The organism is Maricaulis sp., assembly GCF_048268525.1.
In the GTDB taxonomy this organism is placed as follows: Bacteria; Pseudomonadota; Alphaproteobacteria; order Caulobacterales; family Maricaulaceae; genus Maricaulis.
Map to the genome: position 1 here is coordinate 1 of NZ_JBLWVH010000026.1, position 47,979 is coordinate 47,979.

Consider the following 47,979-nt stretch of genomic DNA (forward strand, 5'->3'; position numbering starts at 1 on the left):
TCAAAGGCCTTGAATCTCCGCAAGATGCCAAGGTTGATGACGAGCTGGCCAAGCGCCTCGGTCTCGAAAATCTCGACGGGCTGAAGGACGCGCTGACGAAGCGTTTCGCCGGTGAGCACGCGCAGCAGTCGCGGATGAAGGTCAAGCGTGACCTGCTCGACAAGCTGGATGCCGAGCACAAGTTTGATCTGCCGCCGAAAATGGTGGGTGCCGAGTTTGACAATATCTGGCGCGAGGTGGCCCAGGCCATCGAGAATGATCAGCTCGAAGACGAAGACAAGAACAAGTCCGAAGACGAGCTCAAGGGCGAGTATCGCGAAATCGCCGAGCGCCGTGTGCGTCTGGGCCTCGTGCTCGCCGAGATCGGTCGTCGCAACAATATCGACGTGACCCAGGAAGAACTGTCCCGCGCCATCAACCAGGAAGCGGTGAAGTATCCGGGCCAGGAGCGTCAGGTCGTCGAGTTCTACCAGAAGAACCCGAATGCCGTGGCCCAGATGCGCGCGCCGATCTACGAGGAGAAGGTCGTCGACTACATCCTCGAGCTGGCGGACGTGACCGAGACCACCGTTTCCAAGGAAGCGCTCTACGCGGACGAGGACGAAGCGCCCGCCAAGCCGGCCAAGAAAGCCGCTGCCAAGAAGAAGGCTCCGGCCAAGAAAGCGGCTGACAAGGCTGACGACAAACCGGCCGCGAAAAAGGCGCCTGCCAAGAAGGCTCCGGCCAAGAAAGCCGCTGCCAAGGACGAGGCACCTGCCAAAAAGCCGGCTGCGAAAAAGAAGGCTCCAGCCAAGAAGGCTGCTGCCAAGAAAGACGCGTAGACACTGTCGCGTTCCGCAATGATACAGCGCCGGTGCTTCCTGGAAGCGCCGGCGCTTTTCATTTCAGGACGAATTGGCAGAGATCGCTGCAGCGTGCGCCTTGCCTGAAACTGCGACGCCCGCGATAGTTCCCAAATCCCGTCTGATGAGAATCGGCCCGATCCCGGTGCCGTTACACCAAGGAGCTCGATATGCATGATCCCCAGGACGTAATGATGAATCTGGTTCCGATCGTCGTCGAGCAGACGAGCCGCGGCGAGCGCTCATTCGACATCTTCTCCCGGCTCCTCAAGGAGCGCATCATTTTCATCACCGGTCCCATCGAGGACCACATGGCGAGCCTGATCATCGCCCAGCTTCTCTTCCTCGAGTCCGAGAACCCGAAGAAAGAGATCTCGATGTATATCAACTCGCCTGGCGGCGTCGTGTCGGCCGGCTTGGGCATTTACGACACGATGCAGTATATCCGCTCGCCGGTCTCGACCATGTGCCTGGGCATGGCGGCCTCCATGGGCTCTTTGCTGCTGACTGCCGGTGAAAAGGATCTGCGCTTCGCTTCGCCGAACGCCCGCATCATGGTGCACCAGCCGTCCGGCGGTTTCCGGGGGCAGGCTTCGGATATCGAGCGCCACGCGGCGGACATCCAGAAGATCAAGCGCCGCCTCAACGAGATTTACGTGCACCACACCGGTCGCACCTATGACGAGATTGAAAGTGCACTCGACCGCGACAATTTCATGTCGGCGGAGGAGGGGCTGGAATTCGGTCTGGTCGACAAGGTGATTGAGCGCCGTGCCTCGGACGAGAAGGAAGGTTCCGACAGCTAGCGATGGATCAGGAAGCAGGGTTGACGCTTGATCGGCACTGCATCCATGTGATCGAATACGCAGCGGCGGAAACCTTTCGCTAAAGTTCGGCCTTGATTTTGCACGAGGCTGAAAGCGAAAGCGGGTATCATTGCGATGCTTGCGGGTTGAAATGGAGCGGTCATGAGTAAGACGACGGGCGGAGACAGCGAGTCGAAGAACACCCTCTACTGCTCTTTTTGCGGAAAGAGCCAGCATGAGGTTCGCAAACTGATCGCCGGACCCACGGTGTTCATCTGTGATGAATGCGTCGAACTCTGCATGGACATCATCCGCGAGGAAAACAAATCCTCGCTGGTCAAATCCAAGGAAGGCGTGCCGTCTCCGCAGGAGATTTTCAATGTCCTCAATGATTATGTGATCGGCCAGGCGCATGCCAAGCGTGTGCTCGCCGTGGCGGTCCACAATCACTACAAGCGGCTCAACCATGCGTCCCAGAATTCGGACGTGGAGCTCGCCAAGTCCAACATCCTGCTGATCGGACCGACCGGTTGCGGCAAGACCCTGCTCGCGCAGACGCTGGCTCGCATCCTCGACGTGCCGTTCACCATGGCGGATGCGACGACCCTGACCGAGGCCGGTTATGTCGGTGAGGATGTCGAGAACATCGTGCTGAAGTTGCTGCAGGCCGCCGATTACAATGTCGAGCGGGCCCAGCGCGGCATCGTCTATATCGATGAGATCGACAAGATTTCGCGCAAGTCGGACAATCCCTCCATCACGCGCGACGTGTCGGGCGAGGGTGTCCAGCAGGCGCTGCTGAAGATCATGGAAGGCACGGTAGCCTCCGTGCCGCCCCAGGGTGGTCGCAAACATCCCCAGCAGGAGTTCCTGCAGGTGGACACGACCAATATCCTGTTTGTTGTCGGCGGTGCCTTTGCGGGCCTGGACAAGGTCATCTCCCAGCGCGGCCAGGGCTCCTCGATCGGCTTCGGTGCCGATGTGCGCGAACCCGATGCCCGTCGCACCGGTGAGATCCTGCGCGAAGTCGAGCCGGACGACCTCCTGCGCTTCGGCCTGATCCCGGAATTTGTCGGTCGTCTGCCGGTCATCGCGACCCTGGAAGACCTTGATATCGGCGCCCTGGTCCAGATCCTGACCGAGCCGAAAAACGCGCTGGTCAAGCAGTACCAGCGACTGTTCGAGATGGAAGGTGTCGGCCTGACCTTCACCGAGGATGCGCTCAAGGCGATCGCCAATCGCGCCATTGCGCGCAAGACCGGTGCGCGTGGCCTGCGCTCGATCATGGAGGGCATCCTGCTCGAAACCATGTTCGATCTGCCAAGCCTGGAAGGCGTGGAAGAGATCGTCGTCAATGGCGAAGTGGTTGATGGCAATGCCAAACCGCTGTCCATCTATGCAGAGCGCAAGGACGACAAGCGGGAGGGCGCTTGACCTTTCAGGGTCGCATCGCCACCTCCTGAACCAAGCCGGACTGCCGGGCCTCGTGTTTGACGCGACGGTCCGGTGAGCCGTTCAGTCACGAATTGTAGGCCAACGCTGTAACAGGTCTGCCCGCGCTCCCCCGAGTGAGCGCGCTTGGAGAAAACATGTCCACGACGAAGACACTTCCCCTTCTTCCCCTGCGCGATATCGTCGTCTTTCCGCACATGATCGTGCCGCTCTTCGTGGGGCGCGACAAATCGGTCAAGGCGCTGGAAGAGGTGATGAAGGCCGACAAGCAGATCCTGCTGGCCACCCAGCGAACCGCTTCGGATGACGAGCCGAGCGTTGATGCCATCCACAAGACCGGCGTGATCGCGTCTGTCCTGCAATTGCTGAAATTGCCTGACGGGACGGTCAAGGTCCTGGTCGAGGGCGGTGTTCGCGTCGAAATCAGTGACTTCACCGAGCGCAGTGATTTCTACGAAGCCGTCTGTGAGGTGCTTGACGAGGACCCGGGTGATGTGTCGGAGCTGGAAGCTCTGATGCGGACCGTGTCGGCCAAGTTCGACGATTACGTCAAACTGAACAAGAAGGTTCCGCCGGAAGCACTGGCGTCGCTGTCGCAGATCCGCGAGCCGGGCAAGCTGTCGGACAGCATTGCCGCGCATCTTGCCGTCAAGATCGAGGAAAAGCAGTCGCTGCTGGAAGAGCCGGACGTCAATCGCCGGCTCGAGCGCATCCTCGGCATGATGGAAGGCGAGATTGGTGTCCTGCAGGTCGAAAAGAAAATCCGTTCGCGCGTCAAGCGCCAGATGGAAAAGACCCAGCGCGAATATTACCTCAACGAGCAGATGAAGGCGATCCAGCGCGAGCTGGGCGAGGGCGATGACAGCCGCGAGGAGCTGGCCGAGCTGGAAGAAAAGCTGGCCGAGGCCAAGCTCTCCAAGGAAGCCCGCACCAAGGCCGATGCCGAGTTCAAGAAGCTCCGCAATATGAGCCCGATGTCGGCCGAGGCCACTGTCGTGCGCAATTATCTCGACTGGATCCTGTCGGTCCCGTGGGGCAAGCGCAAACGCCTGAAGAACGATCTGGAGCGCGCTGAAGGCGTGCTCGAGACGGATCATTATGGCCTCGACAAGGTCAAGGAACGCATTCTCGAGCATCTAGCCGTCCAGGCTCGTACCAAGAAGCTCAAGGGCCCGATCCTGTGCCTCGTTGGTCCGCCCGGTGTCGGCAAGACCTCGCTGGGTCGCTCGATCGCCAAGGCGACCGGTCGTGACTTTGTGCGCATGTCGCTGGGCGGCGTTCGTGACGAGGCCGAGATCCGGGGCCACCGCCGCACCTATATCGGCTCCATGCCGGGCCGCATCATCCAGTCGATGAAGAAGGTGAACTCCTCCAATCCGCTCTTTCTGCTCGACGAGATCGACAAGCTGGGCGCGGATTATCGCGGCGATCCGGCCTCGGCCCTTCTCGAAGTGCTCGACCCGGAACAGAACGCCAATTTCAATGATCATTATCTCGAGGTCGATTACGACCTGTCAGACATCATGTTCGTGACCACGGCCAACACGCTCAACCTGCCTCAGCCGCTGCTGGACCGGATGGAGATCATCCGTATCGCTGGCTACACCGAGGATGAAAAGGTCGAGATCGCGCGTCGCCACCTGATCCCCAAGCAGATGAAGAACCATGCGCTCAAGGACAGCGAGTGGTCGCTGACCGATGACGGTCTGCGCGACCTGATCCGCTACTACACCCGCGAGGCCGGTGTCCGAAGCCTCGAGCGTGAGATCGCCAATCTGGCCCGCAAGTCCGTCGTCCAGATCGAACGTGGCAAGGTCAGCTCGATCACCGTGTCGGCCGAGAATCTCGGCGAGTTTGCCGGTGTCCGGAAATTCCGCTTCGGCGAGACCGAGGACCACGACCAGGTCGGTATCGTCACCGGTCTGGCCTGGACCGAAGTCGGCGGCGACCTCCTCACCATCGAAGCCGTCCGCATGCCGGGCCGTGGCAAGATGATGGTGACCGGCAATCTGCGTGACGTGATGAAGGAGTCGATCTCTGCGGCCAATTCCTTCGTCCAGTCGCGAGCGCCGTCGCTGGGTATCAAGCCGACCATCTTCCGGGCCGCGGATATTCACGTCCACATGCCCGAAGGCGCGACGCCCAAGGACGGACCATCGGCCGGCGTCGGCATGATGACGGCGATCGTCTCGGTCCTGACCGGCATCCCGGTCCGCAAGGATATTGCCATGACCGGCGAGATCACCCTGCGTGGCCGTGTCCTGCCGATCGGCGGGCTGAAAGAAAAGCTGCTGGCCGCCCTGCGCGGTGGCGTGAAGACTGTTCTCATCCCCAAGGACAATGAAAAGGACCTCGCCGAGATCCCGGACAATGTGAAAGAGGGCATGGAGATCATTCCGGTCGAGACCGCCGATGAAGTGCTGATGCGGGCGCTGGTCGAGCCGGTCGAGCCGGTCGAATGGACCGAGGCCGACGAAGCGGCGCTGGCGGCAATCGCGTCACAGCCGGGCGGTGATGGCGATGCGGGGCAACCGATTGCGCACTAGCCGCTGAAACCGGTTTCATTTGAAACAATATTGGCCGGAGGCGTCGCCTCCGGCCATTTTTGTGCGTAAAACTGGCTGTGAAGCGCAGAAGGTGGATTGACCGTGCAAGCCGGGGCCGCCACTCTGACGCCCATGAACAAAGCGACGTACTTTTTTGCGGCCTATTTTATCAACGCAACCCAATTGGGGGCGGTGGCCGGCTAACTTGTGCGACAGCGCAACGAAACCAGGGCTTCCCCCACGGGGAGGCCCTTTTCTTTTGTCTGAAGGGATCACACACATGGCAACGGACATGACGCGGGATGAAATCCGCTCGGCAATCAGTGAGATCGATCAGGAATTGATCGACGCCATCGCCCGTCGCTCCGGACTGGTGGAGGAAATCCTCAAGGCCAAGGCCCGTACCGGCAGCCCGGTGCGCGACAGGGAGCGTGAGCGCGACGTGCTCCGGGCTGCCGTCCAGCAAGGGACCGAGAAAGGTGTGCCGGCAGAGCTGGTCGAAACCCTGTTCCATGCCCTGTTCGAGGCCTCGGTGCGCCGCCAGCGCCAACAGTTCGATTCGATGCGCAATGACGAGCTGAACGAGGCAACCGTCGCCTATCTGGGTGGTCCGGGAAGCTACAGCCATATCGCTGCACAAAAGGTCTTTCAGCGGCGCAATGCGACCGTCGTACCATCCCCGAAACGGGATTTCGTCTCGATCTTCCGCGCTGTCGAGAATGCGGAGGTCGACTACGGGGTGATCCCGATCGAGAACACCACGACCGGGTCGATCAACGAAGTCTATGACATCCTGATAAACTCGCACACGCAGATCATCGGTGAATTCTTGCTGCGGGTAGACCATTGCCTGGTTGGCCGCGCCAGCGGGCAGGGGCGGGTCCGGCGGGTCTTCGGGCATCCGCAGGCACTGGCCCAGTGTCGCCGCTATATCAGCTCCCACCCGGAGCTCGAGACCCACATGGCGGCTTCGACCACACGCGCGCTGGAGCGCCTTCTTGAAGACGACGACACCGCGGTGGCTGTTGCAGGCGAGGATGCGGCCCGCCTGTTCGGCATGGATATTCTCGAGCGCAATGTCGGCGACCACGAGCAGAACATCACGCGGTTCATTGTCATCGGCCGCAAATCCAAGCTCCCCACACGGGAGGTCGAGTGCAAGACTTCGATGATGTTCACCACACGCGACACGCCCGGCTCGCTGGTCAATGCGCTGATCGGCTTCCGCGACCACGGCATCAATCTGGTGAAACTCGAATCACGCCCGATTGCCGGCAATCCGTGGGAAGAGATGTTCATCATGGATGTCGAAGGGCATATCGAGGACGGCAAGATCCGCCAATCCATGTCGGTACTCGAAGAACATACGCGCGAGATCAAGCTGCTCGGTTGCTACGCGATGGACGCGATCGACAAGGTCTCTGTCGCCGAGTGACTGTTGTGGGTTGGCAGGTGGCGCCCGCCGGAGACGGGCGCCACCATCCGGTCATGCCTTGGTGACGTAATCTTCCAGGATTTTCTCGTGTTTGGCGCGTTCGAGCTTTGACGAGAACTGGTCGTTGATGCGCTGCTCCTGCAACGTCTTGACCAGGGTGATGAGGGATCCGGTCAGGAACAGGATGCCCATTCCGACATAGCCCTTGGTCGACAGGTCGACCGGCATCAGCATCAGTGACAGGCCCAGCATGGCATAGGCGACTGCGACACATGCATAGTTGAAACTGATCCAGAGTTTCGATTGTCCAAGCATATTGTCTCCTCCCTATGCCGGATTGGTTGCTGACGGCGAGGCACCCAGACCGGCCTTGAGCCGCTTGAGGATGTCGTCGCCGCGCGCTTTCATCGCGGCACCGAAACCCTGATCGGCCATGCGGTCGATCAAACCGTTCCCGGACAGCTCCGAATTGATTTCGTCGAGGATGTCGGCGAATCCACCGGCATCGGGAACGGCCAGCGCCCGTTTGAGCACAGCTTCGCCTTCCATCAGGGCCCCGAGTCCGCCAAGGCTGCCATGAAGGGCCGTTCCGCCTCTGCGTTCGTCTTCCAGGGATCTAGCGGTGATCAGCCCCTGTCTCAGATCGGTCAGGCGCCGTTCGGTTTTCTCCAGCAGAAGGCGCAGACGCCGGGCGCCAGCACGTGTACGGGCGAGGGCGTCGGAGCGTGCAGCGTACTCATTCTCCAGGTCGGCGAGGGCATTGGCACCATCACCGGCCAGGTCCTCCATGCCCGCTTTTAGGGCATCACGGGTGCGCGCCTCCATGTCGTCGCGTCGGGTGATCAGGGCTTTTAGCGCCGTGTCTTCCTGACGCTCTCGCAGGATGAGACCGGCCAGTGACCGTTTGGCCGTGTCGTGACCCTTTTCGGCTTCCCGGATCTTTTGTTCGATGAGAAGGACTGCATTGTCAGTCTCCAGCTTGTCCCGGCTGGATTCAGACCGGGCCTTGAACAGTGCGACGAGTGTCGTGAACATGCCAATCTCCTTTGTGAACAATGTTCATTTAAAAAGGCTAGGCGGGAATCCCATTCACGCAAGCGGTATAATGAACATTGTTCGGATGGCATGGTCGGAGTATCAGATTGGACATGACAGATGTTCAGGACAAACTTCGGCCCCGGGGCCGTCCGGCTTTGGCGCCGGAAGCCCGCGATCAGGCTCTTGCAGCGGCGGGCGCCTTGTTGGCGGAGCAGGGGCTGAAGGGCATGAAAGCCCGCACCATCGCGGAACGCGCCGGGCTCAGCGTCGGGTCGATCTACAAGCTTTTTGGCGATATCGACGATCTGATCCGTGAGCTCAACATGATCACTTACCGCGATTTCGCGGAACATCATCGCCGGGCGCTGGAGCGGGCCGCCCTTGATCCATCCGAGGTGCATGGGCGCGTCATGGTGCTGGCCAAGGCCTATGTGGATTTTGTCACTGCCGAGAATGCACGGTGGCGGGCACTGCTGGCGTTCAATCGCCGGCAGGGTGGCTCGGCGCCGCAATACTATACCGACTTTGAGAACGAGCTCTTCAACCTGGTGATCGATGTGTTGGAACCGGCACCGGGGCTGGAAGATGTCGCCTTGCGGGAAACGTCTGCGCGCGCGCTCTGGGCCGCAGTCCACGGCATCATCGGGATCGTTCTGCCCAATGCCAGCTACGACAATCCAGTCGAGACGGCGATGAACCAGATCGAGATGGTTGTTGGCGCCTATATCCGGGATGCTGCACAGCGTCGCTAGGTCAGGCTTGCGCGATCGGGCTGGAAGGCATTACAAGCGCCTCCTGCCCACCAGACGGGCACCGGTATCCGGGCGGTTAGCTCAGTTGGGAGAGCATCTCGTTTACACCGAGAGGGTCGGGGGTTCGAGCCCCTCACCGCCCACCATACCCAGGCCGTGAGTCCTGCGCAGCAAAAGCGCGGCCCTGCGGGCAGCCATGTTTCTAGTCGAGCAGTGTTTCAGCCGCGCGTTCAAACAGGTCGAGCAGTGCTTCGGGGGCGGCAGGGTCGAAAACACGGACATCAGCGCGGGGCGCGAAGCGGCTGATTGTGCGGGCGGTTTCGGCGATCGGCGTGTCGCTTTCGGGGTAGTCATTCAGGATCACGCTGCAACGCCCGTCGAGCACCCGCAGTGCTGTCAAGGTGTGCGAAATCGTCCCCAGATAGCTACCGGCGACCAGCACCGGATGGGCGTCGAGTTCACGAATCAGGTCGAGATTGAGTCCGTCAGAGGCGATCGGTGACATCACACCACCGGCGCCCTCGATCACGGTCGGCATGTCGCGGCTGATATGATCCAGACACCAGCTGACGATCTTGTCGAGTGCCAGCTCGCGCCGTTCCTTGCGGGCCGCCAGGTCGGGTGAGAGCGGCGCCCGGAAGCGCCAGGGCGAAACGGCCTGAACGCCTTCGCCTGTCAAGTCGTCTGCATTGGCCCGCATTAGACGGATTGTATCGGTCTCGTTCAACGCTGACGGATCAAAGCCGGATATAACCGGCTTGAGCACCCGCATCGATCGACCGCTGGCCCGCCAGGCGCGGATGATCTCGCACAGCACATGGGTCTTGCCGATATCCGTTCCGGTGCCAGTGAAAAAGAGGGGTCTCATTACTCGGCAGCCTCGGCGGTTTGCAGGATTGATTTCAAGGTTGCGGCGAGGCGGTCGATATCAGCCTCGCTGTGCGCTGCGTTGAAGGTAATACGTAGTCGGGCCGTCCGCCGGGGCACCGTCGGAGGGCGGATCGCGGTGACCAGGAAGCCTGCCGCTTCCAGATCGGCCGAAGCCGCTAGCGCGGCGGCTTCATCGCCAATGATGATCGGTACGATCGGTGAGGGAGGTTCGGCAAGTCCGAGCGCCCGGCAAAATCTGCGGGCCAGGGCCATTGGTCGCTCGCGCAGCGCCGCGTCATGTTCAATCAGGTCCAGCGCCGCCAGCGCGGCGCCGATGCTGGCCGGCGGCAGCGCCGTTGTGAAGACGAGCGGCCGGGCGCGGGTCCGCAGCAGGTCGCAGACATCGCGCGATGCACACACATAGCCGCCATAGCTACCCAGCGCCTTGGACAGCGTCCCCATTTGCAGCGGCGGCACGACTGGCGGCTGGAAAGTGTGGGTGCTGCCATGGCCATCACCGATCACACCGATCCCGTGCGCGTCGTCAACGAGGGGCCAGGCGTCGTATTGGTCGGCGAGTGCCATGATATCGGGCAGGGGAGCGAGGTCGCCATCCATCGAGAACACGCCGTCTGTCAGGATCATGGCGTGTCGGTGCTCCGGTCTCAGAGCGACCAGCTTCGAGGCGAGCGTTGTCATGTCATTATGCGGAAAGACTTCGACACGGGCGCCAGACAGTCGGGCGCCAGCGTGCAGGCAGGCATGGGCGAGGGCGTCGACGAAGACGATGTCGCCACTGCCGACAAGGGCGGGTGTGATGGCCAGATTGGCCAGATAGCCCGACCCGAAGATGAGGCAGTCTTCGGTCCCCTTGAACGCTGCGAGGCGCGCTTCCAGTTCGAACAAGAGCGGATGACCACCGGTCACCAGGCGGGAGGCACCGGAACCGGCGCCGTGTTGCCGAGCCGCGGCTGCCGCGGCTTCTTTCACCGCTGGGTGCTGGCTGAGGCCGAGATAGTCGTTGGAGCAGGCATTGACCAGTTGGCGGCCGTCGCGCTCGACAAGCGCCCCACCCAGCGGGCGGGTCTCACGGGTCCGGCGACGCAGATTGCGCCGGTCGAGCCCGGCCAGCTTGTTGGCTGCGAAACGCTCGAGGGAAGCACTGGCAGATGTCATACAAAGCCTGTCGCACAGAATTGTGGCCTGCTAAAGCCTCCACATGTTTCGGGATGCAGACAAGATGAATTTCGACCCCGCTGATCATGCGCTCTGGCGTCCCTACGCCCAGATGAAAACCACGCCGCCCGCCCTGCCGGTCGTCAGCGCGGAGGGCGTCCGCCTGACCCTTGCCGATGGCCGCGAGTTGATCGACGGGGTCTCGTCCTGGTGGACGGCTTGTCATGGCTACCGCCATCCGCACATCATCGATGCCGTCAAGCGCCAGCTTGATGCCGTGCCCCATGTCATGCTGGGCGGTCTGACCCATGATCCCGCCGAGCGCCTGGCACGGCGTCTGGCGGCACTCGCCCCGGGTGACCTCAACCATGCCTTCTTTTGTGAGTCCGGATCGGTCTCGGTCGAGATCGCGATGAAGGTCGCGGTTCAGTCCTTCATCAATCGCGGGCAGCGCGGGCGTACCCACTTCCTGGCCTTTCGCGGCGGCTATCATGGCGACACGCTGGCGACGATGTCGGTTTGTGATCCAGAAGAAGGCATGCATTCGCTGTTCGCCGGAGCGATAGCCCGGCAGCTGATCGCCGACCTGCCAACCGACCCGGATCGGATCGACAGCCTCGATGCGCTGGTGTCTGATCATATCGACACGCTGGCCGGCGTGGTGGTCGAGCCCCTGGTCCAGGGCGCCGGCGGCATGCGTTTCCATGACGCAGCGACGCTGCAGGCCTTGCGCGATTTGTGTGACCGTCACGGCCTGCCGCTGATCTTCGACGAGATCATGACCGGTTTCGGCCGACTGGGGACGATGTTTGCTGCTGAGAAGGCGGGGGTCACGCCCGACATCATGACGGTATCAAAGGCGCTGACCGGCGGCACACTGCCTCTGGCGGCAACGCTGGTTTCGACCCGTCTGTTCGAATTGTTCTGGGACGAGGATCCCGGCAAGGCGCTGATGCACGGCCCGACCTATATGGGCAATCCGGCAGCCTGTGCGGCGGCCAATGCCTCACTCGACTTGTTCGAACACGAGCCGCGTCTGGCACAGGTCCATGCCATCGAGGCGATGTTCGCGGCGCTCTTGCCGGCCGCGCGGGACATTCCGGGCGTGGTCGATGTCCGCTGGCAGGGCGCAATCGGCGTGATCGAGATGGCAAGCCTGCCCGAGCTTGATATCCTCAAGGCGTGTTTCGTCGAGGCGGGTGTGTGGGTCCGACCGTTCAACAATATCATCTATCTGATGCCGCCCTATACGATCAGTGCTGAAGATCTTGATCACCTTGTACGGACGACCCTGCGGGTCACGACGGCCTGGGCACAGCGTCATTTTTCGGGCGATTGACCGGCTTGCTGCAATCCATCTGCAATACCTCTGCAACCCGTGCTGAAAGCCGCTTGACCGGGCCGCGCTCTGCCCATAAACAACGCACCTCGCTTCGGCGAGACGCCTGATGCGGGTGTAGCTCAGTTGGTTAGAGCGCCGGCCTGTCACGCCGGAGGTCGCGGGTTCGAGTCCCGTCACTCGCGCCATTTCCTTTCACCTTGAAAGGGATGGCCAGACGCCAAAACGGCCGCCCCTCGGGGCGGCCGTTTGCGTTTGGGCTGTGATTGGAAGCCGAGCTATTCGGCGGCGACCGGGTCGGCCAGATCATATTGCGCTTCGACATCGGCGATCAGGTCGCGATCATCGACCTGCCAGGGGTGAAAGCCGGGCTGGAAGTAGGCCAGCCAGGGCAGGATCACCCGTCGAACCACGCCCGGTCGACCCCACAGATACCAAGCCAGTCCGGCGCGAGCCTTGAACCCGGTGATTCCATCTTGCGCGAGCAGGTTAAGAGCGTCGGTCCAGCGCTTGAGCATGAAATCCTTCGAGACCCGGGCAAAGACGGCGCAGCGTATGCCCCAGCGCTTGAGTGGCCGCACATCCCGCATGATGTGGGCGTAGGTGTCGAAAGCGACGCTCTTGTGCTCGATCTCCTCGATCGCGTGCCACAGCCACATGCGTTGCGATTCGCGATCCGCGCCTTCATAGAGCGCCGCGTCCTTCAGGGCGAGGTGGGCGAAAATTGCCGTGAAATGCTCCAGCGAGACCGTGATGCTCAGCTGGGCGACGGGATGGCCCTCGCGCGCTTCGGCGAGGCTGTCCTCGACCCGCTTCAGTGCAGCGCTGACATCATAGCCGGCCTCGATCACGCGCGCGTTGAAGCTGTTGTGCTCGCGGGTGTGGAAGGCTTCCTGGCGGACGAAGTCCTTGATTTGTGCGGCGAGGGCGGGCGGGACTTCCTTCTGGAAGCGCTTGACGCTTTCGATGAAAAAGGTCTCGCCAGCCGGGAATGTAATCGACAGGGCATTGTGCCAGGCGGTGGCAAACGGGTCCCCGCCAAGCCACCAGCGCACCCTGTCGGGGTCGTCTGTGAATTTGCGGTTCCTGGGCGTGATTTCCAGATCGTCGGGTGTGGCGGTCCGGGCCATGTCGTGCTCCATCCTGTAGACCCCGATCTGTGGGGTGAACGGTGTTTACCGTCACCCGATGCCATGGCTGTGTCAATTCCGGCGATTTGCTGCGAGCGCGAAATGATTTGCCATCCGGCTCGAAACATGTGACACGCGGCTCACGTTCCGCCGTGTGTAGGCAGCAAGCAGCTGCAAACGGTGGTCGTTGGCGAGACAGTCAGCCGTTTGACGGCCCGTATTGATCATTGCCACCCAGGCGCCAGGTCCGGCGCCAGTCACTGGCAGCTGATCTACGCAAGCTTCCGCAACAAGAACCCCGAGGATCGCGCCGCGCGACTGTCTGCGCCCGGTCCATGAGAAAGATTTGATTTTTGACCCAATTTACTGATCTCGGCCTGGCCGAGCCCATTCTGCGCGCTTTGACCGATGAGGGTTATGAGACCCCGACCCCGATTCAGCGCGAAGTCATCCCGGCGATGATTGAAGGCCGTGACATTGTCGGCATTGCGCAAACAGGCACCGGCAAGACCGCATCCTTCGTGCTGCCGATCCTCAATCGCCTGATTGAAGACAATCGGCGCACCCATCCGAAAACCTGCCGGGCGCTGATCCTGTCGCCGACCCGCGAGCTGTCCGCCCAGATACTCGAGAATGTCCGCGGCTATAGCCGTCACATGCGGGTCTCCTCGACCTTGGTCGTGGGCGGCGTGAAGCCTGGGCCGCAAATCCGGGCCCTGGCGAAGGGCGTCGACGTGCTGGTCGCCACGCCGGGACGTTTGCTCGACCTGATGCAGTCCGGTGCCGTCAAGCTGAGCGAGACGAAGGTCCTGATCCTGGACGAAGCCGACCAGATGCTGGACCTCGGCTTCTTCCCGGCCATCCGCAAGATCGTCAGCTTCCTGCCAAACAAGCGCCAGACAGCCCTCTTGTCTGCGACCATGCCCAAGCCGATCCGCGCCCTGGCGCAGGAAATGCTCGACGACCCCAAGGAAGTCTCGGTCGCCCCTGCCTCACGTCCGATCGAGCGTATCGAGCAGTCGGTTGTGCTCCTGCCCAAGGAGTCCAAGAAGGATCTCCTGCTGGAGCTGATGTCGGACAAGGCCGTCGAGCGCGCCATCGTCTTTTCGCGGACCAAGCATGGTGCCGACAAGATCAACCGGCATCTGGTCGATTATGGCCTCAAGTCTGCCGCCATCCATGGCAACAAGTCCCAGGCCCAGCGGATCAAGGCGCTGGATGGTTTCAAGACCGGCGCCGTCAAGATCCTCGTCGCGACGGACATCGCGGCGCGCGGTATCGATGTCGACAATGTTTCGCACGTGGTCAATCACGACCTGCCCAACCTGCCGGAGTCCTATGTCCACCGGATCGGTCGGACGGCACGGGCCGGCAAGTCCGGTGTCGCGGTCTCGATGTGTGAGCCGGGCGAGTATGAGTATCTGCGTGATATCGAGCGCTTGACCGGGCTCGATATTGATCGGGTTTTCATCGGGGATGAGGACAAGTTCCTGGCCGAAGCCAAGAATGCCACGCCGGCGGCTTCGCAGAAGAAGCAACAGCGACCGTCGCGCAAGAAGCCCTTCACGGCTGGTCGTGCGCGTCCGCAGGGACAGGGCAATGGTGGTGGCCGCGGTAGTGGCCAGGGTGGTGGCCAAGGTGGTGGTCAGGGCGGCGGATCCAAACGTCCCCGCCGCCGCAACAACCGCTCCGGCGCGCGTACGCCGGCCTGACGGCTATCGCCGCCCGTCCGCCCCGGCTTCGGCCGGGGCGCTGGCGGCGGCCGGCACCTCATAGGTGAAGCTGGCGTCGTCCGGACCCAGGGGCAGATCCAGGGCGAACCAGACGAAGATCATCGTCAGCGACGAGATCAGGATCGCCATCGAATATGGCAACATCACCGCGATCAGGCTGCCCAGACCGAATTCCGGAACATAGCGCTGACAGAAAATCAGGATCAGCGGCAGATAGGGCATCAGGGGGGTGATGATATTCGTCGCCTGGTCGCCCATGCGGTAGGCCAGCGTCGAACCCTCAGGGGAGATGCCCAGCAGCATCAACATCGGTACAAAGACCGGGGCCAGCAGCGCCCATTTCGCCGAGGCCGAACCCATGAACAGGTTCAGGACGGCGACAAGCAGCACCATTCCTATGATCAGCAAGGGGGCCGGCAAGTTGAGCGATTGCAGCCCTTCGGCGCCGGAAATGGCGATGACAGTGTCCATTTCCGAGGCCCCGAACAGCATGATGAAATGCGCCATCGCGAAGGCGAGAATGATGTAGCCACCCATATCAGCCATCGAGCGGGTACCAAGCTGGACGACATCCTTGTCGGACTTCACTGACCCGACTGCGATGCCATAGATCGTGCCTGAGACCAGGAAGGCGATCATCAGGATGGCAACAATGGAGCGGTAGAATGGCGCGAGGTCGCCCGTCGCGTCGCGCAGGACGCCGTTCGCGGGGACGGTCATGAACAGCACGATTATGGTCACCGCGAGCAGCGAAAGTCCGGCCCAGAGCAGGCCTTTCTTCTCGTTGGCGCTGAGAGCGCCATCGCCTTCCGGTTCGGCAAAATCGGCGGGACGTTCCCAGGTCCCCAGACGGGGTTCGACAATGCGATCATTCACCAGAGTGCCAACGATCACCAGCAAGGGGGTTAGGGCGATGGTGAAGTAGTAGTTGTCCAGCATGCCGATGGTCGCGCCTGGCTCGATCGTCTGGGCTGCAACTTCGGTGATCCCGAACAGTAGAGGCTCAAGGGAGGTGACCACCAGATTGGCCGAGAAACCGGCGGAGACGCCCGCGAAAACTGCTGCGATCCCGGCAATCGGGTGGCGACTTGCGGCGGCGAAGACCACGGCGCCCAACGGGACCATGACGATATAGCCGGAATCAACGGCCAGATTGCCCATCACGCCGGCGAAGACGAGAACCGGGGTCAGGAGGTAGGAGGGCGCACCCGAGACCATGACCCGCAGACCGGCAGACAGGAGCCCCGTTTTCTCGGCGATCCCGGCCCCGATCATGACCACCAGGACCATGCCCAGCGGTGCAAATCCGGTCAGGACGCCTGGCATCCCGACGAGCAGGGTCTGCAATTGTGCACCGGTCAGGAGATTGACGACGGCGATGTTGTCACCACTGACCGGATTGGTGACGGCCACATCCAGCGCTGCCAGGCCGAAGGAGGCGACAAGCACAATACCAATCAATGCCAGAAAGATCGTCACCGGATCCGGCAGTTTGTTGCCGGCCTTCTCGACCGAATTGAGAATGGCTGTTCCGATGCTCATGTGCTGTCTCCCCGAATACAAGGACCGGAGTTTGAGCGCATTCGACCGCCATTCGCAATGCCTCTGCGGGCTTCGTTCCCGTGGCGCCGCTGATCAGTTACCGTCTGGGCGATCGTCGGGTTTCGGAATTTCCACCCCATCCATCGCATCCTCGCCCTCGGCCAGCGCAGCGAGGGCCGGGGAGAAGAACTGCCGCGAGACCAGCAGCCCGGCCACCAGCAATGTGCCGGCGATCTGTGCCATCGGGCCGGCGATCCAGGCGAGATAACCGATCGACAGGAATAGAGCCCGCAGGCCACGGTTGAACTGCCTGCCGGCGACAATGTTCATCGCGCCGGCGCGATAGGCGCCTCGCAGGGCCTCGGCCGAGGCGTCATTGTCGCGCGCGACATCGGGGGTCGCGCCCAGGAGCATCGCGGAATAGTTCACCAGCCTGTAGGCCCAGCCGAATTTGAAAAAGGCGTAGGCGTAGATGACCAATAGGCCCAGCGTCATCACCTCCCACTGGATCCGTGAGGAGGTGTCGAGGAAGGGCACGTCGCTAACGGCAGCCATGACCGGGGCGAGTGCGGTGATCAGCGTGAAGGCAGCGCCGATGCCCAGCAGGGCGGTCGAGGCAAAAAAGGCGATCCCGTTCTGCAGGCCGGCGATGATCTGGCTGTCCATGATGCGAACCGAGCGGGCGGCCATGTACATCATCCATTGCTTGCGGTGGACATCCATCCGGCGCGACAGCGTGTGCCTGGCCAGCGGGCTGTGATCGACCAGCCAGGAAAAACCAGCCGCGATGAGCATGAAACCGATCACGCCATAATAATTGTCCAGCATTGCCAAACCCCCGGGCAGCTTTCCCGCCATGCAGCCATGAGTTCTACACCGCTTCAAGGCTGAATCCTGTCTTGCCGGCATGACGACCGGGGATGTGGGGGACAGGCGCAGTGCCAGTCCCGCTATCGCGAATTGCCTGCACAGCGATCATGGCGGTCATGCAGCCCCTTCCCACCCCGTTCCGGCGCGCACTCTGGTATCTGCGGTCCACATGGCCGCCCCTGGTGCTGGCGCTTGTCTGTCTGCTGGCGTCCCTGCTGCACGCTTCGCTGTGGTGGGGTGTGGCCTGCGGGGTTGGTGCCCTGTTGCTGATTGCCGACAGCCTGGCCCGGCATCGTGAGTTTCGCGCCTTGCGGCACTCTGTCCGGGCGGCGTGTGGCCTGACCGGAGAGGCTCTGGCCCGCTTCCGGGCTGCCCGATCGACCTGGTGTTCGCGTCGCGCGGCGATTGCCGCCGCTCAAGCGGAAGGTTTCGGTCTGGATGCCCGGGCCCTGGTGGCCGGCTGGGGGTACAAGCCCTGGCATGTTTTCCCGGATCGGGCCTTCACGATCAACTCACCCTTTTTGCGCCTGGCTTTCTGGCAATCCGTGTTGGGATTGAGGCGTTAGTCGGCGCCCTTTGACCGGGATACTGCACAGTGCAGTTAAAAATGGTTCGCAACTGGGATTGTTTATCCCCGGATCGCGTGACAAGGAACTGATGTCAGACGGTCTTTAGCCCTTGCTCCGAGCGTCCACGCGCTCTAGCTTCCGCGCCAAATCGGGCAGGGGGCCTGATTGGCGTTGGCGATTCGCTTTCGGCGTGTCTTGCCAGCCAATCCGCAGCCTTCCATACCCAACCGGACGCTCTTCATGGCGAGGCCTGGCGATGGACGCATTGCTTCTAGAATACCTGCCCATCCTGATCTTTTTCGCGATTGCCGCGGCGATCGGTATCGGTTTCATGGTTGCCGCCTTCGTGATTGCGCCGTCTCGGCCTGATCCGGAAAAAGTGTCGACCTATGAGTGCGGCTTCAACGCTTTCGACGATGCCCGCATGAAGTTCGATGTGCGATTCTATCTGGTCGCCATCCTCTTCATCATCTTCGACCTCGAAGTCGCCTTCCTCTTTCCCTGGGCGGTGACGCTTCGCGAGCATCTTGGCCAGTTCGAGTTCTGGTCGATGATGGTCTTCCTCACTGTCCTCACCATCGGCTTCGTCTACGAGCTGAAAAAAGGCGCGCTGGATTGGGAGTAGTCCACAATGGCATCTGATCTCACACCTCATGCCGGCATGGCCGGACGCGCGACCGTCCCGGGCTATGACCCCAAGAAGCACGACCCGTTCTTCGACGGTGTCAGCGATGCGCTGGCCGACAAGGGCTTTGTGGTCGCGGCCGCGGATGATCTGGTCACCTGGGCGCGTACGGGCTCGCTGATGTGGATGACCTTTGGTCTGGCCTGTTGCGCCGTTGAAATGATGCAGGCCTCGATGCCGCGTTATGACGTCGAGCGCTTCGGCTTTGCGCCGCGCGCTTCCCCGCGCCAGTCCGACGTGATGATCGTCGCCGGCACATTGACCAACAAGATGGCGCCGGCCTTGCGCAAGGTCTACGACCAGATGCCTGAGCCGCGCTACGTCATCTCGATGGGCTCATGCGCCAATGGCGGCGGCTATTATCACTACTCATACTCGGTCGTGCGTGGCTGCGATCGTATCGTTCCGGTGGATATCTATGTCCCGGGTTGCCCGCCGACCGCGGAAGCCCTGGTCTATGGCATTTTGCAGCTGCAAAAGAAGATCCGCCGCGAAGGCTCGATCGAGCGCTAGGAGAGAACGGCAAATGAGCGAAGCCCTCAAGGTTCTCGGCGACCATATCGCGAACGCCCAGGACGCGGCCGTCACCGGCTGGTCAATCGCCAATGGCGAGCTGACGGTGGAGATCCATCGCGACCGGATCGAGACCGTGCTGACCTGGCTGCGCGATGATCCGGCCTGCCGTTTCACCACGCTGATCGATATTTGCGGCGTCGACTACCCGCAGCGCGCCGAGCGCTTCGAGGTCGTCTATCACCTGCTCTCAATGCACCAGAATCACCGCATCCGCGTGAAGCTGGCGACGGATGAGGAAACGCCGGTCCCGACCGTGATTCCGGTCTACCCGGTCGCTGACTGGTTCGAGCGCGAAGCCTTCGACATGTATGGCATCGTCTTCGCCGATCATCCGGACCTGCGCCGCTTGCTCACCGATTACGGTTTTGAAGGCTATCCGCTGCGCAAGGACTTCCCGCTCACCGGCTATGTCGAAGTGCGCTGGGACGAGGAAGAAAAGCGCGTCGTCTACGAGCCCGTCGAGCTGGTCCAGGAATATCGCGACTTTGATTTCATGAGCCCGTGGGAAGGTGCCAAATACATCCTCCCGGGTGATGAAAAGGCGGAGGGTTAGACGATGGCTGATGACATGACCCAGGCCAATGAGGCCCCGCGCAATTTCACCATCAATTTCGGCCCGCAGCACCCGGCTGCGCACGGCGTGCTGCGCCTGGTGCTGGAGCTGGATGGCGAGGTTGTCGAGCGCGTTGATCCGCATATCGGCCTTTTACACCGCGGCACCGAGAAGCTGCTCGAGCACAAGACCTATCTCCAGGGCATCGGCTATTTCGACCGTCTCGACTATGTCGCGCCGATGAACCAGGAGCACGCCTTCTGCATGGCCGCTGAAAAGCTGGCCGGCATCACCGTGCCCAAGCGCGGCGAATATGTCCGCGTGCTCTATTGCGAGATCGGCCGGGTGCTCAACCACCTGCTCAATGTGACCACGCAGGCCATGGATGTTGGCGCGCTGACGCCGCCGCTCTGGGGTTTTGAAGAGCGCGAAAAGCTGATGGTCTTCTATGAGCGCGCCTCCGGCTCGCGCATGCACGCCCATTATTTCCGCCCGGGCGGTGTCCATCAGGACCTGCCGATGAAGCTGGTCGAGGATATCCGTGCCTGGTGTGACCAATTCCCGGCCAAGCTGGACGATATCGACAGCCTTTTGACCGAGAACCGGATCTTCAAGCAGCGCAATGTCGATATCGGCGTTGTGACCAAGGAAGACGTGCTGGCCTGGGGCTTCTCCGGCGTCATGGTGCGTGGCTCGGGCCTCGCCTGGGACCTGCGCCGTTCGCAGCCCTATTCGGTCTATGACGAGCTGAAATTCGACATTCCCGTCGGCAAGAATGGCGATTGCTATGATCGCTATCTGTGCCGCATGGAAGAGATGCGCGAGAGCGTGAAGATCATGATCCAGTGCTGTGACTGGCTCATGAAGGACGAGAATGCGGGCGAGGTGCTGGCCACCGACTCGAAGTTCTCGCCGCCGCGCCGGGCCGAGATGAAGCGCTCGATGGAAGCGCTGATCCAGCACTTCAAACTCTATACCGAGGGTGTCCACGTCGAAGAGGGCGAGACCTATGTCGCCGTCGAGGCGCCCAAGGGCGAATTCGGCGTCTATCTGGTCTCGGATGGCTCGAACAAGCCCTACCGCCTGAAGATCCGCGCACCGGGCTTCGCCCACCTCGCGGCGATGGATTACATGAGCAAGGGCCACATGCTGGCCGACGTGTCCGCGATCATCGGCTCGCTGGATGTCGTGTTCGGGGAGATCGACCGATGAGCGTTCGTCGTCTCGCAAAAGAGCAGCCCGAGAGCTTTGCCTTCAACAAGAAGAGCGAAGACGAGATCAAGTTCTGGCTGGCCAAATATCCCGAAGCCAAGAAGGCCTCGGCGGTCATCCCCATGTTGTGGATCGCGCAAAAGCAGGAAGGCTGGGTGTCCGAGCCCGCCATCCGTGACATCGCGAACCGGCTGGAAATGCCCTATATCCGCGTCTACGAAGTCGCGACCTTCTACACCATGTTCAATCTCGAGCCGGTCGGGACACACCTGATCCAGGTCTGCGGCACCACGCCCTGCATGCTGCGCGGCTCTGACGAGCTGATCGATGTCTGCAAGAAGCGCATCGGCAAGCCGCACGAGATTTCGGCTGACGGCAAGTTCACCTGGGTCGAGGTTGAGTGCATGGGCGCTTGCGCCAACGCCCCGATGATCCAGCTCGCCAACCCCGATGGCGACCATTACGTCGAGGACCTCGACGGGCCGAAGCTGGAAGCCCTGATGGACGACCTCGCCGCCGGCAAAAAGATCAAGTACGGCCCGCAATCGGAGCGCAATGCTTCCGAGCCGCATGGCACCAAGGTGCTCACCGACCCGTCGCTCTATGACGGCTCTCGCGCGAAGAAGATCAAGCTGCCGAATACCGGCAAGGCGGAGGGCTGATACATGGCGACGCAACTCCTCCAGGATAAAGATCGTATCTTCACCAACCTGTTCGGGCATCACAGCCCGGATCTGGAAGGCGCCAAGCAACGCGGCTGCTGGAATGGCACCAAGGAAATCCTCGAACAGGGCCGTGACTGGATCATCGACAACATGAAAGCCTCGGGCCTGCGCGGCCGGGGCGGCGCCGGTTTCCCGACCGGTCTGAAATGGTCCTTCATGCCCAAGGAAGTGGGCGCCCGTCCGCACTATCTCGTCGTCAATGCCGACGAATCCGAGCCGGGCACCTGCAAGGACCGCGAGATCATGCGGCATGATCCGCACCTTCTCATCGAAGGCTGCCTGATCGCCTCATTCTCGATGCAGGCCCATGCCTGCTACATCTATCTGCGCGGTGAATATGTCACCGAGCGCCTGGCCATGGAAAAGGCCGTCAAGGAGGCCTATGAGGCCAAGCTGATCGGCGACGACAATATTCATGGCTGGCCCTTCCACGTCTATATCCATCACGGCGCCGGCGCCTATATCTGCGGCGAAGAGACGGCCCTTCTGGAAAGCCTGGAAGGCAAGAAGGGGCAACCGCGCCTCAAGCCGCCATTCCCCGCCAATGCCGGCCTCTATGGCTGCCCGACCACGGTCAACAACGTCGAGTCGATTGCCGTTGCCGGCACCATTTTGCGCCGCGGCGCCGAATGGTTCGCCAGGTTTGGCCGCGAGCGCAATGTCGGCACCAAGATCTTCTCGATCTCCGGCCATGTGAACAATCCGTGCAATGTCGAAGAAGCCATGTCGATCCCGATGAAAACCCTCATCGAGACGCATGCCGGCGGTGTGCGCGGCGGTTGGGATAATCTCAAGGCCGTCATTCCGGGCGGCTCCTCGGTCTCGCTCCTGCCGAAAGACATTTGCGACGACGTGCTGATGGATTTCGACGCGCTCTCCGCGCACAAGTCGGGTCTGGGCACGGCTGCCGTCATCGTCATGGACAAGTCCACCGACGTGGTGAAGGCGATCGCCCGTATCTCCTACTTCTACCGCCATGAAAGCTGCGGCCAGTGCACGCCGTGCCGCGAAGGCACTGGCTGGATGTGGCGCGTCTTGACCCGCATGGCGGCCGGCGAGTCGACGATTGAAGAGATCGACATGCTGCTCGACGTCGCCGGTCAGGTCGAAGGTCACACGATCTGCGCCCTGGGTGACGCGGCCGCCTGGCCCGTCCAGGGCCTGATCCGCCATTTCCGGTCCGAGATCGAGGACCGCATCAACAATTACCGCGCTGGCAAGCCTGTCTTTGTCAGCCAGGTCGCGGCCGAGTAGGGGCATCATCCGATGAGCGAAGATCTCCGCAAAATCATTATCGACGGCGAGGAAATCGAGGTTCCGACTTCCTATACGCTGTTGCAGGCGGCTGAAGCGGCTGGCCGGGAAATCCCGCGCTTTTGCTATCACGAGCGCCTCTCGGTCGCCGGTAATTGCCGGATGTGCCTGGTCGAGCTGGTCGGTGCGCCCAAGCCGGCGGCGTCCTGTGCGATGAATGTACGTGACATGCGCGGCGGGCCGAATGGCGAGCCGCCGGCGATGAATACGCTGTCGCCACTGGTCAAGAAGGCGCGCGAAGGGGTGATGGAGTTTCTGCTCATCAACCACCCGCTCGATTGCCCGATCTGCGACCAGGGCGGTGAGTGTGACCTGCAGGACCAGTCTTTGGTCTATGGCCGCACCGGTTCCCGTTTCCCGGAAAACAAGCGCGCGGTTGAAGACAAGGAAATGGGTCCGATCATCGCCACGGAGATGACGCGCTGCATCCAGTGCACGCGCTGCGTCCGCTTCGTCACCGAAGTCGCCGGCTCGCCCGAGATCGGCATGATCGGTCGCGGCGAGGATGCCGAGATCACCACCTATCTGGAAAGCGCCGTGACGTCGGAGCTGTCCGGCAATGTCATCGATCTGTGCCCGGTCGGTGCGCTGACCTCCAAGCCCTACGCCTTCAACGCCCGTCCGTGGGAGCTGAAGAAGACCGAGACCATTGATGTGATGGATGCGCTTGGCTCGAATATCCGTGTCGACGCCCGTGGCTCCGCCGTGCTGCGCATCCTGCCGCGCGTCCATGAGGGCGTGAACGAGGAATGGATCTCCGACAAGACGCGCTACGCTTGGGAAGGTCTGGGCCGTCAGCGTCTCGACAAGGCCTATGTCCGCGAAAACGGCAAGCTGCGTCCGACCGATTGGCCTGAAGCGCTGACGATTGCGGCAGACAAGCTGGGTGGTGACGCCTCGAAAATCGGCATGATCGCCGGTGATCTCTGCTCGGCCGAGGAAATGAAGGCCGCCAAGGATCTCGCTGACGCGCTCGGTGTGAGCTCGATCGATTGCCGCCAGGATGGCGCCAAAGTGGGCGGCGGTGCGCGTGAGGACTACCTCTTCAACGCGACCATTGCCGGCGTCGAGGACGCCGATGCCATCCTCATCATCGGCGCCAATCCGCGCAAGGAAGCGGCCATCCTCAACGCCCGCATCCGCAAGACCTGGCTCCATAATGACACAAAGGTGGGGCTGATCGGCGAAGCCGTCGATCTGACCTATCCCTATGAGCATGTCGGCACGTCGGCCGATGTTCTTGCCGGCCTGAAGAAAAAGCGCTCCGGCTTCATCAAGACGTTGAAGGACGCCAAGCGCCCGCTCATCCTGGTTGGCTCCGGCGCCCTGACCCGCGCCGATGGCGCCCAGGTGCTGCGCGCCGCCGGTGAACTCGCTGATGCGGTCGGGGCGGTCAGCGCCGAGTGGAATGGCCTCTCCATCCTGCACACGGCGGCCAGCCGTGTTGCCGGTCTCGATCTCGGCTTTGTGCCGGGCGAGGGGGGTCATGATGTGGCGGGCATGCAGTCCAATCCGCTCGACACGGTTGTGCTGATGGGCGCCGACGAGCTGGACATGGCCCAGTTCGGCGACGCCTTCGTGATCTATGTCGGCAGCCATGGTGATGCCGGCGCCCACCGCGCCGATCTCATCCTGCCGAGCGCCGCCTGGACCGAGCAGGACGGCCTCTTCGCCAACACCGAAGGCCGGGTCCAGCTGGCCTATCGCGCGACCTTCCCGAAGGGCGACGCGAAAGAGGGTTGGGCGATCTTCCGGGCCCTGTCCGAGCGCCTGGGCAAGACGCTGCCCTACAACAACCTCACCGAATTGCGCCACAAACTGTTCGCCGATGTTCCCGTTCTGGCGGGAATCGATCACGCACCGGGTGCAAGTGAGGGCTATGACGCCAAAGCCGCCGGTGTTGCCGGTGATGTCGAGGCAACCGATTTCGTGCCGGCGGTGCGGAATTTCTACTTCACCAACCCGATCGTCCGGGCCTCCAAGACGCTGGCGGAATGTTCTGCCCTGGCGTCCGGTCCGGCCCAGATGGCTGCGGAGTAAGCGATGACGGATTTCATCGAACAATTCGGTGTCTGGGGCGGGTTCGGCATTGCCGTGCTGCAGATCCTGGCCTTTGCCGTTGTCCTGCTGATTTCACTGGCCTTCCTGCTGCTGATGGACCGCAAGGTCTGGGCCGCCGTGCAGATGCGCAAGGGCCCCAACGTCGTTGGCGCCTTCGGCCTGCTGCAGTCCTTCGCCGACTTCTTCAAATTCGTGTTCAAGGAAATCGTGGTTCCGGCCGGGGCGGATCGTTCGCTCTACCTGCTGGCACCGCTGATCACCCTGATCCTCGCCTTCGTGACCTGGGCCGTCGTCCCGGCAGCGCCGGGCTGGGTGATTGCCGATCTCAATGTCGGCATCCTCTATTTGTTCGCCATGTCGTCCCTGGGTGTCTATGGCATCATCATCGGCGGCTGGGCCTCGAACTCGAAATACCCTTTCCTCGGCGCACTGCGCTCGGCAGCGCAGATGGTGTCCTATGAAGTCTCGATCGGCTTCATCATCGTGACGGTGCTGCTGTTCGCCGGCTCGATGAACCTGTCCGAGATCATCGAGATGCAGGGTGGCGGTTTCTGGAACTGGAATGTTTTGTCCTTCCACGCCTGGCCGATGCCGATGTTCCTGGTGATGATCCCGATGGCGGTGATCTTCTTCATCTCGGCCCTGGCCGAAACCAACCGTCCGCCGTTTGACCTTCCCGAAGCCGAGTCGGAACTGGTGGCGGGTTATCAGGTCGAATATTCCTCGACCCCGTATCTGCTGTTCATGGTCGGCGAGTATCTCAACATCGTGCTGATGTGCGCGATGACGGCGATCCTCTTCTTCGGCGGCTGGAATGACCCGTTCGGTCTGGACGTGTCCGGCTGGCCCTACCTGGCGTCGCACGCCTGGTATTTCTTCTGGTTCGCCGCCAAGATCGTTTTCTTCTTCTTCATGTTCGCGATGGTGAAGGCCCTGGTGCCGCGCTACCGCTACGACCAGCTGATGCGGCTGGGCTGGAAAATCTTCCTGCCCATCTCGCTCGCGGCCGTCGCCCTGGTCGGCGCCGCCGTCGTTTACGGACCTCAGGGGTAAGTCATGGGACGCATTCAACAAGCATTTCGCGGCGCGCTCCTGATGGACTTCTGGTCCGCTTTCGGACTGGGCATGCGCTATTTCTTCGCCAAGAAGGCGACGCTGAACTACCCGTTCGAGAAGGGTCCGCTCAGCCCGCGTTTCCGCGGCCAGCACGCCCTGCGCCGCTATGCCAATGGCGAGGAGCGCTGCATCGCCTGCAAGCTGTGCGAGGCCATCTGCCCGGCCCAGGCGATCACCATCGAGGCCGAGCCGCGCTCTGACGGCTCGCGCCGCACCACGCGCTACGACATCGACATGACCAAATGCATCTATTGCGGATATTGCCAGGAGGCATGCCCGGTTGATGCAATCGTGGAAGGCCCGAATTTCGAATTCGCCGCCGAAACCCGCGAAGAACTTTTCTACGACAAGGCAAAACTGCTCGAGAACGGCGATCGCTGGGAACGGGAAATTGCCAAGAACCTGGAACTCGACGCGCCTTACCGCTGATGCGGTGGGGGGCGATTTTGGGACGCATTTGAGAGGACGAGGGCACCATGCTCGCTAACCTGGCTTTCTGGGCCTTTTCCGGAGTGGCGATTTTGTCGGCCTTGATGGTCGTCATTTCGCGCAACCCGGTGCGGTCGGTCTTGTTCCTGATCCTGGCCTTTTTCTCGGCGGCCGGGCTCTTCGTGCTGCTCGGCGCGGAGTTCCTGGCGATGCTGCTGATCGTCGTCTATGTCGGCGCGGTCGCGGTCCTGTTCCTCTTCGTGGTGATGATGCTGGACGTCGACTTCACCGAGCTGAAGCAGGGCTTTTTGAGCTATCTGCCTCTGGGCGGTCTGGTCGCCATCATCCTGGCTGTCGAGCTGGGCATGATCGGCATGACCTGGCAGGCCTCGGACCAGGCGATGGCGCTGCGCGATGCAGCCATCCCCGAAGGGATGACCAATGTCGAGGCGCTCGGTCTCGTGATCTATGACCAATATGTCTATTTCTTCCAGGCTGCGGGCCTCGTGCTGCTGGTCGCCATGATCGGCGCCATCGTGCTGACCCTGCGCCACAAGCCGGGTGTGCGCCGCCAGAGCGTCTCGGCCCAGGTCGGCCGCGACCGCAAGGACGCCGTGACCATGCATGACATCAAGCCGGGACAGGGGATTGGAGAATGATGGACGTCGGACTGGGACATTATCTCGCCGTCGCCGGTGTGCTCTTCACCATCGGTGTCTTCGGCATTTTCGTGAACCGAAAGAATGTCATCATCCTGTTGATGTCGGTCGAGCTGATCCTGCTCTCCGTCAATATCAACCTGGTGGCCTTCTCGGCCTTCCTCGGCGATCTCGCCGGGCAGGTGTTCGCGCTTTTCGTCCTGACCGTGGCGGCCGCCGAGGCGGCGGTCGGTCTGGCCATTCTCGTCGTCTATTTCCGCAACCGGGGTGATATCTCGGTTGAGGGCGTCAACCTGATGAAGGGCTAGGGGATCATGGCACCCATTATCGTCTTCGGGCCGCTGATCGCTTCGGCCTTTGCCGGTCTTCTCGGCAATCATGTCGGCCACCGCGCGGCGCAGATCGTCACTACCTTCTTCGTGGTGCTCTCCTTCGTGCTGTCGGTGATCACCTTCTTCGACGTCACCTATGGCGGCAATGCCCAGACCATCCATCTGGCGACCTGGATGAGCGTCGGCGCGTTCGACGTCTCCTGGGCGATCAAGCTGGACAGCCTGTCGGCGGTGATGCTGGTCGTGGTGACTTCGGTCTCCTCGCTCGTGCACATCTATTCCTGGGGCTATATGGAGCACGACCCGCACAAGGCGCGCTTCTTCTCCTACCTGTCGCTCTTCACCTTCGCGATGCTGTCGCTGGTGACTGCGGACAACTTCCTCCAGCTCTTCTTCGGCTGGGAAGGCGTGGGGCTGGCCTCCTACCTGCTGATCGGCTTCTGGTACAAGAAAAAGTCGGCCAATGATGCGGCCATCAAGGCTTTCGTGACCAACCGGGTCGGCGATTTCGGCTTTGCCCTGGGCATCATGGCGATCTTCTACGTCTTTGGCTCTGTCAGCTTTGACGACGTCTTTGCCGGTGTCTCCGAGCATCGCGATACGGTGCTGGCCTTTGCCGGCATGGAGCTCAACGCGATCGAGCTGATTGCCTTCCTGCTGTTCATCGGCGCGATGGGCAAATCAGCTCAGTTCTTCCTCCATGTCTGGCTGCCCGACGCGATGGAAGGCCCGACGCCGGTCTCCGCGCTGATCCACGCCGCCACCATGGTCACCGCCGGTGTCTTCCTGGTCTGCCGGGCTTTCCCGATCTTCCAGGACGCGGAAGCGGCCTCCGCCTTCGTCACCGTGATCGGTGCCACCACGGCGCTGTTCGCGGCGACGGTGGGTGTGGCGCAGAATGACATCAAGCGCGTGGTCGCCTATTCGACCTGTTCGCAGCTGGGCTACATGTTCTTTGCTGCCGGTCTGGGCCTTTACGGCGCGGCCATGTTCCACCTGTTCACGCACGCCTTCTTCAAGGCGCTGTTATTCCTCGGCTCCGGCGCGGTGATCCACGGCGTCCATGACGAGCAGGACATGCGCAAAATGGGCGGCCTCTACAAGATGATGCCGATGACCTGGCTGATGATGCTCATCGGTACGGTCGCGCTGACCGGTGTCGGCTTCTCCTTCGGGGCTCTGGGTCTGTTGCCCTGGGATCTGGGCTTTGCTGGCTTCTTCTCGAAGGATGCGATCATCGAGGGGGCCTTCATGGCCGGCCGCGAGGGTGTCTTCTTCGGTATTCCGGCCTTCTGGATCGGCTGTGTCGCAGCCCTTTTGACCAGCTTCTATTCCTGGCGCCTGATCTTCATGACCTTCCACGGAAAATTCCGCGGTCCCAAGGACGTGTATGACCATGCCCACGACCCGAAATTCGCCATGGCGATGCCTTTGGTGGTGCTGGCGGTGGGAGCGATCCTGGCCGGTGGCATCTTCAAGGCCGACTTCATCGGCGAGCGGGCCTCGGCCTTCTGGCATGACGCCATGCCGTCAGCCGCGCACGGCGAAGCCGTTGCCGGGGGCCATGGTGATGATCATGCCGAGATTGGAGATCACGCGGTCGTCGATGACCATGCGGTCGTTGATGATCATGCCGGCGAGGCCAGCCATGACGCGCCGCCGGCGCATGTCGCAGCGGATGCCCACGCCGTGGTTGATGATCACAGCGAGGCCGGTGAGGGCGATCATGGTGGCGGACATCATCCGCCGACCTGGGTCCTGCTGTCGCCCTTCTTTGCCACGCTGATCGGCTTTGGACTCGCGATCTGGTTCTACTTGATCAATGAGGGCATGGGCGCCCGCATCGCCGCGCGCGGTGGTCCGCTCCATTCCTTCCTCTACAACAAGTGGTATGTCGACGAGATCTACCATTTCGTCTTCGTCCGCGGTGCCAAGGCACTGGGCGACCTGTTCTGGAAAATCGGTGATGTGAAGATCATCGACGGGCTGGGTCCCAATGGCGTTTCCGGCACGACGCTGGCTGCGGCGCGCCGCCTGGCCAAGGGTCAGTCCGGTTTCCTCTACCACTACGCATTCGTCATGCTGATCGGCGTCCTGGGCTTCACGCTCTGGATCATGATCGGGCAAGGGGGTCTTTAAATGTTCGGCGAATTTGAAGCCTTCCTGTCGATCCTGACGTTCGTTCCGGCGCTTGGCGCGCTGGTCATCGCGATCTTCCGGTTCACGGCCCGCTCCGAGGACCAGGGCCTGATCGACCGCAATTCGCGCTGGGTGGCCTGGCTGGCCACCATGGTGACGCTGGGCATGTCGATCCTGTTGCTGGCGAATTTCGACGCCGAGGCAACCGGATTCCAGTTCGTCCACGAAGTGACCTGGCTCGAGCAGATCGGTCTGGGTTACCGGATGGGTGTTGACGGGCTGTCGATCCTGTTTGTCGTCCTGACCGCCTTCCTGATGCCGATCTGCATCATGGCGTCGGGCGCGATCAAGACCCGCGTCGCCGATTACATGATCGCCTTCCTGCTGCTGGAAACCATGGTCATCGGCGTGTTCTGCGCGCTCGACCTGGTGCTGTTCTACATCTTCTTTGAAGGTGGCCTGATCCCGATGTTCATCATCATCGGTGTCTGGGGCGGACAGAACCGCGTCTATGCGGCGTTCAAATTCTTCCTCTACACCCTGCTCGGCTCGGTGCTGATGCTGGTGGCGATGATCGTGATGTTCCTGCAGGCCGGCACGACCGATGTCACCGTGCTGCTGGAGACCGAGTTCGCCCGCAATGCCCAGATGTGGATGTGGCTGGCCTTCTTCGCCTCCTTCGCGGTGAAGATGCCGATGTGGCCGGTCCATACCTGGCTTCCCGATGCCCACGTGCAGGCCCCGACCGCCGGTTCGGTCATCCTGGCCGGCATCCTGTTGAAGCTCGGTGGCTACGGCTTCCTGCGCTTCTCGCTGCCGATGTTCCCGGAGGCGAGCGACTATTTCGCGCCAATGGTGTTCGTGCTGTCGATCATCGCCATCATCTACACTTCGCTGGTGGCCTTCCGTCAGACCGACATCAAGAAGCTGATCGCCTACTCCTCGGTTGCTCATATGGGCTTCGTGACCATGGGCCTGTTTGCCATGAACGAGACTGGTGTGCAGGGGGCCATCTTCCAGATGATCTCGCACGGCGTGATCTCCGGTGCGCTCTTCCTGTGTGTCGGCGTCATCTATGACCGCATGCACACCCGCGAGATCGCCTTCTATGGCGGGCTGGTCCACAAGATGCCGGTGTTCGCGGCGATCTTCGGCCTGTTCGCCATGGCCAATGTGGGCCTGCCCGGCACCTCCGGCTTTGTCGGCGAGATCATGACCATGGTCGGTGCCTTCCAGGTCAGCTGGTGGATCGCCACCGGCGCCGCGGTCGGTGTGATCCTGTCGGCGATGTACATGCTGACGGTTTATCGCGACGTCGTCTTCGGCGAGATCACCAATCCCAAGCTCGAGACGATCACCGATCTCAACCGGATGGAGTGGCTGATCTTCATCCCGCTGATCATCGGTACGCTCCTGCTCGGCGTGTTCTCGACCCTGATCACGGATGTCACCGCGACCGCGGTTGATCATCTGCTTTCCAATTATGATGCGGCGCTTGCCGCATCGGCCCAGTAGGAGAAGCCAGCCATGACGGCGGACATGCTTTCCCACGACCTGTCGCTTCTCATTCCCGAGCTGGTTCTGGCCGGCGGCGCCATGGCGCTGCTGATGCTGGGTGTCTTCCTCAAGGGCGGCGGGACCGAGAAACTGGTCCAGTGGCTGACCGTTGGCCTGTTGGCCGCGGCGGCACTGGCGGCGCTCTTCCTGGTGAGCGGTGAGGGCATGGCCTTCAATGACAGCTTCGTCTTTGACAGCCTGGCGCGTTTCTCCAAGACCGCCATCGGCCTTGTCGCGGCGATCGCCATGCTGCTGGCCATGCCGTATCTGCAGGCCGAGAAGCTGGGCAAGATCGAGTATCCGGTCCTGGTCGTGCTGGCCGTGACCGGCATGATGATGATGGTTTCGGCCAATGACCTGATCGCCATGTATATGGGCATCGAATTGCAGTCGTTGGCGCTCTATGTGCTCGCCGCCTTCAACCGTGACAGCCTGCGGGCCTCCGAAGCGGGTCTGAAGTACTTCGTGCTTGGCGCGCTGTCGTCGGGCCTGCTGCTCTATGGTGCCTCGCTGGTCTATGGTTTTGCCGGCTCAACCGGTTTTGGCGACATCGCCCTGGCCGTTGGCAGCGGCAGCAATGTCGGTCTCACCGTCGGCCTGGTCTTCGTGATCTGTGGCCTGGCCTTCAAGGTTTCCGCCGCGCCCTTCCACATGTGGACGCCGGACGTCTATGAGGGCGCGCCGACCCCGGTCACCGCCTTCTTCGCGACGGCCCCGAAATTTGCCGCCATCGTGCTTCTGGCCCGCGTCCTGATGGAACCGTTCGGCGCTGTGGTCGACCAATGGCGCGACGTGATCTGGATGATCGCCGTGCTGTCGATGGCCGTCGGTGCCTTCGGTGCCCTGACCCAGCAGAATATCAAGCGTCTGATGGCCTACTCCTCGATCAGCAATATGGGCTACGCCCTGGTTGCCGTCGCCGCGGCCAGCCAGACCGGCCTGTGGGCGCTGCTGGTCTTCATGGTGCTCTACATGGTCGGGGCCATCGGCTCCTTTGCCACCATCCTGTCCATGCGCACGCGTGAGGGCATGGTCGAGCAGATTTCCGACCTCGCCGGTCTCGCCCAGCGCAATCCCGGACTCGGCTGGTCGATGACCGCGCTGATGTTCTCGATCGGTGGCCTGCCTTTCATGGTCGGCTTCTTCGGCAAGTTCTTCGTCATTTACGCCGCGGTGCAGGCCGACCTGATGATCCTCGCCGTCCTCGCCGTCCTGTTCTCGGTCGTGGGTGCGGCCTATTATCTGCGCATCGTGAAAGTGATCTGGTTCGACAGCTCGGAGGTCGAGTTCGTACCGTCTGCGGTTTCGACTTACTGGATTGCCCGGATCGCCGGCCTGGCGACGGTATTGCTGCTGCCGGTTCTCGGCTGGCTGGTCTTCCGCGCCTATTCGGTCGGGCTGGCGCTGCTCTAGCGCCTTAGCCTTGGCAGCGACCCAGCCCCAGCCCCGTATCGAGTGGATCGAGGAAACCAGCTCGACCAATGCCGATATCCAGGATCGGGCCTTGGCCGGTGAGCGTGGCCCATTATGGCTGGCGGCCCGCCGGCAGACGGCAGGGCGAGGGCGTCGTGGCCGTGCCTGGAGCGGGCTGAGCGGCAATCTCTTCAGCACGGGGCTGTACACGTTTCAGTGTGATCCGGGGCGGGCGGCCGAGCTGTCTTTCGCAGCCGCCCTGGCTGTTGCCGCGGTCTGCGACAGCGCCACGCGGGACCCGTCGGTGACGCGTCTGAAATGGCCCAATGATGTGCTCGTGCATGGCCGCAAGGTTGCGGGTATCCTGCTGGAGAGCGGTCCGGCGCCCGATGGCGGTCTGTGGCTGGCGGTGGGGATCGGCATTAATCTCGCCGAAGCACCAGACGATGCCGAGCGACCGGCCACGTCTCTGGGCCGGTATGGCGCGACCCTGTCGCCTGAGGTGGCACTCGAGACACTGGTCAGCGCCTTTGAGCGCGAACGCCAGGCCTGGCAGCTGGGCGGGTTCGGCCCGGTCCGCGATCGCTGGCTGACCCGGGCCCACGGTCTTGGCCAGCCCTGTGAAGCACGGCTTGAGGGCGAGACAGTCAAGGGCGTCTTTGCGGACCTGGGACCCGATGGCGCACTGCGACTGGACTTGGTCGGCGGCGGTCGCCGGTATATCTCCGCAGGAGACGTGTTTTTCCCGAAAGCGGGATGAAAGGAAGCCCATGCTGCTCGCGATCGATTGCGGCAACACCAATACGCTGTTTGCCATTCATGACGGCAATGACTGGGTCGCCCAATGGCGGTCGGGCACCGATGCCACCCGTACGGCCGATGAACATGCAGTATGGCTGACACAGCTCATGGCGTTGCAAGGGCTCTCCTTTGCCGACCTCACCGCCTGTGTGATTTCGACCGTTGTGCCGCAGGCCCTGTTCAATCTCCGCAATCTGTCGCGCCGCTATTTCAAGGCCGAGCCGGTCATTGTCGGTGAACCGGGCGTGCGCATAGATATCGAGGTTCGTCTGGACCGCCCGCAGGATGCCGGTGCTGACCGCCTGGTCAATGCCTTGGGCGCGCGAGCGATCTATGACGGCGCGCTGATCATCATTGATAGCGGCACAGCGACCACATTCGACGTGATTGCCGCTGATGGTGCCTTTGAAGGCGGGATAATTGCGCCCGGTATCAATCTCTCAATGCAGGCGCTGCACGGGGCGGCAGCCAAACTGCCGCGTGTCGCCATCGCCAAACCGGCGCGTGTCATGGGCAAGGACACGGTGTCGGCCATGCAGTCGGGCGTGTTCTGGGGCTATATCGACCTGATCGACGGGCTGGTCCATCGCCTCAAGAGCGAGTACGCCCAACCCATGACCGTGGTCGCGACCGGTGGTGTCGTCTCATTGTTTGACGGCGCCTCGAAGGCGATCGACCACTACGACGCGGATCTGACCATTCGCGGTCTTCTTGAAGTCTGGAAACTCAATGGCGGTGCCGATACGTGACCGATAGCCTCTACTTCCTGCCGCTCGGCGGATCCGATGAAATCGGCATGAATCTCAATCTCTACGGCTATGGGCCGGAGGGGAAACAGAAATGGATCATCGTCGATTGCGGTGTCACCTTCGGTGATCTTACGACACCGGGTGTCGACCTGATCATGCCCGATCCGCGCTTCATCGAGGAGCGCCGTGACGATCTGATCGGCATGGTGCTGACCCATGCCCACGAAGACCATATGGGCGCGGTGGCGCATCTGTGGCGGCGGCTGCGCTGTCCGATCTGGGCGACGCCCTTCACCGCCTGGCTGGTGCGTGACCGGCTGCGCGAATACGGGCTTCTCGACGAGGTCGAGCTGCACGAGATGGCGCTGGACTGCCGCTTCGATCTCGGCCCGTTCAACCTGCAACTGGTGACGCTGACCCATTCCATTCCCGAACCCAATGGCATCGCCATCCGCACGCCGGCGGGCATGGTGCTGCACACCGGTGACTGGAAGATCGACCCGGCCCCGATGATCGGCGAGGCGACCGATATCGACGCCCTGACCGCGATCGGCAATGAAGGCGTGCTGGCCATGGTCTGCGACAGCACGAATGTGTTTTCGCCCGGCGAGAGTGGCTCGGAAGGGGATGTCCGTGACGAGCTGATCAAGGTCGTCGGCGAATGCAAGACCGGCAAGGTGGCGATTGCCTCCTTCGCCTCCAATGTCGCGCGCCTGCAATCCTCCATTGAAGCCGCCGAGGCCAATGGCCGCCGCGTCTGCCTGGTTGGTCGCTCGATGCACCGCATGACCGCTGCCGCCAAGGCTGTCGGCATGTTGAAGCATGTGAAGGACTTCGTCAGCGAAGAGGAGGCGTCATCCTTCCCGGCCTCCAAGATTCTCTACCTGTGCACCGGATCACAAGGTGAGCCGCGCGCCGCCCTGTCACGCATCGCTGCGGGCAATCACCGCAATGTCTCGCTGAGCAGGGACGACACCGTCATTTTCTCGAGCCGCGTCATTCCGGGCAATGAGCTGGGAATATTCGAGCTGCAGAACCAGCTGGCCGAGCGCGGCGTCCATATCATCACCGAGAAGACCCGGCCGATCCATGTCTCCGGCCATCCCTGCCGGGACGAGCTGGCGCAGATGTATGCCTGGGCCAAGCCGAGCGTGGCCATCCCGGTGCATGGCGAGCGCCGTCACCTGCTCGAGCATGCCGATTTTGCCCGTGAGTTGCAGGTGCCGCATTCGGTTTCTGTCCGCAATGGCGACATGGTCCAGATCCGCTCGGACGGCACCGCCTCGATCGTCGACGAGGCGCCGGCCAGCCGGCTCCATGTCGATGGCAATTTCATCGTCGATGCCGACGCCGCTTCGATGCGCGAGCGCCGCAAGCTGGCCCATGCCGGACAGGTGACGCTGTCGATGGCGGTCAGCGAGAAAGGCGAGATCGTCTCGGGCCCGGAAGTGCGCCTGCAGGGCGTGCCGGAAGACGACAACATGTCCCTCGACGATTTCGCCGACGCCATGGCCGACGAGGCCGAGCGCGCCTTCGACCGCCTGTCCAAGCGCGATAAGCGCGATGTCGAGCGGGCCGAGGAAGAAGTCCGCCGCGCGGTCCGCCGCGAGGCCAATCGCATCTGGGGCAAGAAGCCCTGGGTCGAGATCATGATGCTGGAAGTCTGAAACCGGGAGATAACCCCATGAAGATCGGACGTTTGAACCATGTCGGCGTGGCCGTTCCCGATATCGAGGCGGCCAAGAAAACCTATGCCGACCTTTATGGCGCGAGCGATGCGACCGAAACCCGGGACTTCCCGCATCTGGGTGTTCGTGTCGCTTTTGTCCATCTCGACAATTCCGAGATCGAGCTGATCGAGCCGTGCGGTGAGGCCAGCCCGATCCACAAGTTTCTCGAGCGCAATCCCAAGGGCGGCCAGCACCATATCTGCTTTGAAGTGCCCGACATCATTGCTGCCCGCGACGCCATGCGCGAGCGGGGCGCGACGGTGCTGGGCACAGGAGAGCCCTATGTCGGCGCCCATGGCGTCCCGGTAATCTTTGTTCACCCGAAGGACAGCCATGGCCAGCTGATCGAATTGATGCAGGAGCCGGCCCGATGACCCGCTGGCTCAGCTATCTGCCCGTCGCCCTGGCGTCCATTCTCTGGCTCAAGGGGTTTTTCGTCCGGGATGGCGGTGTCGGAATCGTCAATGGCATTGTGGTCTTCCTGATCGTCTGGTGGCTGTTTTTCTTCATGATGCTGCCGGTCGGCGTTCGCTCGCAGGAAGAGTCGGGTGATGTGGTGGCCGGCTCCGAGCCCGGCGCACCACAAGCCCCTAATCTGAAACAGAAAATGTGGTGGACCACGATTGCGGCCTCGATTGTCTGGATCATTTACTTCGTCGTCACCGAAAGCGGTGTGATGGCGCAATTCATGCCGCAGCGCCTGTATAGCTAAGCCGGGTTAGCCACGTTCCACCCGCGCCGCGAAACAGCCATGGGCGGCGTTGTGCACGTCGACATGGGCGACGTCCTCACGCGCCAGAGCGGCCTCGATATTGACCGTCGGGTCACCGCCCAGGGCGAGATCCGCTCCGACCAGCATGCCGTCCGCATCAAACAGGCGCAGCGCCAGCGGTCGGCCTTTCATGACCGGCGGGATGGCATCGTGAAAGCGGGCGGCTTCGGTGGCCGTCTCGCGCACAAAGATCGCATAGCTGCTGCGATAGGGCGTGTCGGCCGTATGACTGACATGGTTGAGCAGGAGCAGCGTCTCGCCCGGCTCGGCGTCTTCCAGCGTGATGCGGCAGGGATAGCCGGGCTTGGCGGTCGCGGTGTGCCGGACGATGCCGTGCTCGGCCAGTTTCTCATCGCTCATGCCGAAAAATGGTGTGAAAGCGTCCGGCGCGAGCCCGGTGATGGTGAAGGCCATGGGTGTCTCCTCTGGATTGATGTCACACCCTGTCGCGCCTGAAGCCACACGCCCACCCGATCCTTGCTGTCGCCTGCGGCATGCGCCTTCGTCTTCGCGCGCTTTCACGCCGAAGTATGGGAGGGAACGGGATGTCGGCGGACACCGGGGTGTCCTGGTGGTGGTCTGCGGTGTCCGTGATGTCCTCGACATCCCGTTCTCGGAGATTTCCCGGACGCTCTCGCGACCGATTCCAATGCGCCAGGTACTGAGGGTCGGTCGTTTAGTGCCCCTGGACCTGATCACACGCCCTGCCGGAGCTATGGATTGTCACATCCAAGGCGCGGACAGGCTCCGCTCGCTTCCGGGCACAAGTGACTGAGCTCGCGCCTCCCGTCCCGAAAACCGAGGGCATTATGGGGTGGGCGGCGAGGGGGGAGGATAAGTTCGTCTCTATCCCCGCCTCACACACCGTCATCCCGATGACGATCGGGACCCAGTCTGCGACGCGAAGTCGTTGCCACGCTTGGTGAAATTGAGTGTGCGAGGCTGGGTCCTGACTTTCGTCAGGATGACGTTTTGGGTGGGTTATGCGGAGCATAAGGCGAAGTACCGCCATTCGGAGCGCAATCGGTTGGGTCTCTGCACCCCGACATCGCTGCCGCCTTGTATTACGGCGCTCACCCGGTCTAATGGGCGTCACACCCTTGCCCAGCGGAATCGCCCCATGCGCCTGTCCCGATATTTCCTGCCCGTCCTGAAAGAAACCCCGTCCGATGCCGAGATTGTCTCGCACCAGCTGATGCTGCGCGCCGGCATGATCAAGCAGGAGGCCGCCGGTATTTATGCCTGGCTGCCGCTGGGCCATCGCGTGCTGCGCAAGATCGAGCAGATCGTGCGCGAGGAACAGGACCGGGCCGGCGCGGTTGAGCTCTTGATGCCGACCATCCAGTCCGCCGATCTGTGGCGCGAGAGCGGCCGCTATGAGGATTATGGGGACGAGATGCTGCGCATCATCGACCGCCATGATCGCGACATGCTGTTCGGGCCGACCAATGAGGAGATGATTACCGACATCTTCCGGTCTTATTGCAAGTCCTACAAGGACGTCCCCAAGCTCCTCTATCATATCCAGTGGAAATTCCGCGATGAGCGCCGGCCCCGTTTCGGGGTCATGCGCGGGCGCGAATTCCTGATGAAGGATGCCTATTCCTTCGATGTCGACGAGGCGGCAGCGCGGCGCTCCTATAACCGCATGTTCGTGGCCTATCTCAACACCTTCGCCCGGCTTGGTCTGAAGGCGGTGCCGATGCAGGCCGATACCGGTCCGATCGGCGGCGATCTCAGCCATGAATTCATCGTTCTGGCCGAAACCGGCGAGAGCGAGGTGTTCTGCCATGCCGATCTGGTTGAGATGGGCGCGCCGGGTCTTGATGTCGATTTCGACGGCGATCTGCAGCCGCTGGTCGACCAGCGCACGGCGCTCTACGCGGCGACCGAGGAAATGCACCAGCCCGAGGCCTTTGCGGCCGTGCCGGCCGACCGCCAGCTGTCAGCCCGCGGGATCGAGGTTGGCCATATCTTCAATTTCGGCACCAAGTATTCCGAGCCGATGAAAGCCACGGTCCAGCACCAGGACGGTCAGCCGCGCCCGGTCCATATGGGCTCCTACGGGGTCGGCGTGTCGCGCCTGCTGGGTGCGATCATCGAAGCGCATCATGACGAGAAGGGCTGTATCTGGCCGGAAAGCGTCGCGCCGTTCGGGGCGGGGATCATCAATATGCGCGTCGGCGACGAAGCTTGCGATGCCGGCTGCGAGGCCGCCTACCAGGGCCTGGTAAAGGCCGGGCTCGACCCGCTCTATGACGATACCGACAATCGCGCCGGCGCAAAGTTCGCGACCGCCGATCTGATTGGATTGCCCTATCAGCTGGTAGTCGGGCCGCGTGGGCTGAAAGAGGGCAAGATCGAGCTGAAAATCCGCCGCACCGGTGAGACACACGAAATGTCGCCCGAGGATGCCGTCAGCCGGCTTGCTGAAGGGGCGTTCAGCGATGTCTGAGGCGGCTGGCGAGACGGGTGTCGGTGAAGGCGGCGGCGCACGGCCGTTCAGCCCCTATGAATTCCTGCTCGCCTTTCGCTATCTGCGTTCGCGCCGCAAGCATGGCGGTGTGGCGCTGATTGCCTGGATATCCTTTGGCGGGATCGCCCTGGCGGTGACCGGCCTGATCGCCGTCATGTCGATCATGAACGGCTTCCGCGCCGAGCTATTCAGCCAACTTCTCGGCTTTCAGCCACATGTCTATGTCGATACACGGGAAATGCCCGCTGATGATGTCGACCGTTTGCTGATGGAAATTGAAGCCATGACCGGTGTGACCAGCGCCGATCCGGTCGTTTCCGGTCAGGTGATGGCGACCTCCGACAGATACGAAACCTTCCTCCAGGTGCTCGCCGTGCGACCACAGGATCTTGCCGAGATGGACGTGATCCGGTCGGGCGAGGACCCGCGCAGCCGCACCGGGCTGACCCATGGCGACCTGTCGGAATTCGGGACGGGCCGCAATGGCGGTGACGTCATCGTGCTGGGCACCGGCGTGGCCCGCCGTCTGGGGGTCAATGTCGGCGACCGCGTGACCTTCCTGTCGGCCCGCGCCGCGCCGTCGGCGTTCGGGGCACGGCCCCAGCAAAAAGCCTATTATGTCGGTGCGATCCTGGCGGCCGGCGTCTCCACCATTGATGACAGTCTCGCCTACATGCCGTTGGAACAGGGGCAGTTGTTTTTCGTGCGGGGTGATGATGTGGACTTGATCCAGGTCCGTCTCGACGACGCCGAACAGGCTCCACTCTATGTCGATCCGGTCAGCGACATCGCCGGCCCGAATGCGGCTGTCTATGACTATACAAGGCTCGACCCGGCCTTTTTCAACGCACTGCAATTCGAGCGCACAGCGATGCGCCTGATCCTGTCGATCGTTGTGGCGATCGCGGCGATGAACATCATTTCCGGCCTGGTCATGCTGGTGAAGAACAAGTCCCGTGACATCGCCATCCTGCGCACCATGGGCGCGACCCGGGCTTCGATCATGCGGGTCTTCCTGATTGTCGGTGCCAGCATCGGCATGGCCGGGACCCTGGCCGGGCTGATTGTGGGGATCTTGTTCGTGGTCAATATCGGTCCGATCCAGGACTTCATCACCTGGACCACTGGCGCCCAGGTCTGGGATCCAAGCGTTTATTATCTCTACCGTATCCCCGCCAAAATGGATTGGGGCGAGGTCGCTTTCATCTCGACTTTCGGCCTTGTTGTGTCGCTGCTGGTCACCCTGCCACCGGCCTGGCGGGCGGCCCGGCTCGATCCGGTGGAGGCGCTTCGCTATGAGTGATTTCGTCCTCGAACTCGATTCGATCGACCGCACCTATGTGACCGAGGCTGGCGAGCTGCCCGTGCTGCGCGGTGCCAGCCTGTCGCTGGCACCGGGCGAGATTGTCGGGCTTGTCGGACCGTCCGGCTCCGGCAAGTCCTCCTTGCTACATGCAGCCGGATTGCTGGAGCGCCCCGATGCCGGCGAAGTGCGGGTGAGGGGACAGGCGACGCGCGATCTGGATGACCGGACCCGCACAGCCATCCGCCGCCGCGATATCGGTTTCGTCTACCAATTCCATCACTTGCTGCCGGAATTCGATGCGTTGGAGAACATTGTCCTGCCGCAGCTGATCGCCGGCGTTCCGTCCGCCAAGGCCCGCCAGCGCGCCGAAGAATTGCTGACACGGCTGGGTCTGGCCGAGCGTCTGCTTCATCAGCCATCCCAGCTGTCCGGCGGGGAGCAGCAACGCGTCGCCATAGCCCGGGCGCTGGCCAATGCGCCACACGTCCTTCTGGCCGACGAACCGACCGGCAATCTCGATCCGGATACGTCAGACACCGTGTTCGCGGCCTTCCGCGATACGGTCCGGGCCGAGGGCGCTGCTGCGCTGGTCGCGACCCATAACCACGAACTGGCCGGAAGAATGGACCGCATCCTGACCTTCGCGGACGGGCATCTGACGCCGTATGTTCCTGCCTGAGCAGGGCGGTTTCCAAACATGGAACAAAATTGGAACAAATGCCTTGACGCTCTCATTGTCGCGCAATAGAACAAATGGCGAACATAGTTGTTGGGGAGATAGCCATGCGCCGCGTTGTTCAAGATGTTTCTGCCGCCACTGCCGTTCTGGGCTTTGCCTGGATGATCGCCATGTGGGGATCTGTTCTCGGCGCGGCCTGAACCGTCTATGCTGGTCCGGCTGACTCGGAGGGCGCTGCCAGGTGCTGATCCGGTGAGTGGTCGGGCCGGGTGGCGGCCTGATGCGGTGTCCATGATCCAGGCATGATCGGGACCGGTTCGGGAGAATGGGATGGCCGCGCAGCTACCCTTTGTGCATTTGCGGGTTCGGTCGCCTTACTCCGTGCTCGAGGGTGCGATCCGCATGCCCAAAATGGTCGAGGCCTGTCAGACCCATGGCATGCCGGCGATCGCGCTGACGGACACAAACAATCTTTTCGGGGCGCTTGAGTTCTCCGAGGTCCTGTCAGGGGCCGGGGTACAACCGATTGTCGGTTGCACGCTGAAAGTCCGTCTGGGTGATCCGCATCCGGGCGAGCGCGCCGAGCCGGACGGGACGCTGGTCCTGCTGGCCCAGGACGTGGTCGGCTATGGCAATCTGATGGCGCTTTCCAGCGCCGCCTATCTCGATGTTGACGGGACGGAAGAGCCGCACATCCCGTTCAGCCTGGTGCTCGATCACGCGGCCGGGCTGATTGCCCTGACCGGCGGGCCGGATGGCCTTCTCAACCGCCTGATCACCGGCGGCCGTCAGCCCGAAGCGGCGACCTATCTCGACCAGCTCGCCACGGCCTTTGGCGATCGGCTCTATGTCGAGCTGCAGCGCCACGGTCTTGAAGCCGAGCTCGAGGCCGAGGACTGGCTGGTCGGCCAGGCCTATGCCCGCGATCTGCCCCTGGTTGCGACCAATGAGGCCTATTTCCCGGACCAGTCGATGCACAAGGCCCATGACGCCTTGTTGTGTATCTCGGAGAGCTCTTTCGTCTCTGTTGCCGACCGGCGCCGGGTGACGGCGGACCACTATCTGACCACTCCGGAAGAGATGAATGCGCGCTTTGCCGACCTGCCGGAAGCGCTGACCAATACGATCGAGATTGCCCGTCGCTGCGCCTTTCGGGTCCGCACCCACGCGCCGATCCTGCCCAGCTTCCCCACCGTGGGCGGAAGGACCGAGGTCGAGGAGCTGATCGCGCGCGCCCATGAAGGCCTGACTGACCGGCTGGCCAGCATCAATGCGGCAGCGCCCGAGGAGGAGTATCGGGCCCGTCTCGACTTCGAGCTCGACATCATCAAGCAGATGGGGTTTCCGGGCTATTTCCTGATCGTCTCGGACTTCATCCAGTGGGCCAAGAATAACGACATCCCGGTCGGGCCGGGCCGGGGGTCCGGTGCCGGCTCGCTGGTCGCCTACGCCCTGACCATCACCGATCTCGATCCCTTGCGCTTCGGTCTGCTGTTCGAGCGCTTCCTCAATCCCGAGCGGGTCTCCATGCCCGACTTCGACGTCGACTTCTGTCAGGAACGCCGCGGCGAGGTGATCCGCTATGTGCAGGAGCAATACGGACATGACCGGGTCGCCCAGATCATCACCTTCGGCACCCTGCAGGCTCGCGCCGTGGTGCGCGATACCGGGCGTGTGCTGCAGCTCCCTCTGGGTCTGGTCGACCGGCTTGCCAAAATGGTGCCGGCCAACCCGGCCAATCCGGTCACCCTGGCCCAGGCGCTCGATATCGAGCCGCGCCTGCGCGAAATGCGCCGCGATGACGATTCGGTCGACACGCTGCTGACCGTCGCCCTGAAACTGGAAGGCCTGTTCCGCAACGCCTCGACACACGCCGCCGGTGTGGTGATCGGTGACCGGAAACTGTCCGAACTGGTGCCGCTCTATCGCGACCCGCGCTCGGACATTCCCGCTACCCAGTTCAACATGAAATGGGTCGAGCCCGCCGGTCTTGTGAAGTTCGACTTCCTGGGACTGAAAACCCTGACCGTGATTGCCCGCGCGCTGGGTTATATCGCCTCGACCGGCAAGGACGTGCCCGATATCGAAGGGCTCGATTTCGACGACCAGGCGACCTTCGATCTCCTGCAGTCGGGCCATGCGATCGGCGTGTTCCAGCTGGAATCATCCGGCATGCGCGACACGCTCAAGAAGATGAAGCCGGATGCGATCGAGGACCTGATCGCCCTGATCTCGCTGTATCGACCGGGCCCGATGAAGAATATCGACGTCTATGTCGACCGGAAGTTCGGTCGCGCCGAGGTCGATTGCCTGCACCCGGATCTCGAAGGCGTGCTGTCGGAAACCTATGGCGTCATCATCTACCAGGAACAGGTGATGCAGATCGCCCAGATCCTGTCCGGCTACTCGCTCGGCGAGGCCGACCTGTTGCGCCGGGCCATGGGCAAGAAGAAAAAAGAGGAGATGGACAAGCAGAAAGTCCGTTTCCTCGAAGGTGCCGAAGCCAAGGGCGTCAGCCGCGAGAAGGCCTCCTACATCTTTGAACTGGTGGCCGAGTTCGCCGGCTATGGCTTCAACAAGTCACACGCCGCCGCCTACGCCGCCATCGCCTACCGGACCGGCTATCTGAAAGCCAATTATCCGGTCGAGTTCATGGCCGCGTTGATGTCGCTGGACGCCGCCAATACCGACAAGCTGTCCGCCTTCTTCCAGGAAGTACGGCGCATGAAGCTGGATGTGCGGCCGCCGGATGTGAATGCCTCGCAGGCCGATTTCTCGGTCGAGGAGGGGACGATCCGCTTTGCCCTCGGCGCCATCCGCAATGTCGGCTTTGTGGCCATGGAACACATCGTTGCCGAACGTGAGGCCAATGGCCCCTTCCGTGATCTCTATGACTTCGCCGAACGGGTCGATCCGCGTCAGGTCAACAAGCGTACATTTGAAAACCTCGCCAAGGCCGGCGCCTTTGACAGCCTCGATCCGGACCGGGCCCGGGTGATGGCCTCGGCGGAAACCCTGATCTCGATGGCCCAGCATGCCGCCGAGCAGCGCGAAAGCGCCCAGGCCAGCCTGTTCGGGGGCGGCGGCGAGGAGGCCCAGCTCGAACGTCCGCGCCTGCCCGAACCAGATCCCTGGACCGCGACCCAGCGTCTCGATGCCGAATTGTCGGCCATTGGTTTCTACCTGTCCGGCCACCCGCTCGACGATCTGGCCGAACACCTGGCCGGTCGCGGCGTGGTCTTCTTCGCCGAGGCGCCAGCCCGGGTCGCCGATGGCGCCACTGCGCTTCGCCTCGCAGGCATGGTGCGGCGGCGCCAGGAGCGGGTCTCCAACAAGAATGGCGAGCGTTTCGCCTGGACAACCCTGTCGGACCCGACCGGCGAGTTCGAGGTCTTCGTCAATTCCGATCTGCTGGTCAGTTCGCGCGATATCCTCGACAGCGGCCAGGCTGTGATGGTCAATTGCCGGGTCGATGAGCGCGACGAGCAGATTTCCTTTTTCGCTGACAAGATCGAACCGCTCGACACGAAAGTGTCCGCCGAGCGCTTGCGGATCCGTCTTGATACCGCTGGCGCGCTGGCTGGCATACATGCCCGGCTCGAGCGGGCGAACGGCCGCAAGGACGCCAGTCACGACGCGGTGATCGATCTCTTCCTGCCGCTGCGTGATGGCGGCGAAATCGAGATGCGACTGCCCGGCCGCCACAGCGCCGATGCAGCCCTGCAGGCGGCGCTCAAGGGCGTGAAGGGCGTGGCCTCGGTGGAGACGGTCTGATGCCGGGCTGGTGGGTGATGGTCGAAGTGTCCGCGCTCGATGTGCCATCCGCGGCGAGTGGAAAAATTCTCCGCGGATATACGACGTCCGGCCTCGTACTGGCTCGTGATCTGACTGAATTGAAGGGGAAAGCCATTCAGTTCGCGGCGCAGCACTATGAGCGCAATGATCTCGCCGGACTGGATCAAGCCCGAGCACCCGTGTTTCGCTTGGTTGAGTGGCGTCCGTGTCGCGCGTTGAATTGGTGGTCAAGCCGCCTGCGCCAGCGTCACGCTTTGCGTCGGGGCGGGAGCTGGTGGAGCGATGACGACGATAGTGATCACGGTACCCAACCCCGAGCACCGGACTAGTCATCCGCAAGGGCATGCCAACGCGGCGTTTGCGGTGGTCTCGCGTGCTTGCCAACCTGCCTTTGCGCGCCTGGAGCGGGCCAACAAGCACGCCGATGCAGCGTTGCAAGCGGCGCTCAAGGGTGTGAAGGGCGTGGCCTCGGTCGAGACGGTGTGATCCAGTCGCATCCGTGCGCAGAGTCGGCACCTCGTTGCCGCCGAGGGGCTGAGTCAGGCAAGGCCGTGCGACGGTGCCGCATTGTCCAGACTTGAAAGTGGTCAAAGCGCTGGCGATAGTCTTGCCATCCAAAAGGGGGATGAATCGATGATCCGATATTTGACAGCCGGATTGCTGGCCCTGTCTGCCAGCTCTCAGGTGATGGCCCAGGAGACGCCCGACGCGCTGCTGCAGGCCTTCATTGCCGCCATCGAGGCGGAAGACTCGCAGGCCTTGGCCAGTCTTTATGTTGAAGATGCCGACAGTTACACGCCCAGCGCCAATCATGCCCGCGGCCGCGCTGCGATCGCAGCGGACTGGCAGGGCTTTTTTGATGCCTTCGACAATATCGAGCTCGAGATCGACGCGCATGGCTCGGCCCATTCCGGCACGAGCCATGCCGCCTGGGGCCTTTGGACCCTGACCCAAACGCCGGCCGGCGGGGGCGAGTCCTTTGTGCTGACAGGCCGTTTCATGGATGTCCAAACCCAGATTGATGGGCGCTGGTATTATGTCGCGGACCATTCCTCGGCATCCCCGGTCGCCGTTGCGATGGATCAGGACTGAGCCCCGTTTGTGGCGTCCGGGGCCCCCGCCCCGGATCCCGCTCGGCGCATTCGGGACGGCAGTCGAGGCGGCAATAGCCGGGGCGCATGCCAGCACTGCTTTTCCGGCGGCCTCACGCGCTTGCCAAGGCGTCCTTGCGCGCCTATAAGCCGCGCCATCACGCACACGGGGCTACGTCCGGTTTTTGACCTGACGCTCCGGTGTCATCTGTCCAGGCAGGTGACTCCGCCCCGTGGAGGCCAACCGGAAAAGGAAAACACGATGGCTCTCCCCGATTTCAGCATGCGTCAGCTGCTCGAAGCTGGTTGTCACTTTGGACACCAGACCCACCGCTGGAACCCGAAGATGAAGGATTTCATCTTTGGTGAGCGGTCCAACATTCACATTATCGACCTCTCGCAAACCGTTCCGCTGCTGCACCAGGCCCTGGTGAAAGTGCGCGAGACGGCTGCCAAGGGCGGTCGCGTACTGTTCGTCGGTACCAAGCGCCAGGCCCAGGACCCGCTGGCCCAGGCCGCCGGTCGCTGCGCCCAGTACTACATGAATCAGCGCTGGCTCGGCGGTACGCTGACCAACTGGCGCACCATCTCGAACTCCATCGCCCGCCTGCGCGAGCTGGAAGGCATGTTCGAGAATGAGGGCGGCATGGCCGGCCTGACCAAGAAAGAACAGCTGATGCTGACCCGCGAGCGCGAGAAGCTCGATCGTTCGCTGGGCGGTATCAAGGACATGGGCGGCACGCCGGATCTGATGTTCGTGATCGACACGAACAAGGAAGGCATCGCCATCCAGGAAGCCAAGAAGCTCGGCATTCCGGTCATCGCCGTGGTCGACACCAATTGCGACCCGGACCTCGTTGACTTCCCGATCCCGGGCAATGATGACGCCAGCCGCGCCATCTCGCTGTATTGCGACCTGATCGCCGACGCTGTCCTGGACGGCATGGGCGACAGCCAGCTGGCGATGGGCATGGATCTGGGCGAAGCTGAAGCACCGGTCGAGACGCTGGTCGAAGCCGAAGCGCCGGCTGAAGCCCCGGCCGAGGCCGCTCCGGCAGCCGAAGAAGCACCGGCTGCGGACGCCGAGGCGGCTGCCACGGACACGTCATCCGAATCTGACAAGACCGAAGCCTAAGACTTCGATCCAAAGCGAAATTCAGGAGAAACCGATGGCTGGCATTACCGCTGCTCTCGTGAAGGAACTGCGCGACAAGACGGGCGTAGGCATGATGGACTGCAAGAAGGCACTCGGCGAGACCGATGGTGACTTCGAAGCGGCTGTCGACTGGCTGCGCAAGAAGGGCCTGTCCAAGGCTGCCAAGAAGGCCGACCGTGTCGCCGCCGAAGGCCTCGTTGCCGTTGCCACCGATGGTGGCCGGGGCGCTGTGGTCGAAGTCAATTCCGAAACCGATTTCGTGGCCCGGAACGAAAAGTTCCAGACCGCGGTCAAGGAAATCGCTGCCCTCGCCATTGGCGGTAGCGGTGATGTCGCCGAGATCAAGGCAGCGTCCACGTCTGGCGGTTCCACGGTCGAGGATCACCTGACCAACCTGATCGCCACGATCGGTGAGAACATGGCCCTGCGCCGTGCGGCCGTTGTCGTGGCCGAGCCGGGCGTGGTTGCGTCCTACGTGCACAATCCGGCGGCGACCGACATGGGCGCCATCGGCGTGCTCGTCGGCCTTCAGTCCGAAGGTGACAAGGACAAG

Annotated in this window: 43 protein-coding genes, 2 tRNA genes and 1 pseudogene; 38 read left to right on the forward strand and 8 right to left on the reverse strand. The window is 62.3% G+C overall.

Annotated features, from left to right (window positions below):
- From ACN0X9_RS12655 to pheA, 5 genes and pseudogenes are all read left to right on the forward strand, one after another.
- Window positions 1-821 (forward strand): annotated as a pseudogene (locus ACN0X9_RS12655) (trigger factor); the annotation flags it as partial.
- A 191-nt stretch (window positions 822-1,012) separates the two neighbouring features.
- A complete protein-coding gene (locus tag ACN0X9_RS12660) occupies window positions 1,013-1,648 on the forward strand; it encodes an ATP-dependent Clp protease proteolytic subunit (RefSeq protein ID WP_417487934.1) in 636 nt (211 codons plus the stop codon).
- 162 nt (window positions 1,649-1,810) lie between these two features.
- Window positions 1,811-3,082, forward strand: coding sequence for an ATP-dependent Clp protease ATP-binding subunit ClpX (clpX, locus tag ACN0X9_RS12665; RefSeq protein ID WP_011643278.1), 1,272 nt, complete (start codon window positions 1,811-1,813; stop codon window positions 3,080-3,082).
- Between the two features lie 155 nt (window positions 3,083-3,237).
- Complete coding sequence (gene lon, locus ACN0X9_RS12670; protein ID WP_417487935.1) at window positions 3,238-5,646, forward strand: endopeptidase La; 2,409 nt, start codon at window positions 3,238-3,240, stop codon at window positions 5,644-5,646.
- 280 nt (window positions 5,647-5,926) lie between these two features.
- A complete protein-coding gene (gene pheA, locus ACN0X9_RS12675; RefSeq protein ID WP_417487936.1) occupies window positions 5,927-7,081 on the forward strand; it encodes a prephenate dehydratase in 1,155 nt (384 codons plus the stop codon).
- Window positions 7,082-7,132: 51 nt separating this feature from the next.
- Here pheA and ACN0X9_RS12680 read toward each other — a convergent pair whose 3' ends face one another.
- Both ACN0X9_RS12680 and ACN0X9_RS12685 read right to left on the reverse strand, forming a co-directional pair.
- Window positions 7,133-7,396, reverse strand: coding sequence for a YiaA/YiaB family inner membrane protein (locus ACN0X9_RS12680; protein ID WP_011643281.1), 264 nt, complete (start codon window positions 7,394-7,396; stop codon window positions 7,133-7,135).
- 12 nt (window positions 7,397-7,408) lie between these two features.
- Entirely contained in the window at window positions 7,409-8,116 is a 708-nt protein-coding gene (locus tag ACN0X9_RS12685; protein ID WP_417487937.1) for a PspA/IM30 family protein, read from the reverse strand.
- 113 nt (window positions 8,117-8,229) lie between these two features.
- On the opposite strand from ACN0X9_RS12685, the gene ACN0X9_RS12690 reads away from it, so the two are divergent.
- Together ACN0X9_RS12690 and ACN0X9_RS12695 are read left to right on the forward strand one after the other, a co-directional pair.
- Window positions 8,230-8,871 carry a TetR/AcrR family transcriptional regulator gene (locus ACN0X9_RS12690; RefSeq protein WP_417487938.1) on the forward strand — a complete coding sequence of 214 codons (642 nt, stop codon included), beginning with the start codon at window positions 8,230-8,232 and terminating at the stop codon, window positions 8,869-8,871.
- A gap of 70 nt (window positions 8,872-8,941) precedes the next feature.
- Window positions 8,942-9,017, forward strand: a tRNA-Val gene (locus tag ACN0X9_RS12695).
- Between the two features lie 56 nt (window positions 9,018-9,073).
- Here ACN0X9_RS12695 and bioD read toward each other — a convergent pair.
- Both bioD and bioF read right to left on the reverse strand, forming a co-directional pair.
- Window positions 9,074-9,739, reverse strand: coding sequence for a dethiobiotin synthase (gene bioD, locus ACN0X9_RS12700; protein ID WP_417487939.1), 666 nt, complete (start codon window positions 9,737-9,739; stop codon window positions 9,074-9,076).
- Window positions 9,739-10,917, reverse strand: a complete 1,179-nt coding sequence (bioF, locus tag ACN0X9_RS12705; RefSeq protein WP_417487940.1) for an 8-amino-7-oxononanoate synthase — start codon at window positions 10,915-10,917, stop codon at window positions 9,739-9,741. Before bioF ends, bioD begins: the two co-directional genes overlap by 1 nt.
- Before the next feature lie 64 nt (window positions 10,918-10,981).
- Between bioF and ACN0X9_RS12710 the strand changes: the two genes are divergently transcribed.
- Together ACN0X9_RS12710 and ACN0X9_RS12715 are read left to right on the forward strand one after the other, a co-directional pair.
- A complete protein-coding gene (locus ACN0X9_RS12710) occupies window positions 10,982-12,256 on the forward strand; it encodes an adenosylmethionine--8-amino-7-oxononanoate transaminase (RefSeq protein WP_417487941.1) in 1,275 nt (424 codons plus the stop codon).
- Window positions 12,257-12,367: 111 nt separating this feature from the next.
- Window positions 12,368-12,444 (forward strand) — tRNA-Asp (locus ACN0X9_RS12715).
- 90 nt (window positions 12,445-12,534) lie between these two features.
- On the opposite strand, the gene ACN0X9_RS12720 is transcribed toward ACN0X9_RS12715, so the two are convergent.
- Window positions 12,535-13,386 (reverse strand): metal-dependent hydrolase, encoded by an 852-nt coding sequence (locus tag ACN0X9_RS12720; protein ID WP_417487942.1) that lies wholly within the window; start codon window positions 13,384-13,386, stop codon window positions 12,535-12,537.
- Between the two features lie 353 nt (window positions 13,387-13,739).
- On the opposite strand from ACN0X9_RS12720, the gene ACN0X9_RS12725 reads away from it, so the two are divergent.
- Window positions 13,740-15,098 (forward strand): DEAD/DEAH box helicase, encoded by a 1,359-nt coding sequence (locus ACN0X9_RS12725; protein ID WP_417487943.1) that lies wholly within the window; start codon window positions 13,740-13,742, stop codon window positions 15,096-15,098.
- 3 nt (window positions 15,099-15,101) lie between these two features.
- Here ACN0X9_RS12725 and ACN0X9_RS12730 read toward each other — a convergent pair whose 3' ends face one another.
- Both ACN0X9_RS12730 and ACN0X9_RS12735 read right to left on the reverse strand, forming a co-directional pair.
- A complete protein-coding gene (locus ACN0X9_RS12730; RefSeq protein WP_417487944.1) occupies window positions 15,102-16,661 on the reverse strand; it encodes an AbgT family transporter in 1,560 nt (519 codons plus the stop codon).
- A 93-nt stretch (window positions 16,662-16,754) separates the two neighbouring features.
- Window positions 16,755-17,489, reverse strand: coding sequence for a DUF599 domain-containing protein (locus tag ACN0X9_RS12735; RefSeq protein WP_417487945.1), 735 nt, complete (start codon window positions 17,487-17,489; stop codon window positions 16,755-16,757).
- Window positions 17,490-17,647: 158 nt separating this feature from the next.
- On the opposite strand from ACN0X9_RS12735, the gene ACN0X9_RS12740 reads away from it, so the two are divergent.
- The 20 genes from ACN0X9_RS12740 to ACN0X9_RS12835 all read left to right on the forward strand — a co-directional run bounded on the left by ACN0X9_RS12740 (window position 17,648) and on the right by ACN0X9_RS12835 (window position 36,863).
- Window positions 17,648-18,097, forward strand: coding sequence for a hypothetical protein (locus ACN0X9_RS12740; protein WP_417487946.1), 450 nt, complete (start codon window positions 17,648-17,650; stop codon window positions 18,095-18,097).
- Between the two features lie 259 nt (window positions 18,098-18,356).
- Window positions 18,357-18,725, forward strand: a complete 369-nt coding sequence (locus tag ACN0X9_RS12745; RefSeq protein WP_417487947.1) for an NADH-quinone oxidoreductase subunit A — start codon at window positions 18,357-18,359, stop codon at window positions 18,723-18,725.
- Window positions 18,726-18,731: 6 nt separating this feature from the next.
- On the forward strand, window positions 18,732-19,298 hold the full coding sequence (locus ACN0X9_RS12750) for a NuoB/complex I 20 kDa subunit family protein (protein WP_011643295.1): 567 nt from the start codon (window positions 18,732-18,734) through the stop codon (window positions 19,296-19,298).
- A 13-nt stretch (window positions 19,299-19,311) separates the two neighbouring features.
- Window positions 19,312-19,914 (forward strand): NADH-quinone oxidoreductase subunit C, encoded by a 603-nt coding sequence (locus ACN0X9_RS12755; protein ID WP_417487948.1) that lies wholly within the window; start codon window positions 19,312-19,314, stop codon window positions 19,912-19,914.
- Window positions 19,915-19,917: 3 nt separating this feature from the next.
- Window positions 19,918-21,126: an NADH-quinone oxidoreductase subunit D gene (locus tag ACN0X9_RS12760; protein ID WP_417487949.1), complete on the forward strand. Its 1,209-nt coding sequence runs from the start codon at window positions 19,918-19,920 to the stop codon at window positions 21,124-21,126.
- Window positions 21,123-21,788 carry an NADH-quinone oxidoreductase subunit NuoE gene (nuoE, locus tag ACN0X9_RS12765; RefSeq protein ID WP_417487950.1) on the forward strand — a complete coding sequence of 222 codons (666 nt, stop codon included), beginning with the start codon at window positions 21,123-21,125 and terminating at the stop codon, window positions 21,786-21,788. Before ACN0X9_RS12760 ends, nuoE begins: the two co-directional genes overlap by 4 nt.
- 3 nt (window positions 21,789-21,791) lie before the next feature.
- Window positions 21,792-23,105, forward strand: coding sequence for an NADH-quinone oxidoreductase subunit NuoF (nuoF, locus tag ACN0X9_RS12770; protein WP_417487951.1), 1,314 nt, complete (start codon window positions 21,792-21,794; stop codon window positions 23,103-23,105).
- 12 nt (window positions 23,106-23,117) lie between these two features.
- Entirely contained in the window at window positions 23,118-25,205 is a 2,088-nt protein-coding gene (gene nuoG, locus ACN0X9_RS12775; RefSeq protein ID WP_417487952.1) for an NADH-quinone oxidoreductase subunit NuoG, read from the forward strand.
- Window positions 25,206-25,208: 3 nt separating this feature from the next.
- Entirely contained in the window at window positions 25,209-26,279 is a 1,071-nt protein-coding gene (nuoH, locus tag ACN0X9_RS12780) for an NADH-quinone oxidoreductase subunit NuoH (protein ID WP_011643301.1), read from the forward strand.
- Window positions 26,280-26,282: 3 nt separating this feature from the next.
- Window positions 26,283-26,771 carry an NADH-quinone oxidoreductase subunit NuoI gene (nuoI, locus tag ACN0X9_RS12785; RefSeq protein ID WP_011643302.1) on the forward strand — a complete coding sequence of 163 codons (489 nt, stop codon included), beginning with the start codon at window positions 26,283-26,285 and terminating at the stop codon, window positions 26,769-26,771.
- A gap of 47 nt (window positions 26,772-26,818) precedes the next feature.
- Window positions 26,819-27,430, forward strand: coding sequence for an NADH-quinone oxidoreductase subunit J (locus tag ACN0X9_RS12790; RefSeq protein ID WP_417487953.1), 612 nt, complete (start codon window positions 26,819-26,821; stop codon window positions 27,428-27,430).
- Window positions 27,430-27,738 carry an NADH-quinone oxidoreductase subunit NuoK gene (gene nuoK / locus ACN0X9_RS12795; RefSeq protein WP_121210232.1) on the forward strand — a complete coding sequence of 103 codons (309 nt, stop codon included), beginning with the start codon at window positions 27,430-27,432 and terminating at the stop codon, window positions 27,736-27,738. The genes ACN0X9_RS12790 and nuoK overlap by 1 nt, the downstream gene beginning before the upstream one ends.
- A gap of 6 nt (window positions 27,739-27,744) precedes the next feature.
- A complete protein-coding gene (gene nuoL, locus ACN0X9_RS12800; RefSeq protein WP_417487954.1) occupies window positions 27,745-29,901 on the forward strand; it encodes an NADH-quinone oxidoreductase subunit L in 2,157 nt (718 codons plus the stop codon).
- Window positions 29,902-31,416 (forward strand): NADH-quinone oxidoreductase subunit M, encoded by a 1,515-nt coding sequence (locus ACN0X9_RS12805; RefSeq protein ID WP_417487955.1) that lies wholly within the window; start codon window positions 29,902-29,904, stop codon window positions 31,414-31,416. It begins immediately after the preceding gene.
- A 12-nt stretch (window positions 31,417-31,428) separates the two neighbouring features.
- Window positions 31,429-32,871 (forward strand): NADH-quinone oxidoreductase subunit NuoN, encoded by a 1,443-nt coding sequence (nuoN, locus tag ACN0X9_RS12810; RefSeq protein WP_417487956.1) that lies wholly within the window; start codon window positions 31,429-31,431, stop codon window positions 32,869-32,871.
- A 10-nt stretch (window positions 32,872-32,881) separates the two neighbouring features.
- Entirely contained in the window at window positions 32,882-33,631 is a 750-nt protein-coding gene (locus ACN0X9_RS12815) for a biotin--[acetyl-CoA-carboxylase] ligase (protein WP_417487957.1), read from the forward strand.
- A gap of 10 nt (window positions 33,632-33,641) precedes the next feature.
- The gene (locus ACN0X9_RS12820) at window positions 33,642-34,421 is read left to right on the forward strand and encodes a type III pantothenate kinase (RefSeq protein WP_417487958.1); all 780 of its coding nucleotides are present in this window, start codon (window positions 33,642-33,644) and stop codon (window positions 34,419-34,421) included.
- Between the two features lie 47 nt (window positions 34,422-34,468).
- Window positions 34,469-36,088, forward strand: coding sequence for a ribonuclease J (locus ACN0X9_RS12825; RefSeq protein WP_417487970.1), 1,620 nt, complete (start codon window positions 34,469-34,471; stop codon window positions 36,086-36,088).
- Between the two features lie 17 nt (window positions 36,089-36,105).
- Entirely contained in the window at window positions 36,106-36,525 is a 420-nt protein-coding gene (gene mce, locus ACN0X9_RS12830; protein WP_417487959.1) for a methylmalonyl-CoA epimerase, read from the forward strand.
- Complete coding sequence (locus tag ACN0X9_RS12835; protein WP_417487960.1) at window positions 36,522-36,863, forward strand: DUF1467 family protein; 342 nt, start codon at window positions 36,522-36,524, stop codon at window positions 36,861-36,863. The genes mce and ACN0X9_RS12835 overlap by 4 nt, the downstream gene beginning before the upstream one ends.
- A 6-nt stretch (window positions 36,864-36,869) precedes the next feature.
- Here ACN0X9_RS12835 and ACN0X9_RS12840 read toward each other — a convergent pair whose 3' ends face one another.
- Window positions 36,870-37,337: a DUF1203 domain-containing protein gene (locus tag ACN0X9_RS12840; RefSeq protein WP_417487961.1), complete on the reverse strand. Its 468-nt coding sequence runs from the start codon at window positions 37,335-37,337 to the stop codon at window positions 36,870-36,872.
- 706 nt (window positions 37,338-38,043) lie between these two features.
- Between ACN0X9_RS12840 and proS the strand changes: the two genes are divergently transcribed.
- From proS to tsf, 8 genes are all read left to right on the forward strand, one after another.
- Window positions 38,044-39,378, forward strand: coding sequence for a proline--tRNA ligase (gene proS / locus ACN0X9_RS12845; RefSeq protein WP_417487962.1), 1,335 nt, complete (start codon window positions 38,044-38,046; stop codon window positions 39,376-39,378).
- Window positions 39,371-40,702, forward strand: a complete 1,332-nt coding sequence (locus ACN0X9_RS12850; RefSeq protein WP_417487963.1) for a lipoprotein-releasing ABC transporter permease subunit — start codon at window positions 39,371-39,373, stop codon at window positions 40,700-40,702. Before proS ends, ACN0X9_RS12850 begins: the two co-directional genes overlap by 8 nt.
- Window positions 40,695-41,384: an ABC transporter ATP-binding protein gene (locus tag ACN0X9_RS12855; protein ID WP_417487964.1), complete on the forward strand. Its 690-nt coding sequence runs from the start codon at window positions 40,695-40,697 to the stop codon at window positions 41,382-41,384. Before ACN0X9_RS12850 ends, ACN0X9_RS12855 begins: the two co-directional genes overlap by 8 nt.
- Before the next feature lie 330 nt (window positions 41,385-41,714).
- Window positions 41,715-45,158 (forward strand): DNA polymerase III subunit alpha, encoded by a 3,444-nt coding sequence (gene dnaE / locus ACN0X9_RS12860; RefSeq protein ID WP_417487965.1) that lies wholly within the window; start codon window positions 41,715-41,717, stop codon window positions 45,156-45,158.
- A 303-nt stretch (window positions 45,159-45,461) separates the two neighbouring features.
- A complete protein-coding gene (locus tag ACN0X9_RS12865; RefSeq protein ID WP_417487966.1) occupies window positions 45,462-45,665 on the forward strand; it encodes a hypothetical protein in 204 nt (67 codons plus the stop codon).
- Between the two features lie 147 nt (window positions 45,666-45,812).
- Window positions 45,813-46,271 (forward strand): YybH family protein, encoded by a 459-nt coding sequence (locus ACN0X9_RS12870; protein WP_417487967.1) that lies wholly within the window; start codon window positions 45,813-45,815, stop codon window positions 46,269-46,271.
- A 261-nt stretch (window positions 46,272-46,532) separates the two neighbouring features.
- The gene (gene rpsB / locus ACN0X9_RS12875; protein WP_417487968.1) at window positions 46,533-47,405 is read left to right on the forward strand and encodes a 30S ribosomal protein S2; all 873 of its coding nucleotides are present in this window, start codon (window positions 46,533-46,535) and stop codon (window positions 47,403-47,405) included.
- A 34-nt stretch (window positions 47,406-47,439) separates the two neighbouring features.
- Window positions 47,440-47,979, forward strand: a 540-nt coding sequence (gene tsf, locus ACN0X9_RS12880) for a translation elongation factor Ts (protein ID WP_417487969.1), incomplete at its 3' end; no start/stop codon positions are given.

What these genes read in the sequence shown, in the direction of transcription:
- ACN0X9_RS12710 (WP_417487941.1), top strand. Translation starts at nt 10,982, where the DNA reads ATGAATTTCGACCCCGCTGATCATGCGCTCTGGCGTCCCTACGCCCAG.
- rpsB (WP_417487968.1), top strand. Translation starts at nt 46,533, where the DNA reads ATGGCTCTCCCCGATTTCAGCATGCGTCAGCTGCTCGAAGCTGGTTGT.
- nuoE (WP_417487950.1), top strand. Translation starts at nt 21,123, where the DNA reads ATGAGCGTTCGTCGTCTCGCAAAAGAGCAGCCCGAGAGCTTTGCCTTC.
- ACN0X9_RS12825 (WP_417487970.1), top strand. Translation starts at nt 34,469, where the DNA reads ATGAATCTCAATCTCTACGGCTATGGGCCGGAGGGGAAACAGAAATGG.
- nuoF (WP_417487951.1), top strand. Translation starts at nt 21,792, where the DNA reads ATGGCGACGCAACTCCTCCAGGATAAAGATCGTATCTTCACCAACCTG.
- nuoI (WP_011643302.1), top strand. Translation starts at nt 26,283, where the DNA reads ATGGGACGCATTCAACAAGCATTTCGCGGCGCGCTCCTGATGGACTTC.
- bioF (WP_417487940.1), bottom strand. Translation starts at nt 10,917, where the DNA reads ATGACATCTGCCAGTGCTTCCCTCGAGCGTTTCGCAGCCAACAAGCTG.
- nuoK (WP_121210232.1), top strand. Translation starts at nt 27,430, where the DNA reads ATGGACGTCGGACTGGGACATTATCTCGCCGTCGCCGGTGTGCTCTTC.
- ACN0X9_RS12755 (WP_417487948.1), top strand. Translation starts at nt 19,312, where the DNA reads ATGAGCGAAGCCCTCAAGGTTCTCGGCGACCATATCGCGAACGCCCAG.
- ACN0X9_RS12870 (WP_417487967.1), top strand. Translation starts at nt 45,813, where the DNA reads ATGATCCGATATTTGACAGCCGGATTGCTGGCCCTGTCTGCCAGCTCT.
- nuoG (WP_417487952.1), top strand. Translation starts at nt 23,118, where the DNA reads ATGAGCGAAGATCTCCGCAAAATCATTATCGACGGCGAGGAAATCGAG.
- ACN0X9_RS12720 (WP_417487942.1), bottom strand. Translation starts at nt 13,386, where the DNA reads ATGGCCCGGACCGCCACACCCGACGATCTGGAAATCACGCCCAGGAAC.
- ACN0X9_RS12855 (WP_417487964.1), top strand. Translation starts at nt 40,695, where the DNA reads ATGAGTGATTTCGTCCTCGAACTCGATTCGATCGACCGCACCTATGTG.
- nuoL (WP_417487954.1), top strand. Translation starts at nt 27,745, where the DNA reads ATGGCACCCATTATCGTCTTCGGGCCGCTGATCGCTTCGGCCTTTGCC.
- ACN0X9_RS12840 (WP_417487961.1), bottom strand. Translation starts at nt 37,337, where the DNA reads ATGGCCTTCACCATCACCGGGCTCGCGCCGGACGCTTTCACACCATTT.
- bioD (WP_417487939.1), bottom strand. Translation starts at nt 9,739, where the DNA reads ATGAGACCCCTCTTTTTCACTGGCACCGGAACGGATATCGGCAAGACC.
- nuoN (WP_417487956.1), top strand. Translation starts at nt 31,429, where the DNA reads ATGACGGCGGACATGCTTTCCCACGACCTGTCGCTTCTCATTCCCGAG.
- ACN0X9_RS12760 (WP_417487949.1), top strand. Translation starts at nt 19,918, where the DNA reads ATGGCTGATGACATGACCCAGGCCAATGAGGCCCCGCGCAATTTCACC.
- ACN0X9_RS12660 (WP_417487934.1), top strand. Translation starts at nt 1,013, where the DNA reads ATGCATGATCCCCAGGACGTAATGATGAATCTGGTTCCGATCGTCGTC.
- ACN0X9_RS12740 (WP_417487946.1), top strand. Translation starts at nt 17,648, where the DNA reads ATGCAGCCCCTTCCCACCCCGTTCCGGCGCGCACTCTGGTATCTGCGG.
- ACN0X9_RS12750 (WP_011643295.1), top strand. Translation starts at nt 18,732, where the DNA reads ATGGCATCTGATCTCACACCTCATGCCGGCATGGCCGGACGCGCGACC.
- pheA (WP_417487936.1), top strand. Translation starts at nt 5,927, where the DNA reads ATGGCAACGGACATGACGCGGGATGAAATCCGCTCGGCAATCAGTGAG.
- ACN0X9_RS12820 (WP_417487958.1), top strand. Translation starts at nt 33,642, where the DNA reads ATGCTGCTCGCGATCGATTGCGGCAACACCAATACGCTGTTTGCCATT.
- ACN0X9_RS12805 (WP_417487955.1), top strand. Translation starts at nt 29,902, where the DNA reads ATGTTCGGCGAATTTGAAGCCTTCCTGTCGATCCTGACGTTCGTTCCG.
- mce (WP_417487959.1), top strand. Translation starts at nt 36,106, where the DNA reads ATGAAGATCGGACGTTTGAACCATGTCGGCGTGGCCGTTCCCGATATC.
- ACN0X9_RS12680 (WP_011643281.1), bottom strand. Translation starts at nt 7,396, where the DNA reads ATGCTTGGACAATCGAAACTCTGGATCAGTTTCAACTATGCATGTGTC.
- ACN0X9_RS12735 (WP_417487945.1), bottom strand. Translation starts at nt 17,489, where the DNA reads ATGCTGGACAATTATTATGGCGTGATCGGTTTCATGCTCATCGCGGCT.
- nuoH (WP_011643301.1), top strand. Translation starts at nt 25,209, where the DNA reads ATGACGGATTTCATCGAACAATTCGGTGTCTGGGGCGGGTTCGGCATT.
- ACN0X9_RS12730 (WP_417487944.1), bottom strand. Translation starts at nt 16,661, where the DNA reads ATGAGCATCGGAACAGCCATTCTCAATTCGGTCGAGAAGGCCGGCAAC.
- ACN0X9_RS12835 (WP_417487960.1), top strand. Translation starts at nt 36,522, where the DNA reads ATGACCCGCTGGCTCAGCTATCTGCCCGTCGCCCTGGCGTCCATTCTC.
- ACN0X9_RS12685 (WP_417487937.1), bottom strand. Translation starts at nt 8,116, where the DNA reads ATGTTCACGACACTCGTCGCACTGTTCAAGGCCCGGTCTGAATCCAGC.
- lon (WP_417487935.1), top strand. Translation starts at nt 3,238, where the DNA reads ATGTCCACGACGAAGACACTTCCCCTTCTTCCCCTGCGCGATATCGTC.
- ACN0X9_RS12790 (WP_417487953.1), top strand. Translation starts at nt 26,819, where the DNA reads ATGCTCGCTAACCTGGCTTTCTGGGCCTTTTCCGGAGTGGCGATTTTG.
- ACN0X9_RS12745 (WP_417487947.1), top strand. Translation starts at nt 18,357, where the DNA reads ATGGACGCATTGCTTCTAGAATACCTGCCCATCCTGATCTTTTTCGCG.
- ACN0X9_RS12850 (WP_417487963.1), top strand. Translation starts at nt 39,371, where the DNA reads ATGTCTGAGGCGGCTGGCGAGACGGGTGTCGGTGAAGGCGGCGGCGCA.
- ACN0X9_RS12865 (WP_417487966.1), top strand. Translation starts at nt 45,462, where the DNA reads ATGACGACGATAGTGATCACGGTACCCAACCCCGAGCACCGGACTAGT.
- dnaE (WP_417487965.1), top strand. Translation starts at nt 41,715, where the DNA reads ATGGCCGCGCAGCTACCCTTTGTGCATTTGCGGGTTCGGTCGCCTTAC.
- ACN0X9_RS12690 (WP_417487938.1), top strand. Translation starts at nt 8,230, where the DNA reads ATGACAGATGTTCAGGACAAACTTCGGCCCCGGGGCCGTCCGGCTTTG.
- clpX (WP_011643278.1), top strand. Translation starts at nt 1,811, where the DNA reads ATGAGTAAGACGACGGGCGGAGACAGCGAGTCGAAGAACACCCTCTAC.
- proS (WP_417487962.1), top strand. Translation starts at nt 38,044, where the DNA reads ATGCGCCTGTCCCGATATTTCCTGCCCGTCCTGAAAGAAACCCCGTCC.